Source organism: Kibdelosporangium persicum (assembly GCF_013280595.1).
GTDB lineage: Bacteria > Actinomycetota > Actinomycetes > Mycobacteriales > Pseudonocardiaceae > Kibdelosporangium > Kibdelosporangium persicum.
On sequence record NZ_JAAATY010000004.1, the window covers coordinates 1 to 54,853 of the forward strand.

Below are 54,853 nucleotides of genomic sequence, written 5' to 3' on the forward strand. Positions count from 1 at the left end.
CTAGTGTCCTGAGTCATTAATTCGCGCGCAGTGTGTAGGGTGTGGCATGCCTAACCCGAAGCTGCCTGAGTTGGTGTTGTCGGGCGTTGAGACACGGACGTTGCAGGGGTGGACGCGGCGCCGCAAGACGGCGCAGGCGTTGGCGTTGCGGTCTCGGATCGTGTTGCGGTGCGCGGAGGGCGGGTCGAACAGCGAGGTCGCCGCGGAGCTGGGGATCCAGCGTGGGACAGTGGCGAAGTGGCGTTCGCGGTTCGTCGCCGATCGGCTGGACGGGTTGCTTGACGAGCCTCGCCCTGGGCGTCCTCGCACGATCACCGACGAACAGGTCGAGGAGGTGATCGCCAAGACGCTGGAGTCGACGCCGGACAACGCCACGCACTGGTCGACACGGTCGATGGCCGCTGAGTCCGGGATGACTCAGACCGCGGTGTCGCGGATCTGGCGCGCCTTCGGGCTCCAGCCACACAAACAGGAATCCTGGAAGCTGTCCAAGGACCCTCTGTTTGTCGACAAGGTCAAGGATGTGGTCGGGCTCTACCTCGCGCCGCCCGAGCGTGCGGTGGTGTTGTGCGTGGACGAGAAGTCTCAGATCCAGGCGCTGGACCGCACCGCACCAACCTTGCCGCTGCTGCCCGGCACACCGCAGCGCGCCACGCACGACTACGTCCGGCACGGCACCTCCAGCCTGTATGCCGCGCTGGACATCACCACCGGCAAGGTCATCGGCCGCTTGCACGCGCGGCACCGCGCGATCGAGTTCAAGAAGTTCTTGGCCGCCATCGACAAGGAAGTGCCCGCGGATCTGGCGGTGCACCTGGTGATGGACAACGCCTCGACCCACAAAACACCGGCCGTCCGACGTTGGCTGCTTGCCCATCCCCGGTTCGTCGTGCACTTCACTCCGACTTCCAGTTCCTGGCTCAATCTCGTCGAACGGTGGTTCTCCGAACTGACCACCAAGAAACTCCAACGCGGAGCCCACACCAGCACCCGCGCGCTCAACCGCGACATCCGCGCCTGGATCGAGACCTGGAACGACAATCCCCGGCCCTACGTCTGGACTAAGACCGCCGACCACATCCTTGACTCCATCGCCCACTACTGCAGGCGAATTAATGCCTCAGGACACTAGTCCGCGTCCAGCACCGCGCGCACCAGGCCGGGGAACCGGGTCTCCAGTTCGTCGAGACGCAGGGTGTTCATCCGCTGCCTGCCGTCGTCGTACTGGCGGAGGATGCCGGCCTTGCGCAGGGTCCGGAAGTGATGGCTGAGGGTCGACGCCGCGATCGACAGGCCGAACGTGCCGCACGGCCGGTCGCCCTCGGCGATCAGCAGCCGCACGATCCGGCGCCGCGTGGGGTCGGCCAGTGCCTTCAGCACGTCGTCGACCTCGACGGAGTTGATCTCTGGGTGGGACACCGGCGCCCAACGCCCCATGGGCATTCCTGACGAACCTCTCAGCTTCTCTTCGACGCTTTACGAAGACTGTACCCGCGCTCCGGTCTATTCGACACACATCGAAGAGAACGGAGCTTCGTCATGAGAACCCCCTTCGTCTTCATGGCTGTGGCGGCGGCATGCGTGCTCTCCGCCGCTCCCGCGGCCGCGTCCGACTACTACCCGCATCCCGCGCCGCTCGGCCCCGAACGTCCTTACGAGGCAACCGTGCCCGGCCCGGACAACTTCGAGTCAGGCACGGCGTACGTCGAACGGCTGGGCACCGGCATATCGGTCACGTTCGACGGCCACCGTTCCACCGCGACGGGCGAGAAGCCGGCGGCGCCCCGCGAGTTCGTGTTCCTGTTCGACAACTCGATCCGCTTCGACCTGACCGCGTTCCCGACCTGCTCACGCGAGCAGTTCGCGGCCTCGGCCTGCCCGCCGGGCTCGAAGGTGGGCGCCGGGCATGCCCGGTTCTACCCGACCGGCACCGCCGACGTGGCGGTCTACAACACCAAGTTCGCCAACGGCATGCGTGGCGTGCTGATCACGATCCCGGCCACCGGCGCGGTCTTCGAGAACACCCTCGAACCGGTTGTCGGCCGTTACCAGCGCGACTACACCTGGGGCCTGCACGAGATCATCCAGCCGGACAACACCCCACCGGCGCAACGCGGCTCCACCACGAGCTTCCTGGTCACGTTCGGCGCCACCTGGCAGGGCGAGGACTTCGTGAAATCCCATGCCAGGCCGGGCAAGGAGCTGCACCTGGGCGTATGGAGCCACTACGTGACGGGTCAGCGGACCCTCAAAGAAGGCACGACTGTCATGCCGTGACCCGCACAAAAAACTCCTCCCGGCACCCCCGAGCGTGGCTCGCGGTGCCGGGAGGAGTTCCCGTCAGGACGTTCCGCTAGTCGGGCTGCAACCAGGAGACCTGGGTGAGCTGCTGGCCCTGCTTGCGGGTGATCAGCACACCACGGCCGGGCGGGAGCTGCTTGGACTTGTACGTACCGAGCAGCACACCCTCGTCCTTGCTCGCGCTCATCACCATGCCGGGGCTGGAGAGTTCCTTCAGCTTGCCGATGATCGGGTCGAAGGACGCCCGCGACGCGCCACCGGAACGGCGGGCGACGATCATGTGCATACCGACGTCCTTGGCCTGCGGCAGGAACTCCTGCAACGGCTGTAGCGGGTTGCCGGCCTGGGTGGCCACCAGGTCGTAGTCGTCGACGATGACGAACAGTTCCGGACCCGTCCACCAGGAACGGCTCTTCAACTGCTCCTGCGTGGTGTCGGGACCCGGCAGCCGCTTCTTCAGCGAGCCGACGACGTCCTTCATCATCTCGTTGAGCTGGTTGGCCGAGACCGCGTAACCCAGCAGGTGCCCGGTGTTGATGAAGCCCAGCATGGTGCGGCGGTAGTCGACCAGCAGGATGACCACCTGGTCCTCGGAGTACCGCTCCATGATCCCGCGCACGATGGTGCGCAGCAGGTTCGTCTTGCCGGACTCGCCGTCGGCGAACGCCAGGAAGTGCGGCTCGGCGTCGAAGTCGAGGTAGACGGGCGCCAGCTCGTCCTCGTTCACGCCGATCGGGATCAACCTGGTGTTGCGGTGCTTGTCCTGCTTGAGCAGGTCGTCGTACGCCATCATGTCCGGCAGCAGGCGCACCGGCGGCGCCACCGGCCCGCGCCAGCACTGGCGGATCTTGTTCGCCGCGTCCTGCACACCGGCACCCACGTCCTCGGCGTTCGACGAACCGTCGATCCGCGGCAGGCCGACGAGGAAGTGCAGCTTGTCGCGCGACAGACCACGACCGGGACGACCGGCTGGCACGTTCACCGCGACCCGGCGGTCGATGTCCGACTCGGTCGGGTCACCGAGCCGCAGCTCGAACCGGGTGCCCATCAGGTCCTTGACCGCCGGGCGGATCTCCGCCCACCGGTTGGCCGCCACGATCACGTGCACGCCGTAGGACAGACCCTGCGCGACCAGGTTGACCACCTGGGCCTCGAGCGCCTCGAACTCCTGCCGGAAGTTCAGCCAGCCGTCGACGATCAGGAACACGTCACCGAACGGGTCGTCGGTCACCTGGCCCTGCCGCTTGCGGTTGCGGAACTCGACCATCGAGTCGATGCCCAGGTCACGGAACTGCTGCTCCCGCTCGGCGATCAGCGAGGTGATCTCGGCGACCATCCGGCGGGCCAGGTCCGGGTCCAGCCTGGACGCCACACCACCGACGTGCGGCAGGCCACGCAGCGAGGCGAGCGTTCCACCACCGAGGTCGAGGCAGTAGAACTGCGCTTCCTGCGGGGTGTGCGTCAGCGCCATCGACATCACGAGGGTCCGCAGCAGCATCGACTTGCCGGACTGCGGACCGCCGACGATCGCGGCGTGCCCGGCGGCACCGGAGAAGTCCGCCCACAGCAGATCACGACGCTGCTCGAACGGCTTGTCGATGATGCCCAGCGGCACCTGGAGCCGGCCGTTGGCGAAGTGCCCCGGCACGGTCATGCCGCGGTCCTCCGTGGGCTGCAACGGCGACAGCAGCGTGTCCAGCGAGTTGGGTGTCTCCAGCGGCGGCAGCCACACCTCGTGCGCGGGCGGGCCCTGGTTGATCAGCCGCGAGACGATCACGTCCAGCTCGCTGGCCTCGGTGCCGCCTTCCGGCTTCTGCTCCTTGGGCTGCTCGACCGGCCTGATCGGCTCCTTGGGGATCTCGATGTAGTCCGGGACGAACAGCCGCGGCCGCTTGTCACTGGTCACCGGTGCGGACGGGCCGGCCTGCTGCATGCCCGCCGGCCGGTACGGACCGGACACATAGGACGCCTTGAACCGCACCATGGTCGAGGTGTCGAACTTCAGGTACCCCGAACCCGGGATGGACGGCAGTTCGAACGCGTCCGGGACGCCGATGGCCGCACGGGATTCCGCGGCGGAGAACGTCTTCAGGCCGATCCGGTACGACAGGTGCGAGTCCAGGCCGCGCAGCTTGCCTTCCTCCAGCCGCTGCGACGCCAGCAACATGTGCATTTGCAGCGACCGGCCCAGCCGGCCGATCGCGACGAACAGGTCGATGAAGTCCGGCTTGGCCGACAGCAGCTCGGAGAACTCGTCGACCACGATGAACAGCGCGGGCAACGGGTCGAGGTCGGCGCCGTTCTCGCGCGCTTTCTCGTACTCCCAGACGTTCTTGAAGTTGCCGCCGTTCTTCAGCGCCTCCTGGCGCCGGTTCATCTCACCGGCCAGCGCGTCCTTCATCCGGTCGACCAGCGTCAGGTCGCCCTGAAGGTTGGTGATGGTCGCGGCGACGTGCGGCGCGTCGTCCAGACCGAGGAACGTCGCACCACCCTTGAAGTCCACCAGGACGAAGTTGAGGATCGTCGACGAGTGCGTGGCCAGCATGCCCAGCACCAGGGTCCTGAGGAACTCCGACTTACCGGAACCGGTGGCGCCGATGCACAGGCCGTGCGGGCCCATGCCCTCCATCGCCGCCTCTTTGATGTCCAGCTCGACCGCCTGGCCGAACTCGCCGACCCCGAACGGGACCCGGTAACGGTCGCGGACCGGGCGGGGCCGCCACGCCTGCTGCACGTCGAACGTCATCGGGTCGCCCGGGATGCCGAGCAGTTCCAGCAGCGTCGGATTGGACAGCAGCGGCTCCTCCTCGCCGGTGTCCGCGGCGCCCGTGCCGAGCCGGTACGGGGAAAGCTTGCGCGCCAACGCTTCCGCCTCGGCGATGCTCAGCGTGTCCGGCGCGCCGAACCACTCGACGCCGCTCGCGCTGCGCGCACCGAGCCGCTTGGGCTCGACGACCAGGCGCAGACCACGCCGCGCGGTCAGGTTGCCCAGCGAGTCCGACAGGTCGAGCAGGGTGACGCCGATCAGGCCCTCCTCGAGGAGGATCTGCTCCTCACGGGTGACGTCGCCGTCGTCGATCACGATCACGATGTGCGGCTGGTCCGGCTGCGGCGGCGCGTTGCGGGTGAACCGCTGCCGGTCGCGCAGCTGCTCGTCGAGCCACTGCTCGACCTGGGCGAGCGAACCGGCCATCAGCCGCATCTGGCCGATGCCGTCGACCATCGTGGGGTGCTGGGCGTGCGGCAGCCACTTCGCCCACTCCCACTCCGCCTTGGCGCGCCCGGCGGTCACGACCGCGACCAGCACGTCGTCCGGCGTGTGGAACGTCACCAGCTGGGCGAGCATCGCCCTGGCCAGGCCGCGGGTCAGCTCCTTGTCCCCGGTCATGCTGACCGCGGCGAAGTTGCGGATCGCCAGCGAGATCGGCAGATCCGGGACGATCGAGTGGCCGCGCACGAACCGGCGCAGGGCCAGCGTGGCGATCGGCTCCAGCTCGTCGACCGGACCGGTCTGCGGCGGGACGAGCCTGGTGGCCAACCGGGTGGACGCGCGCCCGACCCGCAGGTGGCAGAAGTCGGCGTCGGCCTGACGGCGCTCCCACATCCGCCGGGAGGTCGCGATCGACCACAGCGCCTGCGGGTCCGGGTGGATCCACTCGCGCTCGGACCGCTGGTCACGGGCGGCCTCACGGGCCCGGTCGCGCATCTGGCCGAGGTAACGCAGGTAGTCCTTGCGGTCCTCGTTCATCTCGGCCTTCTTCTGCCCGCCGCCACGGCCACCGCCGCCCGCGAACATGCCGACCATCGAGAACATCATCATGACCGGGAACAGCAGCGTCATCGGGTTGCGCGCCTGCGGGCCGCCGAGGGTGAACATCACGACGACCATGCCGAGCATGGCCACGATCATGACCACCGGCATCATCTTCATCAGGATGCTGCCGGGGATGACGCGTGGTACCTCGGGCGGTGGCTCGAGGTGCACCTCGCCACCCGGGGGGCGGGGTGCGGCAAGGCGTGGCAAACGCTTGAACTGCAGCGTGCTCACGGTGTGGGCCCCTCTTCGACGCTTGGGAAGACGTGTTTGTGCGGAACCGCCAGCGGAGGTGATCCCGGTGCGGCCATACTAGGGGCGCCCACCGACAGGGATACGGCATTCGGTGAAGAAGTATCCCGCCAAGTGGGCGACCGCATAGGGTCAAGCAAGGTTGAAGATGGTCTCGAAGGGGGCAGGCGTGGCTACCGGTACGACGGTGTTCAGCAGGGTGACAGTCGTCGCGCCGAGAACGCGCATCGACGTCGCGCTACCGGCTGACGTGTCAGTGGCCGACCTGCTGCCGATGCTGCTGGACATGGCGAAGGAGACGTCGCAGGACGGCGGCGCCCGGCACGGCGGCTGGTGCCTGGCCAAACTGGGCGACAGCCCGCTCGACCCGAGCCGCACGCTCGGCTCGCTCGGCATCGTCGACGGCGACATGCTGCAGTTGCGCAAGCGCAACGAGAACCCGCCGCCCCCGCTGTACGACGACGTGGTCGACGCGATCGCGGAGTCCAGCCCGGACAGCTTCCGGCCGTGGACCAAGCAGACGGCCAACCGCATCGGGTACATCGCCGGTGCGCTGGCGTTGGTCATCGCGGCCGTCACGGTGTTCCTCGCCGGTCCCGTCGGCGGCGGCTCCCAGCTCGCCGCGGCGATCGCGGCCGGTGCGACCGCGGTGGTCGCCGTGGCCGCGGGTGCCGTGGTCGCGCGGGCGTACCAGGCGACGACCGCGGGCGTGCTGATCGCCGCGGCCGGTGGACTGCCGATGGCCTTCGTGAGCGGCATCTACATCGTCCCCGACGGCCTGGGCGCGGCGAACTACCTGCTCGGCTCGGCGCTGATGGGCATCGTGGCGTCGGCGTCGATCCTGCTGATCGGTGCGGGCGTGACCACGTTCGTGGCGGCGGGCACGGCGTCGGTGTTCGGCATCCTGGCGTTCACCGTGGGGACGTTGATCGACCACCCGGCGCCCGGCATCGCGGCCGGAACGGCGGCCGCCGCGCTCGCGGGCATCTCGATGCTGCCGAGGCTGACGATCCAGCTGGCGAAACTGCCGCTGCCGAACGTGCCGGGCAGCGCGGAGGACCTCAAAGAGGACACGGCCATGCCGGACTACCGCGCGATCGAGCGCCGGGCCGGACTGGCACACGAGTACATGACCGGCATGATCGTCGGCAGCGGGACCGTCGCCGCGATCTCGGCGATGATCAGCGCGACAGCCCCCGGTGTCTGGGGCGTCATCACCGCGGTCGTGGTCACGCTCGTGCTGTTACTGCGCGGCCGGACGTACGCCAACGGCAGCCAGGCGGTCGCCCTGCTGGCGACCGGGATGCTGTCCGGGGCGGGCGTGCTGATCGGCTGGCTGATCGTGGCCGGCTCGTTCGACCGGCTGCTGTGGGTGTTCGGCTCGCTGATGCTGATCGCGGCGGCCGCGCTCGTGCTCGGTGTGATCTTCCCCGAGCAGCGGTTCTCGCCGCCGCTGCGGCGGGCTGTCGAAGTGTTCGAGGCGATCTGCATCGCGGCCGTGCTGCCGCTCGCGCTCGCCGTGATGGACCTGTACTCGACGTTGCGGCACTTGGACTTCAGGATCTGATGGCTACCCGGACGCGAACCAGGATCGCGGCGCTCACCGCCGCCGCGGGGCTGTTGCTGGCCCAGCCGGCCTTCGCGCAGCAGCAGAAACAGCCGCCACCGGCCTCCGGCCCCGTACCACCGAAGGTGGACGTGAACCGGCCGGTGATCACCGACACCGCGGCGCCGCCTGCCACCCCCGACTACGCGCTGAAGGGCGGGTGCATCGGCTCGCTGAGCAACGGCCAGTTCGCCCTGCCGAACAAGCCGTGGGGCCAGCAGCAGTTGCGGATCGAGGAAGCGCACGCGTTCGCCACCGGCAAGGGCCAGATGGTCGCGGTGATCGACACGGGTGTGCGTGAGCACAGGTACTTCGAAGGCCGCGTGGTCAAAGGGCCTGACTACGTCAACAAGAACCAGAACTCGTTGGAGGACTGCGACGGGCACGGCACCGAAGTAGCCGGGATCATCGCGGCGAACAGCCCGGACCTGGGCAGGATCGGGTTCACCGGGGTGGCGCCGGACGCGAAGATCCTGGCGATCCGGCAGTCGAGCGAGCTCTACAAGGGCACGCCCGCGCCGACCCCGCAGGACCCCCGGCCGCAAGAGCAGTCGGCGGGTGACCTCAGGACGCTGGCGCAGGCGGTCCGGCACGCGGCGGACAACGACGAAGTCACCGTGATCAACATGTCGGTGGACAACTGCCGTGAGGCGAAGTTCGCGATCTCCGAGCCGGAGAAGGACCTGCAGCGGGCGCTGCGGTACGCGGTGGACAACGACAAGGTCGTGGTGGCCTCCGCGGGCAACGTGGGGAAGAACTGCACGGACGCGAAGAACGGCCCGGACCCCAACCAGCCGACGCACATCGTGACTCCGCCGTGGTTCGCCGACGACGTGATCTCGGTGGCGGCGGTGAACCGCAACGGCAACCTGGCACCGTTCAGCGTGCAGGGCCCGTGGGTCAGTGTGGCGGCGCCGGGCACGGAGATCATCTCGCTGGACCCGGGTGGCGAGCTGGCGAACCTGACCATCCAGGGCGACCAGCGGGTGCAGATCCAGGGCACGAGCTTCGCGGCGCCGTACGTCGCCGGGCTCGCGGCGCTGATCCGCGAACGCTTCCCGAACCTGACCGCCCGTCAGGTGATGAACCGGATCAAGATGACCGCACAGCACCCGGCGGCGCCCGGCGGCCGGGACAACCTGGTCGGCTACGGCATGATCAACCCGATCGCCGCGCTGACCGCGATGGTTCCGCCGGAGTTCGGCATCCCGGCCGACAAGGCGGAGACCATGCCCGCGAGCATGCCGCCGATCCGGCCGAAGAACTGGACCCCGATAACTGTGGCGCTGATCGGCGCGGGCGGTGGCGTGGTCCTGTTGTTGCTGACGCTGTTCGTCATGCACGCCGTCCGCCGCAACAAGGACGATCCCGCCGAATCCTGAGACGATGACCGCTGCACTCAGCATGCTGAATGCTGAGTGCAGCGTTGTCTGTTGTCCGGGAGGGTGAGCGTGGGTCCGGAGTGGGATGGCCGCTGTATTCCGCATGCTGAGTGTTGAGTGCAGCGTTGTCCGTTGTAGCAAGGGCGAGTTTGAGTCCGGAGTGGATGGCGGCTGCACTCAGCATGCTGAATGCTGAGTGCAGCGTTGTCTGTTGTCCGGAGGGTGAGCGTGGGTCCGGAGTGGATGGCGGCTGCACTCAGCATGCTGAGTGTTGAGTGCAGCGTTGTCCGTTGTAGCAAGGGCGAACTTGAGTCCTGAGAGGATGGCCGCTGCACTTCGCATGCTGAGTGTTGAATGCTGAATGCAGGGCCGCCGGGAGGCTCAGTTCCCGCAGGACCGGGGAGTTGACCGACGCGCATGTGTCGACCTCGGTGGCTGGCGGGTCGGGCTGCTCGCTCGACGTCTCGGTGTACGTCTCGTGCCAGGACATGTGCTTCACCAGCACTTTGCGGAACGCCGCCTGAACTTCGTGTTCTGTATTCCCGAACTCCGTGTTCTGTATTCAGAGTGCAGGCATGGGAGACCGCCCAGCGGCTGTCCTGCGCTGCCCTGAACATTGAATTCAGAGTGCGGAATTCAGGATGGCCGACGTTCGCACCACCAGCGGCAAGGCGGGCGGAGCGGCAGACCAAGGCGGCTGAGCAAGGCACGCAGAAGGGCTGACCAAGGCGGGCAGAGGGGCTGACCAAGGCGGGCAGAGCGGCTGAGGCAGAGGGGCTGAGCGAGGCGGCTGAGCAAGGTGGCAGAGAAAGCCTTGCGTCTCAATCTCTTGCGGGGATCGGCCTCCGACGGGGCCTCGCTGTGCCATCTGCTGGCGTGGCGGTGACCGTCGTTTTTATGCGTGCTGGTCGTTTCGACTGGGCGGAGTGCCGTCCAGTTGCGACACGACTGCGACGCGGCGGAGACGGCGGGCTGACCTGAGGGCAGCACCGTCGGTGCCATGACGAATGTTCAACCGGCGGTTCGCCCGGTCGCCGCGCGCAGGGCCCAGCTACCCGCGCTGGACGGGTTGCGCGGGATCGCGATCCTGGGGGTGCTGCTGTTCCACACCGGTCACCTGCCCGGTGGGTTCCTCGGGGTGGACCTGTTCTTCGCGCTGTCCGGTTATCTCATCACCGATCTGCTGCTGCGCGAGGTCGAAGCCACCGGCACGGTGTCGCTGGTCGCTTTCTGGGGCCGGCGGATTCGTCGGTTGCTGCCCGCGCTGGCGGCCATGCTCGCCGCGGTCACCGTGTTGGTGTGGCTGGTGGCATCGCGGGATGTCGTACGGACCACGCTCACGGATGGCCCGTGGGTGCAGTTGAACCTGCTCAACTGGCACCTGCTGGCGGAGTCGGCCGGTTACTGGGACCGGTTCGGGTCGGCGCGGGTGTTCGAGCACCTGTGGAGCATCGCGGTCGAGGAGCAGTTCTACCTGGTGTGGCCGGTCCTGGTGCTGATCATCGCCCGGTGTGGGTGGCGGGCGGACCGCTGGGTCGTGGTGGCCGCGGTCGTGGCTTCGGCCGGATCTCTGGCGTTGATGATCACGCTGGTCAGCTCGGCGGATCCGAGCCGGGTCTACACCGGCACCGACACCAGGGCATTCTCATTGTTGCTGGGTGCGATGGTCGCCACGCGGCAGGCGCGTGTCCTTCTGGCCCGGGTCACCGGTCGAGTGGCGGGTGCGGTGCTGGCGTCGTTGGCCGTCGGGATCGGTGTGCTGTGGTGGTTCGCCGACGGGGTGAATTCGCTGTGGCTGTTCACCGGCGGGCTCTTCGCGCACTCGCTGGCCGCTGCGCTGCTGATCGGGTTGTGTGTGCGGGCGCCGGACACGGCTGTCGCCAATGTGCTTGCCTGGCAACCACTGCGGTGGCTGGGGCTGATCTCCTACAGCCTTTATCTGTGGCACTGGCCCGTTTCCGTGCTGCTTTCCGAGCTGTGGACCGGACTCGGTGCGTGGGCTCAGACCTTCGTGGTGTGCGCCGTGTCGATCGGCCTGGCCACGCTGTCGAAGTATCTGGTCGAGGACCCGATCCGGTTTCGCGCGCAGTGGGCCACGGGACGGAGCGGCGTGTTCGCGTTCGCCGCGGTCATGGCGGGCATGGCCGTGTTGTGGCTGGCACTGCCCGCCCCGGCACCGCCGACGATCGACATCACCGGACTCAACTGATCACCCCCACGAACGATTCCGGATCTGCCCCCGATCACGTGATCAGGGGGCAGGTCCGTTCCTTCTCCGATTCGGGAGTCGACAGGGTGAACCTGACTCGCACTTTCATGGCCCGCGATCCACCACTCTGCACGTGGACGGCGAGCGCCGTGCACACGAGCTGGTCGATGCCAAGGCTGGTCACGTCGCGCACGGTGAACGGCACGAACAGCTGGATCGCACCGGGTTCGGTGGTCACCCCGACGCGGGTGACCGTGCCCGGCTTGATCTCCGTGCGCAGGCCCGAGTCACTGGGCCCGGTCAGCAGCAGTGCCACCGCCTCGGAAATCGTGCCCAGGTGCTCGGTCTCTCGCAGCTGCGGTCGGAGCTGATGCCGCGCGTCGACGAAGTACAGCGTCACTCCAGGCGCGACGCCGGTCGGGGCCTCACCCCCGGCGGCCGGTCCGGCGGGCTCGATTCCGCAACCCGCGAGTAGGAGCCCTGCCACCACCAGCCAGATCCGTTTCACCGGTCCTCCAGATCCCGTGGCAACGTCAGCACGAACCGCGCGCCGCCGCCGTGCAGGCGGGCGCTTTCCAGCGAGATCGCCAGTCCGGGCCCGCTGCCTGGGGGATCGCCTTCGATGAGCTGTATCACCACCACATGATCAGTATGGACAGAGCCTGGCCGCGTCGCCGGGCTCGTGGTTTCTGCGACACAACCGCGACAGAGCGGCGCAGCGGCCGGGACACACCGACGGCACGGTCGAGACCATGACCACGACACGACGTCTCGTCCTCGGCCTGACCGGGCTGCTCCTGACGACCGCGGCCTGTTCGGGCCCGTCCACCACCACCACCGCGGCCGCCGTGGGCACAGCGGCTGCGGAACAGTCCAAGGTGCTCCTCCTGGGCGACTCCATCGCGGTGGGTCAGGCGCTGCCATTGGCCGCCGCGTTCGCAGCCGGTGGTGTCGACTTCCAGTCCATCGCCGCCGAAGGCGGGGGGAACGTCGTCGGACCGGCCTCCGACGAGCGCTGGAAGGAACTGCCCGGGCACATCTCCGCCGCCAAACCCTCCGTGGTCGTCTACCAGATCACCACCTACGACTGGGGCAGCGAGCCGGAGCAGCAGGCCGCCTACGAGAAGCTGCTGAACACGGTGACCGGCGCCGGCGCGAAACTGGTCTTCGTCACGATGCCACCGATCAGGCCGGGCGACTTCTACCAGCCACACATGGCCGAGCTGGCGCGCACCCCGGACGTTGCCCGCACGGTCGCGGCGCGGTCGTCAGGCCAGGCCGTCGTGCTCGACGCCGGCGAGGTGTGGGGCACCACCTACCAGCAGACCAAGGACGGCAAAGCCGACCGCAGCGCCGACGGCATCCACACCTGCCCGCAGGGCGCCGCTCGTTTCACCGGTTGGCTTCTCACCCAACTGGCGAAGGTGCTTCCGGGCTTCACACCCCCGGCTGCGGAAACCTGGGCCAACACCGGCTGGTCGGCCGACAAGCACTTCAAGGGCTGCTGACCGGACACCGCACCGGCCGCGCGGGTGGACCACTCGCGCGGCCGTCGTACCTCGGCGGAGGTGGATCTCGATCATCCACTCACCTGAGTGCCGTTGCAGTACTAGTCGGACCGGTAAGCCGCGATGGCAAGAGCCGCGCCCACAACGGCCACCGTGAGGTTGGCGTACAGCTCGTACCCGGCAAGAAAGTCGATGTTGGGAATCACCCAGCGGTTCACGGAGTTCAGCACGAACCCGAAGAACGGCTGGTAGAACAAGTGATCAATGGTCCCGCTGATCCCGACAAGCAGCAGCAGGATGCCCAGCGCCGACACGACCTTCCGCATGGTGCCCAACGCTACGAACCCGACCCGCCCCAGGGATCGGCCGGAGGAACCGCGCGGTCCGACCAAAGTATCAACTTTCCGGCCGGGCCCGGCCACCCGCGTACAGTCCGGGAAATATGAAGCGCCGCCGCGGTGTCCGTGACTGGATCGTGGACACGTTGCTGTTCGTGTTCGCGGCGTTGATCGGGCTGCTCGCGGCGAACGAGCGGCTGAACGGCAACGCCCCGATGCCGGATCCGCGGTGGCTCTTCGACGTCGACCAGATGTTCGGTCTGCTGGCGTGCGGCTCGATCTGGGTCCGCAAACGCTGGCCGGTCCAGCTCTGCCTGATCCTGCTGGCCGTTTCGACGTTCTCCGAGCTGACCGCGGGCGCGATGATCGTGTCCCTGTTCACCGTCGCGGTGCATCGGCCGCCGAAGGTCTCGGTGCCGGTGTTCGCGCTGAGCATCGTGTCGGGGATGATCTTCGTGCTGGTCCGCCCGGAGGCGGGTGAGCCGTTGGCGACGATGGTCTGGGGCACCTTGCTCCAGGGCAGCGCGGTCGGGTGGGGTCTGTTCATCCACCACCGCCGTCAGCTGATCATCTCCTTGAAGGACCGGGCGGATCGGGCCGAGACCGAGGCGCGGCTACGGGCGCACCAGGTCCGGGAGGAGATCGCCAGGGAGATGCACGACGTCCTCGGCCATCGCCTTTCGCTGCTGAGCGTGCACGCGGGCGCGCTCGAGTACAACCCGGCCGCGCCGGCCGACGACATCGCCAGAGCCGCCAAGGTGATCAGGGAAAGCGCGCATCAGGCGTTGCAGGATCTCCGTGAGGTCATCGGGGTTCTGCGGGCTCCTGTCGGTGAACTGCCGCAGCCGACGTTGGCCGACATCTCGACCCTCGTCACGGAGTCACGCCGGGCGGGCATGAACGTCCGGCTGTGCCAGCAGCTCACCGGGACGGTCCCGGACCTGCTCGGCCGCACGAGTTACCGGATTGTCCAAGAAGGACTGACGAACGCCCGCAAACACGCGCCGGGCGCGGAGGTCCAGGTGACGCTCACCGGGCAACCGCGGGAGGGCATGACCGTCGAGGTCGTCAACACCCTCGACGAGCCGGTCGTCGAAGGCGCGGACGGCCAGGGCCTGAAAGGACTGGGCGAACGGGTGGCGCTGGCCGAAGGACGGCTGGAGCACGGGCCGACCACCGCGGGGTGGCGGCTCAAGGCATGGCTACCGTGGCCCGCGTGACTACTTCCGTCCTGATCGTCGACGACGATCCGTTGGTCCGTGCGGGCCTCGTCATGATGCTCGGCGGCGCGCCGGACATCACCGTTGTCGGCGAGGCGAAGGACGGGACCGAAGTGATGCCGTTGGTCGACCGGCACGCTCCGGACGTCGTGCTGATGGACATCCGGATGCCCGCGATGGACGGCCTGTCGGCGACCGAGGTGCTACGGGCCCGTGCCGACGCGCCCGAAGTGATCATCCTGACCACGTTCGACGCGGACGCCCACGTGCTGCGTGCGTTACGGGCGGGCGCGGCGGGATTTCTGCTCAAGGACACGCCGCCTGGTGAGATCGTCGACGCCGTTCGCCGGGTGGCGCAAGGCAGTCCGGTGCTGTCGCCCGCGGTGACCCGGCGGCTGATCGACCGTGTCGCCGAGACCGACTACGACAGGCGCCGGCTGGACGCGCGTGACCGTCTCGCCTTGTTGTCCGAGCGGGAACGGGAGGTCGCCGTCGCGGTCGGGCACGGCAAGTCCAACGCGGAGATCGCCGCGTCGCTGTACCTGAGCGTTCCCACGGTGAAAACGCACGTGTCCAGCGTGCTGACCAAACTGGACCTGAACAACCGGGTCCAGATCGCCTTGCTGGTGCACGACGCGGGGCTACTCGACGGTCAGTGACCGGACGATGTCGAGCATCTCGGCGCGGTAGACCGCCGCCGGGTCGTTCGACACGGAACCGAGGTGCCCGAATACCTCCAGCGTGACCAGGCCGTGCATCCGGCCCCACACCCGCAAGGCGAGTGCCATGGCGGCCGGCGAGAGGTCCGGGATGTCCGGCTGGAGCCTGTCCCGGTAGCTCGCCGGGAAGTCGCTCCACGTGAACCCGGTGTCAGTGGGCCGGCAAGCGTTTGCGACCAGCTGGTTGAGCCCGCCGCAGATCCGGCGTGCGGCCTGGTCGATCGGGTTCTCGTCGGCGGGCGGCTGGTAGCCGGGCACGGGATCGCCGTAGATCAGCCGGAAGCCCTGGGGGTTGGCCAGCGCCCACTCCCGCAGCGCGTGGCCCCACGCCAGCAGCTTCTCCTCCGGTGACGTCGCGGCGTCGCGTGCGGCTTCCAACGTGTCGGCGAGCGAGTTCCCGACGTCGCGGATCAGCGCGGTGACCAGGTCGTCGCGGGTCGGGAAGTAGCTGTAGATGGCACGCGCGGTCATGCCCATCTCCCTGGCGATGCCGCGCAGCGAGATCGCCCCCGGGCCGTCGGCCGCCATCTGGCGCAGGGCGATCTCGGTGATCTCCCGGGTCGTCTGTGCGCGAAGCCGTTCCCGCCTGGTCGGCATGACTTGATCCACAGTTGACACGCTACACCGTGGCGCGGAATCATCGGAGTATAGAAAGTACACACCGTGTCATCTTTATCCGGAGGAGAGCAATGCCCGCGTATCTGTTGGTGGAGGCCGAGGTCAGGGACATGTCGGCGGTGCCCGCGTACAACGAGATCGCTCAGCGCTCGATCGCCCAGTACGACGGTCGCTACCTCGTCAAAGGCGGGTCAGCCGAGTTGGAGGACGGTACGTCGTTGCCCGAAGGCAAAGTCGTCGGCGTCATCGAGTTCCCGTCCATGGCGCGGCTCAAGGAATGGCACACCTCGCCGGAGTACGCCGAGGCCATGAAGATCCGCGACCGGGCGGTCGATGTCCGATTGCTCTTTGTCGACGGAAACGTCTGACCGGTCACCCCCTACGATTCGATTGGCTTCGAGTTCTCGGGGGTGACTGGGTAGATGACGCTGCGCGTCGCCGTGGACTTCGGGACGTCCAGCACGTGTGTCGCCGTGTCGGTGAACGGCCGCGAACCACAGGTCGTCGCGATGGACGGGCGCCCGGTGCTGTCCTCGGCGGTGTACGCGTCGCCGGACGGCACGTTGTTCGTCGGCCTGGAAGCCGAGCGTCAGGCCGCGGTCGACCCGTCGCGTTACGAGCCCAATCCCAAGCGCCGCATCGACGAGCCGGAACTGCTCCTGGGCAACAGCGTGGTCCCGGTCAGGGAAGCCATCCGGGCCGTGCTCACGCGCGCGGTGCAGGAAGCACGCCGGTTCGCGGGCGGCGCGCCCGTGGACCAGTTGGTCCTGACGCATCCGGCTGACTGGGGCGGCATCCGCACCCGGGTCCTGCGTCAGGCGGCGAACGGGCTGTCCGAACGTATTTCCCTTGTGCCCGAACCAGTCGCGGCCGCGGTCTTCCACGCCGAGAACCTGTCGGGCCAGGGGGACACGATCGCGGTGCTCGACATCGGCGGCGGCACCGTCGACGTGAGCGTGGTCAGCCGGGCGGGCGCGCCGGGCCACGGTTTCCGTGTGCTGGCCACAAAAGGCGATCCGTCGTTCGGCGGCGCGGACGTCGATCAGGCGCTGCTGCAACACGTCGGCCGCCTGGTGTCCAACACGGACCCGGACGCGTGGCGGTCGCTGATCGAAGGCCGCGAGCTCGCCGACCGCAGGCGCAGGCGCGTGGTGTCGCAGGATGTCCAGGGCGCCAAGGAAACCCTGTCGCGGCACACCTACACCGACGTGCCCATGCCGGTTCCGTTCGCCGACGCGCATGTGACCCGCTCCGACCTCGAGCAGCTGATCGCGGCACCGCTCGGACGGGCGGTCGAGCTGACGGCCGCCGCGATCCGCGAGTCCGGTGTGCGGGCCAACCAGGTCTTCCTCGTCGGTGGTTCCAGCCGTATCCCGATGGTGGCCCGGATGGTGCACGAACGGATCGGGATCGTGCCGACCACGCTCGACCAGCCGGAGACCGTCGTCGCCCGTGGGGCGCTGAAAGCGGTTCCCGGCGAGCCGGTTCCGACCGTCCGGGTCACGCCGGTGCAGCCGCCACCACGTCCGCTGCCTCCGCCACCGCCACCACAGCAGTTCGTGCCTCCTCCACCACCTCCTGCCCCTCCCAAGCGCGGTAAGACGCCGTGGGTCATCACGGGCGGCGCCGCTGTGGTGGTGGCCGTGGTGGTCGTCGTCCTCGTGCTGACGTCAGGCGGAACTCCACCGGCGCCTCCGCCGCCGTCCGGCCGCACGATCGCCCAGTTCGACTACGAGTTCACGATGCCGCCTGACTGGAAGCAGGTCGCGTCGGACACCACGTACCGCGAGGTCCGGGTGAAGCCCGAGGGTGCGGAACAGGGGCTGGACACGATCATCGTCCAGGAGCTGGCGCTGGCCTTCGACCCGGCGGCGGACCGGGAACGCGCGGTCGGCGGGCTGCGCCAGCAGTACGAGAAGTCGAACCTCAGGCTGTCCGGCCTGAACGAAAACGGCCGGTTCGCCGACCGGGACGTGGTCTCCTACCGCCAGGAGGTCGACAACGCGACCGTCGAGTGGTTCGTGCTGTTCGACAAGCGAGCCCAGGTCAGCGTGGGGTGCGAGTACACCCGGAGCGGCCGTGACCGGGTGATGGCGGCCTGCGACCAGGTGGTCCGCACGATGAAGGTGAAGTAGATGACGCAGAGCTTCGACGACGCGGTGGCCAAGTTCTCCGGTGAGGTCGAGGACGCGGTGAGCCGGGCCCGCCGGGCCGCGGCCGAGGCCCGCGACCTCACCGCCCGGTTCCGCGAGGAGACCCGCGAAGGGGCGGCCGAGAGCGGGGACGAGGAGCCGGAGGCGGCCCAGGTTCCCCCGTCGACGGATGAGGACGACGATTTTTCACAAGAGCAAATCATGACCCGCGACCAGCGGTCCAATCGGCATAACCGCAGGTGAGAATGAGGTTTGCGGCATTCGCATTCGCACCGTCATAGCCCGGTTCCCGGTGCGTGCGTTTACAAGAGCAACGACCTGGAGAAGTTCTGCGGACAAGGGGGAACCAAAGCTGGCAAGGTCTGCGTCGGAAGGGTTGTACGGACAAAGAACGTGCAACCAGAACTTCGACGAAGGGGGCAACTCCCAATGTCAGGCTACGTAATCACGCCGGAGATGCTGCAGAAGGCATCGCAGGACACCGCCAACGTCCGGGAGAACTCGCAGGCCCACATCGCGCAGCTGCGGAACAACCTCGCGCAGCTCGAGGGTGCCTGGAAGGGCGAGGCCTCGGTGGCGTTCCACTCGCTGGTCCAGCGCTTCAACACCGCCGCCGAGAAGGTCCTGCAGGACCTGCAGACCATCAGCGAGAGCCTGATGACCGCGGCCAAGAACTACGGCCTGCAGGAAGAGCAGGCGTCGCAGGCCTTCAAGTCCCAAGAGGGCAACTTCGCGTTCTGACAGCCCCGCAGACTTCATTTCCGCAGTAGCACAGAACTTTTGTTTGGGAGGAATTTCAAATGCCTAACGGTGAGATCAAGGTAGAATTCGCGGCCGTCGAGGCCGCAGGCGCCCAGATCAAGGGAACCGCCAGCAAGATGGACCAGGAGCTCGACACGCTGCGCAGCCAGCTGGCCCCGCTCGAGGCGGCCTACACCGGTGCCGCCAAGGAGGCCTGGCACCAGGTCCAGACGAGCTGGAACAACGCGCAGAACGAGCTGAACCAGGTCCTCGCGCAGATCGGTGCCGCGACCACCCAGGCCGCCTCCGACTACCAGAGCACCGAGTCCGGCGTCGCGAAGCTGTGGGGCTGAGCGCGACCCGCTGAAAACCAAAAGGACCCCGGGCCACCGGGGTCCTTTTCTTGTGCCCTCATCGCGCGTTGGCCATCTTGGTCCAAAATTCGTCCCTGGCCGTCTTGTCGGGCAACGCGGTCACCTCGGCGGGCGCGGGCAACGGCGGGAAGTCGCTCGCCTCGGCCGGGCCGCGCGCCTCATAGCCCACCTCGACCTGGACTTTGCCGCCCCGGCCGGCCACCTCACCGCGGACTTCGGCCTTCCGCAGCGTGCCGTCGGCGTTGACGACGATCTTGACCGGGATCAGCCTGCCCATCATGTCCGGCTCGATCAGCGCGACGACGTCCGCGGGGATGGTGATCACCGAGTTGTCCACGAAGGACTTCAGGGTGATCTCGGTCCGCACCTCGGTCGCACCGTCGTTGAGCCGCACCGCGGCCCTGCCCAGCCCCGGCGGCGCGGCCTCGGTCGTCGTGTCCAGCGCGTCCATGATCTTGCACAACGTCTGGATGCCGGTGATCGCGCACGGGAACCCGCTGTAGGGCACGGCCGGCATGGACGCCCACTGGGTCGGCACGATCTGGGGGACGTACTTCGGGCCCAGCCTGACGTACTCGAGTGGATCACCGGCCGGTTGGTAGACGTCGTAGTCGAACCCCGGCGGCGTCTTCGACTTCCTCCGGGAGACCAGCGCGGGCGGGTCGCCCTTCCTGGCGATCTCGACGTCCGAGCCGCTCTTGCGCTCGTTGACCGCCGCATAGAAGAACAAACTGCCGCGAAAGTCCTTCGCGTCCTTGACGTACTGCCGCATCACGCCGAGGGCCGTTTCGTACGCCTTGTTCCCGGCCTTGCGCTCGTCGTCGGGAGACGCCACCGGCGTTCCCTCGACGGCCTGGCCGCAACCCGTGGCGAGCAGGCTGACGGCCAGTGCCACGATGGTCAGGCGCATCACAGTCCCCCTTATGCTCACGCTGGTCGGGAGGCTAGCGCAGGCCCGGCGGACCGGCTTCCCGGTCGTTTAGAGGGGGGCGTTTTGACCCTCCGGGATCGCACCAGGTATCTTCTATCGTTGTTGTGCGGCGCGGCGTGTGACTACTCGCGCCCTAGGTGGGTCCGACCTGCCGTGGGTTCGGCCCGCACAGGTACCCAGACGCAAGTTTTGACGATGAGGTAGACCCGTGCCCACGTACAGCCCGAAGCCCGGCGAGGTGGCCCGCGCCTGGCACGTGATCGATGCCGAGGACGTGGTGCTCGGCCGCCTTGCCACGCAGGTCGCAACCCTTCTGCGCGGTAAGCACAAGCCCACGTATGCCCCGCATGTGGACACTGGTGACTTCGTCGTCATCGTGAACGCCGAGAAGGTGGTCCTCACCGGCAGCAAGCGGGATCAGGCCTTCGCCTACCGGCACAGCGGTTACCCCGGCGGACTGAGCAAGAAGTCCTTCGGTGAACTGCTGGACACCCGCCCCGACCGGCTCGTCGAGAAGGTCGTCAAGGGCATGCTGCCGAAGAACAAGCTCGGCCGTGCCCAGGGCAAGAAGCTCAAGGTCTACGCCGGCCCTGAGCACCCGCACACGGCGCAGCAGCCGACGCCCTTCGAGATCACCAAGGTTGCCCAGTGAGTGAAGAGAACCTGACCACCGAGAACGTCGAGGCCCCCGAGGCCGTCGACGCCCCCGAGGCCCCCGAGTACGCAGCCGACCAGCCTGAGTACACCGAGGAGGCCCCCGCGGCCGCCCCGGTCGTGCGCGTGCCCGCCCCCGGCGAGGTCGCTCAGACCGTCGGCCGCCGCAAGGAGGCCGTGGTCCGCGTTCGGCTGACCCCGGGCAGCGGCCAGTTCCGGCTGAACGGCAAGAGCCTCGAGGAGTACTTCCCGAACAAGGTGCACCAGCAGCTCATCCGTGAGCCACTGGTGACCGTGGACAAGCCCGAGCTGTTCGACGTGCGCGCCAACCTCCGGGGCGGCGGCATCACCGGCCAGGCCGGTGCGCTGCGCCTGGCGATCGCCCGTGCGCTGATCGAGCTCGACGCCGAGGACCGTCCGGCGCTGAAGAAGGCCGGCTTCCTGACCCGTGACCCGCGGGTGAAGGAGCGCAAGAAGTACGGTCTGAAGAAGGCCCGCAAGGCGCCTCAGTACAGCAAGCGCTGACACTACTCAGCCCGCACAACGGGAGCAGCAGGTTGTCTCTGCTGCTCCCGTTCTGCTCTTCAGGGAGGTTTCATTGAGCCGGTTGTTCGGCACGGACGGCGTGCGTGGGCTGGCGAACGTCGACCTGACACCGGAACTGGCGCTGGCGGTGTCCGCGTCGGCGGCCCGCGTGCTGGCTGAGCACGACCGTTCGCACCGCCCGGTCGCGGTGGTCGGGCGGGACCCCCGGGCCAGCGGTGAGATGTTGCAGGCGGCGGTGGCCGCCGGCCTGGCGTCCGCGGGCGCGGACGTGCTGCAGGTGGACGTGGTGCCGACGCCGGGCGTGGCGTACCTGGTCGACAACCTCGGTGCCGACCTCGGCGTGATGATCTCCGCCTCGCACAACCCCATGCCGGACAACGGCATCAAGCTCTTCGCGGCCGGCGGGCACAAACTGCCGGACGACGTCGAGGACGAGATCGAAGCCGGGATCGACGCGAAGCCGCAGCGGCCGACCGGCGCGGGCGTCGGCCGGATCTACACCGTGCCGGACGCGCTGGACCGCTACATCGAGCACCTGCTGAAGGCGACCCCGCAGCGCCTCGACGGCCTGAAGATCGTCGTCGACTGCGCGAACGGCGCCGCCTGGGCCGCCGCCCCCCGCGCGTACCGCGAGGCAGGCGCCGAGGTGATCGCGATCCACGCGTTGCCGGACGGCGAGAACATCAACGACAACTGTGGTTCGACCCACATCGACGCGCTGTGCGAGGCCGTCGTCGCCGAGGGCGCGGCACTGGGCGTCGCGCACGACGGCGACGCCGACCGTTGCCTGATGGTGGACGCCCAGGGCAACCTGGTGGACGGCGACCAGATCATGGCCGTGCTCGCCCTGGCGATGAAGGACCGCGGCGAGCTCGTGGACAACACGCTGGTCGCGACCGTGATGAGCAACCTGGGGCTGCACCTGGCGATGCGCGATGCCGGTGTGAAGATCCGCACAACGGCCGTCGGCGACCGCTACGTGCTGGAGGAGCTGCGTAACGGCGGCTACTCCCTGGGCGGCGAGCAGTCCGGTCACGTTCTGCTGCCGAGCCACGCGACCACCGGCGACGGCCTGCTGACCGCGATGGGCGTCATGGCGCGTGTCGCTGCGACTGGCAAGTCACTCGCCGAGCTGGCCGGTGTGATGCGGCGCCTGCCGCAGGTGCTCGTGAACGTGAAGGTGGCGGACAAGGCGGCGGTGGCCAACGCCTCGTCGGTCAGCGACGCCGTGGCGCAGGTCGAGGCCGAACTGGGCGACAGCGGCCGCGTGCTGCTGCGTCCGTCGGGCACCGAGCAGCTCATCCGGGTGATGGTCGAAGCGACCAGCGAAGCGGCGGCGGAAGCCGCGGCGAACCGTCTGGCCGGAGTGGTCTCGGCAGTCTCCTGAACCCACACTGATGACGGGGGCGGACTGGCTACGCTGAGTGCGTGACTCACGGTCCGTCTCCGAACCAGCACTGTCAGCATCCGGAACCTCGGCCACTTTCCGGGCCGCCGAAGCCGTCCCCGCCAGGCAATCCGATGCCGTCGGGATACCGGTCCTCCACCGCGGCAGCCACTGAGGTGGAGGTGATCAGATGACGTACGGTCCGCCGCCCAACCAGGGCTGGCAGCAACCGCCGCCGCCACCACCCGGCTGGGGCCCGCCGATCAGGGGTCCCCGGAAACCGCCACTGCCAGGCCTTGTCGTCACGTTAGGCATCCTGGCGATCGTCTTCGGCTTGTTGTCCGGTGGTGTGCAAGGGCCCGCGGACATCACCGCATTCGTGATCAAGGTGCTGGTGGGCCTGATGGCCCTGGTCGGCGGAATCATGGTGCTGAACCGGGCACGGGCCGGTGCGGTCCTGCTGACGATTTCCGGTGGGCTGAACACTCTCGTCTTCGCGCTGTCGTTCTTCACCTCGCTCGGACGGGCACCTCGCTTCACCAGACTCTTCTCGCTCTTCAACGACGGTCTTCCGCTGCTGCATGCCCTCCTGGGCATCGCCGTGCTCGTGCTGTCCTTGTTGCCGCAGGTGACCAAGGCCTTGAGCCAGCCCGGCCCGCCGCGTCCACCGGGACCGCCGCCAGGTCCGCCTCCCGGCTACGGGCCGCAGCAGCCTCCCGGATTCGGTCCACATCCCGGCCATGGACCGCCATTCCAGCAGCCACCACCGCCTTCTCGGCGGTAATCGGGCCGTTCACCCTCCGCGACCAAGGTGGCCTGGGTACATTCCTTACCGGACGAACACGATGGCACCGATCGCGCTCCCCGCGCGTCGAAGTCGAGAACGTAGCCGAAGTGGAGTAAGGGGGAGCCATGCCGGACGGCAAAGCCGACGTCAAGATGAATCCCGAGGAACTGAAGGCCCTGGTTCCCCAGATGCAGGACATCAGCCTCGGCCTCAGCCGGCTGGTCACGCACATCAAGGACGCGAAGGCTCAGCCCAACCACTTCGGCCGGACGAACAACGCCGCCGCCGCGGGCAACTTCGTGCGGCAGAGCGTCGACACGCTGGCGGGGTCGGTCACCCAGGCCCAGCAGTACGCCGCCTCGCTGGTCACCGCGCTGCAGCAGTCGGTCGGGATGACGACGGAGACCGAGCAGCAGAACAAGCAGTCCTTCCACAACCAGGCGGTGTGAGCACATGGCACTTCGTGGTGTTCAGGACTCCGCCGACGACCTGCTGAAGCCGCCTGAGGTCGATCAGACCACCGCGCGCAAGATGATCGACGACGCGATCGCGCGGTGGAACAAGGAGCTGTCGAGCGGCAGCGGCAACGGGGAGCTCTACAAGCGCTGGCAGCACCACCCGGTCTCGGGCAACCGGTTCATGAAGGAGCCCTGCTGGGGCGACCACAAAGACCAGCCCGAAGGCGAGCTGCTGGAGAAGCTCAAGGCGATCGAGTTCGGGCCCATCCTGGAGACCGCCCGGCGGCTGACCGACTCGGCCACCTTCACCGGCGACGTCCAGGAGGCGCTGAAGAACGTCTCCGCCCGGGTGGCCGACAACTGGCAGGACAACAACGGCCAGACCGCGGTCGACAAGATCAACGCACTGGCCACCGCCTCGACGAAGTTCCAGGACACGGCCAACCGGTTCGCCACGAACCTGGCCGGGTTCGCCAACGAGTCCCGCAAGTGCATCCAGCGCCTGGTCGACTTCGCCGGCCGGGAGAGCGATCAGTACTTCAACTACCTGGGCGATGACAACCACGTCGACATCGACCACTTCGCCGAGGCCATTGACGAGATCGACGAGTCCCTGCAGAAGGGCCACACCGATGGTCCGATCTGGCAGCAGGTCCCGTACAACCTGGAGATCGCGCGGAGCAACACGCCCGGTCTGATCATCTGGCAGAACTTCGAAACCTGGTACTCCGACGTCGAAAAGGGACGCCTGGACACGTTCTGCGAGAACTACACCAACGCCGTCGGGACGTTCCGCAAGCTGATCCGGGAATGCCACGACACGATCGACCGGCACCTGCAGAACCTGATGGACTCCTCGGCAGGGCTGGGTTTCACCCCGTTCGCCAACCTCGACGAGCTCGCCAAGGGCGGTGGCGACCAGCCGAAGGACCCGCCGCCCAAGGAGGAACCACCGAAGGAGAAGGAGCCGCCACCGGCCGAGAAGAAGAACGGTGGCGGCGGTCCCGTCGACTCGGGCGGCCCGCCTCCTGGCTCGGGTGGTCCGCCTCCGGGCAGCACCCCGCCGCCGCCCCCGCCACCTCCGCCGCCCTCGACGGACGACCCGAAGGCGGTCGACCCGAACGCCCCCGGCACCACCGATCCGAGTGACGTGCCCGGCGCGCCGGTCGACGGCGGACCGGGCACGAACACCGGCGGTGAGACGGTCACCATCGAAGACGGTGGCAAGAAGATCTCGGTGACCAGCCCGGACAGCGAGGGCCACGTCAAGGTGACCGTCGACGACGGCACCGGCCAGCCGAAGACCTACGACATGGACTTCAGCCAGCCGACGGGCCAGCAGCCGGGCATCGGCACACCGGGCGCGGGAACCCCGGGTGCTCCGGGCACGTCAACGCCGGGCCAGCAGGAGCCGGTGCAGTTCGGCCCGGACGGCCAGCCGGTGCAGACGATGCCCGCGCCTGCCGGAGGCGACCCGGCTGCCGAGACGCTGACGCCCGGTCCGGACGGCAAGATCGTCCTGGAGGACGGCAACGTCACCATCACCGCCGAGCACCCGCCGGGCCAGCCCGACGTGGTCCTGCTGACGGTCGACGACGGCACCGGCGACCCGACGACGTACACGCTGGACTACAGCGACCCGGCCAACCCGCAGGTCGACCAGCCCGAGCCGGCCGCCGCGCGGCAGGACGTCCAGGCCGAGCGTCAGGTCGCGCAGGCGCAGGGCTTCGCCGGCCCGTTGGGCGCCGACGCGCGTCCGGACTTCGCTGGCGCGGTCGCGAGTGCGACCCCAGGCGTTGCCGAGGCGCCCTTCGGCGGGACGCCGAACGGAATGCCGCCGGAGGCTCTCGCCGGTTCGGACCAGCCGGTGCAGACGACCAGCACCCAGGCGGTGGGCGGCGACTTCGGCGGTGGTTCCGGCGACGGCGGTTTCTCGGACTCGTCCTGGTCCACCCAGGGCGACCTGCTGTCCGGTGGGGACGACGACTACAACCAGGTCGCGCCCGCCGCGGGTGAGGCCGGGCTGGCCGCGATCCCGGAGGGCGGCCAGCAGGCCAATCCGAACCAGGCTGGTGGCGCCGGCATGGGCGGTATGCCGATGATGGGTGGCATGGGTGGCGGCGGTGCCGGTGGTGGCGATTCCGAGCGCAGCGGCGGACAGTGGTCGGTGACGGGTGACCTGTTCGCCGACGACGATCTCAGCGAGCCCGCCCGGATCGCCGGTGTTCTCGACGAAGACGTCAGATAAGGGAGTCCGTGCGTGTTCGAGATCGACTACTCCGATCCTGAGGTACGCCGCATCCTCGCCCAGTACGAGGACGTGACGGCCCAGTTCGAGTCGACGGCCGACGAGATCACCGTGGCGTACCACGAGCAGGCCGCGAAGATCGAGGAAGAGCACCAGGCCCGGATCGAGGAGAACCGCGAGTTCTACGAGCGGCTCGAGCAGGAGAAGCAGCAGCAGGACCAACAGCCTCCGTCGCCGTGGACCGCGCCGCAGCGGGAGACCGTGATGTCCTTCGGCGAGTTCGAGGACGAGCAACCCAAGCCGGACGCCTGGTCGACGCCGACGCCGCCGATGGGATTCCCGCCCGCGCCGCCGATCCCCGAACCGGTGCCGGAGGCGGAGGCGATCCGGTCGCCCGCGCCGGAGCCGGTGATGTCGTTCGGCGGTTTCGACGACGACGATCCCGCGCCTCCCGTCCGGCAGCCGCCGCAGACCGGCGGCGGTGGCAGGCGGCGCGCACGGGACGAGGACGACGAGGACATGTCTGGGCAGAGCTGGCTGCGCTGAAGGGCGTAGAGGGGGCGACTCATGACTGGGCGCAAGGACAGGCTTGAGGTCAACACCGAGCTTGTCGCCGCGATCAGCAAGGAGATGGCCGAGTTCGGCGCCGCGTTGAGCACGGCGCGGGAGTACGCGCACGCGGACAACGGGTTGACCGCGGACAAGTTCGGCACGATCGCGGCGCGCACAGGCGTTGGTCAGACGTACACGCGATTACGGGAGACCCTGCGCGGCGTGCTGGACAAGGCGGCCCCGACGGTGGATGCCTTGGCCGAGGCGCTCGCCAAGGCGAAGGAGCGGACCGCCGAGGCGGACGCCGAGGTGGCCGCGCGGATAGCGAGGGCCGGCGATGGCCTCCGATGACATCGTCGCCTCGCTGAAACCGGTCTCCGGCAAGGACATCGACTCGACCACCGAACTGCTCGACACGTTCATGTGGTTCCGGGACAACCTGTCCACCCGCACCGGCCGGTTCGGTGAGCTCTACCAACGCTGGAACGGCCATCCCGCCAGCAGGATGGGCGCCCGCGGGTGGTCGGCCCGGCCGTGGAATCCGGACGACGACCGGATGATCGACGACCTCGGTGGCATCGACTTCGGGCCGATGCTCGGCGACGTCGAGCGGTTCGGCAACCTGCGTGCGGCGTCGGACGAGATGCACGGCACCGTGAAGTCGATCCGCGACCGGTTGACCGACGCGTGGTCCGGGCCCGCGGCGGACGTCGCGGTGGAGAAACTCGACCAGCTCGGCAAGGCCTCCTTGACGTTCCGGGACACGCTCAACCAGTTCGCGGCCGCACTGGACGCGGCCAGGACGACGACCAAGGACGCCGTCACCGAGCTGAGAACCGCCGTGCGGGGCCAGATCAAGCGGTTCGACCTGTCCGAGGGCGTCGACGTGCGCCGTCAGCAGGTGGATCGGCTCGACATCGCCATGGCCGGTGGGCCACCGTTCGGTCGTCCGTACACAGTGGAGGAACTGACCCGTCCGTCCACTGTGGATCTCAATCGGGGCGGGGTCGGCCAGTGGTGGAGCAACGAGACGATCAACGCGCTGGATGCCATGTGCGACAGCTACTTCAACGCGGTCACCTCGCTGCGCAAGCTCGTCGGGGAGACCACGACGGCGATCGCCAACTCGTGGACGGCCCTCGACGAAGCCCTGAAACGCATTCAGGCGACCGCCGACCTCGATCCGTACGGCAGGATCACGCCCTCGGCGGCGGCCGCCGCACCGCGGATCGGCATCCACGCGCAGTCCGCTGACCGGGTCGGTGTCACGGTCGACGGCAAGCGGTACGAGATGGACTTCGGCCGCCCCGAACCCACCGCGCCCCCGGCGCCTGCCCCGCCGCCACCGGCGGCGGCGGCGGTCAACCCGGCCATGGGCGGCGGACCGTCGCCGAGTGGCGGAGGCTTCCCGGGTGGCGGCGCTGGTGGCGCGGGCGGAGGCGGTGGCGGAGGCGGGCCGTCGAACGTCGGCGCCGCGACGGAATCGCCGTTGCCGCCGGGCGCGATGGCAGGCGTGCAGACGCCGACGGCCACGGACACCCCCGAGGGAAGGCCGGCTGGTCCGGTCGGGGCCGCGCCCGCCGGGCCTCCCGGTGGCGCCGCTCCGATGGGCGCCATGCCGATGGGCGCGATGGGAGCCATGGGCGGCGGTGGTCAGCAGGGCAGCGGTGACCAGGACCGGCAGAGCAAGTGGCGTACCCAGGGCGACCTGTTCGACGACGCCGTGGACCCGGCTGTGCCCATGGTGATCGGCGACGACGACCCGTACGGCCCCTTCAGCCCGAAGGGACAACAATGATCGACGAGTCCGACCCCGCGGTCATGGCCACGCGAGCCCAGTTCGCCGAGATCTCCGCACGGCACCGTGCCGGTGTCGCGCAGTCCCTCGCCGAGTACCAGCAGGTCGAGGCGGCCAACAAGGCGTACCGGGACGAGGTCGCGCGCCGTGAGGCCGAACAGGCCGCTGCTCAGCGGACACCCGAGCCGCAGCAGAAGAACCCGTGGCTCAGCCGCCGGGCCGCGCCACGGTCCGAGGACAGCGACGGCGACGAGACCGGCTACTACTCAAACACCTGGATGCAGAACCGGTGACTGCTGGATCACGGCGCCCTTGACGTCGTTGTCCAGCAGTTCGTCGAACTTGTCCGTGCCGGTCAGGTGCTTGAGGAAAAACGCGGTCAGCAGCGCGCGGGAGATCCGTTGGGTCCGGCGTTCGCCCTTGCCCGGCAACAGGAACTGGCTCCAGTGCCGACCTTCGGTGAACCCGAGGTGCCCGGCTTTGGGCAGCTCACGGACCTGCACCGGCCCGGCCCACGCGCGGGCGATCTTGTCGGCGTTGGCCACCGCGGGCGCGACCAGGTCGAGCCCGGCGGTCACGTGCAGTCCGGGCATCCGGCAGTGCCGGGCGGCCTCCACGGCGGACGGCCGGGCTTCGGCTGCGGCCAGCGTCGCCACGGCACGGACCCGGGGGTCCTCGGCGGCGGCCAGCACGGCAGCGCCTCCGCCGAAACAGTGCCCGGCGAGACCCAGCCGATCGGGTGAAATACTGACCTGTCCGTCGCCGAGCCGTACGCTCACGCACGTCTGCAACGCGGTCCGCAGATCGGCCGCGAACAGCCGGTGCGACCCGAGCGGCCCCTGGTGGGTGCTCGGCGCGGCCACGACGATGCCGTACGTGGCCAGGTGACGCATCAGACCGTGGTAGCGCAGCGGCGGCTGTAGCCAGCCATGGCCGAACGCGATCGCCGGCAGATCCCGCCCTGACCTGGGCGTGAAGAGCACGCCTGGCTGCCCGGCCAGGCCGAGGTCACCCCGCAGTACCGCGTGCGGGCCGGGAAGTGCCAGCTCGTAGGCCAGCTGCTTGGCGCGTGCCATGGGGCGACGTTATCCGATCCGCTCCGGTCGCACCCGCTCGCCCATGAGGCATACCCTCGACGGCCGTGTGCGGAATCGTGGGATACGTAGGACACCGGTCGGCGTTGACTGTCGTCCTCGATGGACTCAGGCGCCTGGAGTACCGCGGCTACGACTCGGCCGGGGTCGCGGTGATCACCGGGAACGGCCTGGCCGTCGAGCGGAAGGCCGGCCGGCTGGCCAACCTGGAGGCCGAACTCGCCGGACGGGACGGGTTCGTGGGCACCGCCGGGATGGGGCACACGCGCTGGGCGACGCACGGCGCCCCCATCGACCGCAACTCCCACCCGCACCGCGATGTGACCGGCAAGGTCGCGGTGGTGCACAACGGCATCATCGAGAACTTCCACGCGCTGCGGCTGGAGCTCGAAGCCGAGGGCGTCGAGTTCACGAGCGACACCGACACCGAGACCGCCGCGCACCTGATCGCGCGCTCGTACGCCGGTGACCTGCCCGCCGCGGTGCGGGAGGTGTGCCGTCGCCTGGAAGGCGCGTTCACGCTGGTCGTGACACACGCGGACCAGCCGGACATGGTCGTCGCGGCCCGCCGTTCGTCGCCGCTGGTCGTCGGCATCGGCGAAGGGGAGATGTTCCTCGCCTCCGACGTGTCCGCGTTCATCGAGCACACCCGGGAAGCCGTGGAGCTCGGCCAGGACCAGGTCGTGGCGATCACGCGGGACGGCTACGACGTGACCGGCTTCGCCGGCGAACCGGCGCCGGCCAAGCACTTCAGGGTCAACTGGGACCTGTCGGCCGCGGAGAAGGGCGGCCACGACTACTTCATGCTCAAGGAGATCGAGGAGCAGCCGGAGGCGCTCGCGAACACGTTGCGCGGGCACTTCGTGGACGGCCGGATCGTGCTGGACGAGCAGCGGATGGCCGACCAGGACCTGCGGGAGGTCGACAAGGTCTTCGTGGTCGCGTGCGGCACGGCGTACCACTCCGGCCTGGTGGCCAAGTACGCGATCGAGCACTGGACCCGGCTGCCCGTGGAGGTCGAGCTGGCCAGCGAGTTCCGTTACCGCGACCCGGTGCTCGACCGGGACACGCTGGTCGTCGCGATCTCCCAGTCGGGTGAAACCGCGGACACGCTCGAAGCCGTCCGGCACGCGCGTGGGCAGAAAGCCCGCGTCCTGGCGATCTGCAACACCAACGGCGCGCAGATCCCGCGTGAGTCCGACGCCGTGCTGTACACGCACGCCGGCCCGGAGGTCGGTGTCGCCGCGACCAAGACGTTCCTTGCCCAGATCGCCGCGAACTACATGGTGGGCCTGGCTTTGGCGCAGGCACGCGGGACGAAGTACAACGACGAGGTGGCGCGCGAGTTCCGTGAACTCGAGCGGATGCCCTCGGCCGTCAGCCAGGTCCTGCGGACGGTCGGCAGGGTGCGGGCGCTGGGCCGTCAGCTCGCGGATTCCAAGGCAGTGCTGTTCCTGGGGCGGCACGTGGGCTACCCGGTCGCCCTCGAAGGCGCGCTGAAACTCAAGGAACTGGCGTACATGCACGCCGAGGGCTTCGCCGCGGGCGAGCTCAAGCACGGCCCGATCGCGCTGATCGAACCGGACCTGCCGGTCGTGGTGGTCATGCCGTCACCGAAGGGCCGGGCCGTCCTGCACGCCAAGCTCGTGTCCAACATCAGCGAGATCCAGGCACGCGGCGCACGCACGATCGTCATCGCGGAAGAGGGCGACGAGACCGTCCTGCCGTTCGCGGACGAGCTGATCGAGGTTCCTCAGGTGCCGACCTTGTTGCAGCCTTTAGTGTCCACCGTGCCGTTGCAGGTGCTCGCCGCGGAGATCGCCTGCGCACGCGGCTATGACGTCGACAAGCCCCGCAATCTGGCCAAGTCGGTCACGGTTGAGTAGAACGCTCCGCCGTCAGCTTCTCCGCAGTCGCATGTGCCGCACGCTCGTCGTGGTCGTGCGGATCGCTCACCGACAGTCCCGGTGAGACCTCCGTACCCGCGACGGGCCCTGCGGACTGCTGCAGTGTGTGCGTCAGTTCGTGGGCGAGCGTGTGATAGCCCTCGCTCGAACTCGGGTTGTACACGCCACTGTTGAAGAAGACGTCCTGGCCGGTCGTGAACGCCCGCGCGCCGAGCTCGTTGGAGAGGTTGGCCGCGGCGGAATCCGTGTGCAGCCGCACGTCACCCAAGGACTGCCCGAGACCGCTTTCCATCTGGGTCCGCAGCTGCGCGGGCAGCGGGCTGCCGCCACCGAGCTGACCACGAATCCGGTCGGCGACGTCATCACCCGGCAGGCCTTGCGACTCGCCTTCGACGAGCCTCGCGACCATCTGGTTGCCGCCGGCCAGAATCGCACTGGTGGCGTCGTCCCGCGCCGGCTCCGGCGTGGCGTGCGCCCGCGGCCGTTCGCTCACCGGCTCCTCGGCGCGGATACGGTCAGGCTCCATGGCCTCAGGCTAGGCTCCGGGGCGACCATTTCATACGGATCGCTATCACAAGCACCCTCCGGTCCGGCCGTTGCTGGTACACGGTGACGATGAACGTGCCCGCTTTGGCGCCCCTTCGGGCGAGGTAGTCCTCGGCACAGGCACGCGTGTACGTGATCAGCCAGGCCTGCTTGCTCTCGGGCGGCTGGCTGAAACACCACCCTTGGTCCTCCACCGTCTCGGTGAACTCATGAACGCGGTGTCCTTTCGACAGCTCGCGGCGGTACTCGATCTCATGCGTGTAGTTCCAGGCGCTCACATCCACCGGATGATCCGGCTTGGATTTCGGCGACGTGATTCGTGATCACCTGGTGCCGGAACGCGTATTTCATGGTGCCGGAACGCGTATTTCATGGTGCCGGAGTGGTGGACACGCGGTGCCGGAACGGTGGACACGACGGGAGGTCGTACGGTTGTTGATATGCGCGGAGTGTGGACGACGGATCGGGTGAAGGCCGCCGAGCGGAAGCTGTTCCAGACCGTGCCCGAGGCGACCTTGATGCGGCGGGCCGCGTTCGGGGTCGCGGTCTGTGCCGCCGAGCTGAAGCCCAAAAGGGTGCTGCTGCTGGTGGGGGCGGGCAACAACGGCGGCGACGCGCTGTGGGCCGGTGCGTTCCTGCGGCGCAGGGGCATCGCGGTCGACGCGATCCTGCTGAAACCCGAGCGGGCGCACGAGGAAGGGCTCAGGGCCTTCCGGGCGGCGGGCGGCCGGATCGTGACCGGGCCGGGGCCCGCGGACGTCGTGATCGACGGGATTGTCGGCATCTCCGGCAAAGGCGCGCTGCGGCCGGCCGCCGCGGAACTCGTCGCCCAGGTGACGGCCCCGATCATCGCCGTCGACCTGCCGAGCGGCGTGGACCCGGACACCGGGGCCGAGGACGGGCCCTGCGTGGACGCGGCCATCACGGTCACCTTCGGCGGGCGCAAGCCGGTGCACGCGCTCAGCCCGAGGTGCGGTGAGGTCCGCGTGCTCGACATCGGGCTGGCCGAGGCGCTGGGCGAGCCCGACTTCGGCATCATCGAACGCCGTGACGTCGCCGAGGCCTGGCCGATCCCCGGCCCGAAGGACGACAAGTACACCCAGGGCGTCACGGGCATCGCGGCCGGATCGGCGACCTATCCCGGCGCCGCGGTCCTGTCCGCGAGCGGTGCCGTGCTGGCGACGTCCGGGATGGTCCGGTACGCCGGGACAGCCGCAGAGGTCGTGAGCCAGCGGTGGCCGGAAGTCGTTGCCACCGGGGCGATCGAAGACGCCGGCCGGGTGCAGGCCTGGGTCGTCGGGCCGGGCATCGGCACGGGCACGGCGGGCCGCGAGCTGATGAGTCACGTCCTCGGTGTCGGCGTCCCGGTCTGTGTGGACGCGGACGGGATCACGCTGCTGGCCCAGCATCCGGACCTCTGGGACCGCCGGGACCCGGACACCGCGGTCGTGCTGACGCCGCACGACCGCGAGTTCGCCCGGCTCGCGCCGCTGGGCGAAGACCGTGTCGAGTCAGCGAAATCCCTCGCGCGGCGGGTCAACGCCGTCGTGTTGCTCAAGGGCTACAACACGATCGTCGCGGCGCCGGACGGCCGCGTGCTCGTCAACCAGGCGCCGTCGTCCTGGCTGGCCACTGCCGGTTCGGGGGACGTGCTGTCCGGCATCCTCGGTGCGCTTCTCGCCGCGGGCATCGACCCGTGGCTCGCGGCGGGCTGCGCCGCGTACGCCCACGCGCACGCGGGCACGTTGGCTGCCTCTGGTGCGCCCGCACCCGCCTCAGCGATCGCCGGCGCCCTGCCCGGCACCATCCGACGCATAACCGGCCAGCGGTGACGCCAGGCGCACAGGCTGGCTCAGCATGACTACAGTCCTGTGCTCATCCCCGGAACGCTCCTCGGTAGGCCGCCGGACTGGTACCGACGACGCGTTTGAACCTCTCACGGAAGGCGGTCGGCGAGCCGAACCCGACCCGGGAACCGATCAGTTCGACCGGGTCGGACGTCGACTCCAGCAGGTACTGAGCGCGGCGGACGCGCGCGAGGTGCAGCCACTGCAGTGGTGACGTGCCGACCTGCTCCCGGAACCGGCGGTTGAGCGTGCGCGTGCTCATCCCGGCGTGCCCGGCAATGTCCTCAAGGGACAAATCACGGTCCACATTGTCCTCAAGCCACCGCAACACCGGTTCCAGCTCCGATCCCTGCGGCGTCGGCGGTTGCCTGTGCACGATGAACTGCGCCTGCCCGCCTTCCCGTTCCAACGGCATCACGCACACGCGCGCGGCATCGGCCGCGACCGCCGAGCCGTGGTCCCGTCGGATCAGGTGCAGGCACAGGTCCAGTCCCGCCGCCGCGCCCGCCGAGGTCAGGAACTGGCCATTGTCCACATAGAGCACGTCGGGATCCACGGTCACAGCGGGGAATCGTCGCGCCAAGACGGGCGCGGCGGCCCAGTGTGTCGTCGCCCGCAGGCCGTCCAACAGGCCGGTGGCGGCCAGGATGAACGCGCCCGAGCAGATCGACGCGATCCGGGTCCCCGAGGCCGCGGCGGACCGCAGCGCCTCGATCACGTCGGCCGGTACCTCGGCCCCGGCGTCGGAACAGCCCGGCACCATGATCGTGTCCGCGCTCGCCAGCGCGTCCAGCCCCCAGGGCGGCCGCAGTTTGAAGGCCCCGGCGTCGATCATCGACGTGCCGCACACCCGGACCTCGTAGCCCGGTGTGCGGGTGAAGACCTCGATCGGGGTCGCCAGGTCGAACGGGATGACCTTGTCGAGCGCCAGGATCGCCAGCACGTGCATGCCGCCATTATGGCGAGAATCCGTTGATACCTGTCCTTCTCGCCAGTGTTCGCGGGCACGCCGAGTGGTTACCGTCACGCTCATGATCGCTCAGTTCGTGCTGTTCAACGGCTTCGACGCGGTGAACCCGGCGGGATTGCCACTCCAGGAGAACCTGGTCATCGTGCCAGGAGGGGTGACGGCGTGACCAAGTTCCTGCTCTCGGTCCACGTCATCGCCGCGATCATCGCGGTCGGCCCGGTGGCCGTCGCGGCCAGCATGTTCCCCGCCGTGGCCCGCAAAGGTGACGTTGTCGTACTCACCACGTTGCATCGAATCTGCCGGGTGTACGCGGTTGTCGGTATCGCGGTTCCGGTGTTCGGGTTCGCCACGGCGGGTGTGATGGGGGTGATGGGTGACGCCTGGTTGATCGTCTCCATCGTGCTGACGGCGATCGCCGCGGGCGTGCTCGCGTTGCTGGTTCTGCCGGTGCAGGCCGAGGTTCTCGCCGCTCCGGCCAGGAACGCCCGGCTGGCGATGTACACCGGGATCTTCAACCTGTTGTGGGCCACCGTGACCGTGCTGATGATCGTCCGCCCCGGGTCGACAACGGGCGCTTGAAGTTCTGGTGAGTGGGTCTGACAGCCCGGCCTGTCCAGGGGGATCCGCCTGCTGGCGGGTCCCCCTGGACGCCGTCAGCGACGACCGCTGAGCGCGCGGCTGCCGGCGTACTCGGCCTGCGAACCCAGCTCCTGCTCGATGCGGATCAGCTGGTTGTACTTGGCGGTGCGGTCCGAGCGGGACAGCGAGCCGGTCTTGATCTGTCCGCAGTTGGTGGCCACCGCGAGGTCGGCGATGGTGGTGTCCTCGGTCTCGCCGGAACGGTGCGACATCACCACGGAGTAGCCCGCCCGCAACGCCGTGTTGGCGGTCAGCAGCATCTCGCTGAGCGTGCCGATCTGGTTGACCTTGACCAGGATCGAGTTGGCGATGCCGAGGTCGATGCCCTTGCGCAGCAGTTCGACGTTGGTGCAGAACACGTCGTCGCCGACCAGCTGGCAGCGGTCGCCGACGGCATCGGTGACCAGCTTCCAGCCGTCGAAGTCGTCCTGCGCCATCGCGTCCTCGATCGACACGATCGGGAACTTCGCCACCAGCTCGGTGAGGTAGCCGACGTGCTCCTCGATCGAGCGCTTGCGGCCCTCGCCCTTGTAGTCGTACACGCCGTCGGCGTAGAACTCGGAAGCTGCGGGATCCAGCAGCAGCGCGACGTCCTCGCCGGGGGTGTAGCCGGACTTCTCGATCGCGCCGACCACGAACTCCAGCGCCTCGTCGGCGGAGTTCAGGTTCGGCGCGAACCCGCCCTCGTCACCGACGTTGGTGTTGTGGCCGGCCTCGTGCAGGCTCTTGCGCAGCGTGTGGAACACCTCGGAGCCCACCCGCACGGCCTCCTCGAAGTTCTCCGCCCCCACGGGCGCGATCATGAACTCCTGGAAGTCGATGGCGTTGTCGGCGTGCGCGCCGCCGTTGATGATGTTCATCATCGGCATCGGCAGCACGTGGGCGTACGCACCGCCGACGTAGCGGTACAGCGGCTGGCGGTGCGCCGCCGCGGCCGCCTTGGCCACCGCGAGCGAGACGCCGAGGGTGGCGTTGGCGCCCAGCCTGGCCTTGTTCGGGCTGCCGTCCAGATCGATCATCGTCTGGTCGACGACGGACTGCTCCTCGGCGTCCACGCCCCGGATCGCGTCGGCGATCTCGCCGTTCACCGCGCTCACAGCCTTGCGTACGCCCTTGCCGTGGTACCTGGTCTTGTCGCCGTCACGCAGTTCGACCGCCTCGTTGGTGCCGGTCGACGCGCCCGAGGGCACCGCGGCGCGGCCGAGCGAGCCGTCCGCCAGCTCCACGTCCACCTCGACGGTCGGGTTGCCGCGGCTGTCCAGGATCTGCCGTCCGACAACGCGCACGATCGCGGTCATGTCACTCCTCAAGCTGGGTGTATCGGTCAAGAACCATCCTGCCCCCAGCGTCGATGTCGCCTCGAACCGGCTGACTCAACACCGGTCCCCTGATCCACAAGGCAGGCTTTGGTACCTGCAGGGGAGGCGATCAACCACGGACAGTGCCAAGGTGGGTGGGTGAAATGGCGAGGATTGGTACTTTGCACGATTGGTCTCCTGGGGTTGATGGCCAGCCCGGCGAATGCCGCACCAGCCACCACGGTCCTCACCGATCGCGGGCCCGTTCGAGGCGCCGTGACCGGCGACGTCCGTTCGTTCCAAGGGATTCCGTTCGCCGCGCCGCCGACCGGCGACTTGCGGTGGCGGCCGCCGCAGCCCGCGGCGAGGTGGCGGGAACCGTTGGACGCCACCAAACCGAGGGGCATCTGCGCCCAGTTGCCGTCCTTCGGGCCCGGTGAGCTGCAGAACGAGGACTGCCTCTACCTCAACGTCACCACACCCAAACGGACGCACCGGCCGTTGCCGGTGATGGTGTGGTTCCACGGCGGCGCCTTCACCAGCGGCGCCGCGTCCATGTACGACCCGGTCAAGCTTGTGACACAAGGTGACGTGATCGTCGTGACGGTCGCGTACCGGCTTGGCCCGCTGGGGTTCCTGGCCACGCCTGACCTGACCGCGGAGGCCGGCAACCAGTCCGGCAACTACGGTCTGCAGGACCAACTGGCCGGACTGCGCTGGGTGCGACGCAATGCGGCCGCGTTCGGCGGGAATCCCGGCAATGTCACGATCTTCGGTGAGTCGGCGGGCGCCGCGAGCGTGTGTGACATGATCGTTTCGCCGTTGGCGCGAGGCCTGTTCCACAAGGCGATCGGGCAGAGCTTCAGCTGTGACGCCAACACATCGACGCCTGAGGCGGCCTACGCCGCGGGTGCCGAGCTGTCCGGGAAAGTCGGGTGCACGGACCTGGCGTGCCTGCGGGCCACGCCGGTCAAGGAGTTGCTGGAGGCGTGGCCGGGCGGGTTCCCGGTCGTCGGCGGCCGTGAACTGCCCTTGCAGCCACCGGACGCCATCCGGCAGGACAAGTACAACCACGTGCCCCTGGTGTGGGGCAGCAACCTGGACGAGATGCGGCTGTTCGTCGGCCTCCAGTACGACGGCGCGGGCAATCCGGTGACCGCACAACAGTACGAACAGATCACCCGGGAGACCTTCGGGCCCGCTGCCGACGAGGTACTGGCCAGGTACCCGGTCGGCGACTACGCCAGCCCGAGCGTCGCGTTGGCGACCTGGCAGACCGACGCCCCGGGGCCGCTGTCCACGTGCAGCCACCTCAACAGCTACAAGTTGTTCACGGTTAAGCCTTTCCCGGTTCCGGTGTACGCGTACCAGTTCACCGACCGGACCGCGCCGCCCATCGTCGACTGGCCGGGATTCGACGAAGGCGCGGCGCACGCCTTCGAGCTCAACTACATCTGGAACCCGCTCTTCGGCCCGCCGTTGTCCGAACGCCAGGAAGCGTTGTCGAAGGCCATGGTCGGCTACTGGACTTCGTTCGCGCACACCGGGAATCCCAACGACCGTGGCCTGCCGGAGTGGAAAAGCTACAAGTCCGATGACGACGTCCAGGATCTCGGGCTCGGCACCCTCCGCCCGACAAACCCGGCGGTGGGCAGCAATTGCGCTTTCTGGGCGGGATTGCGGCGTTAATACGGGGTAAGGACTAGCGTGGCGCCTGCCAAAGCCAGGTAGGCGCCCGGATAACCGATGTTGTGGTACACGCGCTTACCGACGTGCACGACGACAGCGCCGGTGAAGAACAGCACCAGGCCGATCGCGGCCGCGACGCCGAGCACGTGGATTCCCAGCAATCCGGCGGAAAGCCCGGCCGCTCCGGCGAGTTTCAGCAGCCCGAGCGGGAGAATCCACGATCGCGGCAGGCCGAGTTCGGCCGAGTTGGCCAGCACGAACCTGGCACCGGCGAAGTCCGCGACCGCGGCGTACAGGTTCACCGCGATCGTGACGACCGTGACGATGACGTAAGCGACCGACATGGATCAGCCGAACATCCGGTAGGCGCCAAGGATTTCGTACGCCTGCGGGGAAGGAACCGGGCCTGCGGCCGCTTTCGCCACTACGGCCTGTAGCCGGCGGGCCGCTTCGATGCCCGGCAACGGGTTCTCGGCGCCGTCGGCCAGTTCCAGCAGCGCGGTGAACTCCGCGCTGCCGGAGCGGCGCAGGTAGGCGTAGCGAATGCCTTGCGGCTGTTCGGCTTCCACGGCTTCGAAAGCGGCGTGCACGGCGTCCGTCACCGCGGAAACCTCGTTGGGTGCGACGTGGTACTGGATCAGGAGAAGTGCCATGAGCCCACGGTCGTCCGGTTTTCGGCTTGCGTCCAATACCTGCGTCTATAACCTGGCGGCATGGATGTGGACACCCGGCTGCTGCGCTACTTCGCGGTGGTGGCCGAGGAGGGCAACCTCACCAGGGCGGCGCAGCGGCTGTTCGTCTCGCAGCCCGCGTTGACCAAGCAGGTCAAGCAGTTGGAGAACCTCCTCGGCGTGCGGCTGTTCACCCGCTCGCGCGCCGGAATGGCGCTCACCGAGCCGGGCCGCACGCTGGCGGAGCGCGTTCCGGCCCTGCTCACCGACTGGGACCGGGTGCTGCGGGACACCAAAGGCGCGGCGAGCCGGGCCGCGCGAGTACTCAGGGTCGGTTTCCTGGCCAGCGCGGCCAACGAGGCCACGCCGGAGATCATCGCCGCGTTCGCGCGGCGCAGGCCCGGCTGGCGGGTGGAGATGCGGCAGGCCACGTGGTCGAACCCGAGCGCGGGCCTGTCCGACAGTGACGTCGACGCGGCGCTTCTGCGGCTTCCGTTCCCCGGCCAGGAGAACTGGCACGTGGAGGTGCTGCTGACCGAGCCCCGTTGGGTCGCGTTGCCGTCCGCGCATCCGCTGGCCGCGCGTGACCGCATCGAGTTCCGGGAACTGTGGGACGAGCCGTTCGTCGCCGCCGCGCCGGAAACCGGGTGGTGGCGCGACTACTGGCTGGCCACGGACGAACGGGAGGGCACGCGGCCGCGGATCGGCGCGGTCACCGACACCCCGGACGACTGGCTGAGCGCGATAGCCAACGGCTACGGCATCGCGTTGGCGCCGGAGTCGGCGGCACGGTTCTACGCCCGTCCAGGCGTCACGTACCGGCCGGTCGACGGCGTGACGCCGACGCAGGTCGGCGTGGCATGGGCGGACGACACGAACCCGGTGGTCCGAGACTTCGTCAAGTGCTGTCTGGGCTGCGGCGCCTCAGGCGCGCTTCACGCCGAGGGTCATCAGGCGTGACACGTATTGCGCCAGTTCAGCCGGTGTCCACGGTTGCTTGTCGACGATGAGCATCCGGCCGCAGCTCTCGCAGATCGAGGCGAGCAGCTCGGCCAGCACCGGGGCTTTGCGCTCGGTGTCCTCGACGTCGGTGGTGGCCAGGTACATCACCACCAGGTCGCGTAACCTGCCGAGGACCGTCTCCCGTGCGGCACGCACCCGTTTGGCCACAGGCGAATCCGAGGTGCGGGACGACTCGAACACCACCCGCCACGAGTCCGGCGTCTCGGTCGCCGCGATCAGGAACGCCTCAAGGCCCTGTCCGATCAGTGTTTCGAGGTTCTCGAAGTCCGGCGTCTTCGGCAAAGCCGCGATCACGGCGTCGAAGAGCCGTTGCTCCTCCCTGCCGAGCAAGGCCAGTAATAACTCGTCGCGGTTCTTGAAGCATTCGTACACCACGGGTTTCGTCACGCCGGCCGCGTCCGCGACCGCTTGCATCGATGTCCCGCGATAACCGTGTGCCAGGTAGACCTGCAGCGCCGAGTCAAGAATGAGGGGCCTTCGTTTTTCCGGGCCCAAATGCGCCGCCCGCCGGCGAACCGCCCTGTCTTGCGCCACTGATCGAACTTACAGTATCCCCCGCGTGAGTGATGGCATTACCACGCCGGTTTGTCTACGCGGACAACGTCGCGGTGCATCTGGCCAGCAAAGAGCGCAGGGTTTTCAGCTCGTCGGCGGTGAACGCGGCGGCGAGTCCGCGCTCGACCTCGATCGCTCGTGCGTCGGCCTTGTCGAACGCGGCCTGGCCGGCTTCGGTCAGCCGTGTTTCCAACATGTTGCGGTGCCACGGATGCGGCGTGCGCACGATCAGGCCCGCCGATTCCAGGTTCTGCAGGATCGTGGTCATCGTCTGCGGTGTCACCAGGCACAACCTCGCCAGTGCGGCGGCTGAGATGCCCGGGTTGTCGTTGAGGAACAGCAGCGCCGAGTACTGCGGGACGGTGAGCCCGCTCGGTTTCACGGCGGCTTGCTTGGCGGTCGTCAGCGCGTCGACGGCCGCCTTCAGGTCCGCTCCGAGGCGCTCTTCGATCGGCATCCGCACGTTCACATGCTACGTCTGATAAGTTCCTTGACCATCATCAGAACTCTTACTACCGTTCGTATCCTACTCAAGATGGGGGTTCGAATGAAACGGCTTCTCCTGCTGGTCCTGGTCGGTTTGCTGGCGATCAGCGGAACCGCGACGGCGCTGCCGCGCGTGATCAACGGCTATGGCGAGACGCTGCACCCCGAAGGCGTGGCGTGGGACCCGACCAGGCAGGCGTTCCTGGTCAGCTCGATCGTGCGCGGCACGATTTCCGTTGTGGGCAGCGACGGTCAGGCCCGCACGCTCGTCAGCGACCCGGCGTTGGCGCAGCCGCTGGGCGTGCACGTCGACGCGGTGCGCAACCGCGTGCTGACCGCGTACAGCCAAGGTCTCGGCATCTTCGAGCTGTCGACCGGCCGGACGCTGCACCTGGTCAAGTTCGGCAAGGCCGCCAACGACCTGGCGATCGACTGGTTCGGCAACGCCTACGTCACCGATCCACAGGGCGAGACGCTGTACAAGGTGGACGTGACCGGCACCGCGACTCCGTTCGCCACGGACAAGCGCTTGGCCGGTGTCGCGTTCGGGATGAACGGTGTCGCCTGGCACCCGGCCGGATTCCTGCTCGTCGTGCACTACGAGACCGGCAAGCTCTACAAGGTCACCCGCAACCGGGTCACCGAAGTGGCCCTCGACAAGCCGCTCGTCGGCGGCGACGGCATCGCGTTCCAGCGGGACGGCTCGTTGGTCGTCGTGACGAACAAGCTGGGCACGCCCGGTGAGGACGCGGTGACCGTGCTGCGGCCCAAGGGCCTGTGGTCCGGCGCTGAGGTGACCAAGCGCACAGCGTGGCCGATCCCCGCTCCGACTACCGCCGCAGTCACGCCGTACGGCACATACGTGGTCAACGGCAGGCTGGACTGGCTCCTGCACGAGCAGAAGCTCTCGAACGAGTTCTTCCTCAGCCGTATCTAGGACAAAGCTCGAAACAAAGATGTGCGAGCATGGGCGACGTTATGTCCGGTCACTCCGCGCTCCGTGCTGAGGCAGTCGTCGACCTCGACGCGCTGCGGCACAACGTCGCCCTGCTCGCCGAACGGGCCAAGGTGCCTGTGATGGCCGTCGTGAAGGCCGACGGGTACGGCCACGGCGCCGTCCAGATAGCCAAGGCAGCTCTGGAGGCAGGCGCCACCTGGCTTGGCTCGTGCTCCGCGGCCGAGGCCGTCGACCTGCGTAAGGCGGGTATCGAGGCGCCCATCCTGGCCTGGCTCTACGCGGCCGGCGAGGACCTGTCGGACGCCGTCGCGGCGGGTGTCGACCTCGGCGTGTCCAGCCTGGACGAGCTGCGGATGGCCGAAGGCGCCCCGATCCACCTCAAGATCGACACCGGGCTGAACCGCAACGGCTGTTCCGCCGAGCAGTGGCCAGAGCTGGTCCGGGCCGCGCGTGACCACGACGTCCGGGCGATCTGGTCGCACCTCGCGTCGGCCGACGAGCCCGGCAACCCGTCCGTCGACCGGCAGGCCGAACGGTTCGAGTGGGCGTACGAAGTCGCGCGGGCCGAGGGACTCGAGCCGATGCGGCACCTGGCGAACTCGGCGGCCACGCTGACCAGACCGGATCTGGCGTACGACATGGTCCGTGTCGGAATCGCCATGTACGGGCTCAATCCCGTGCCGCGGCACGAGGACCTGCGGCCGGTGATGACCTTCCGGTCCAGTGTGGCCGGTGTGAAACGCATCCACGCCGGGGAAGGCGTGTCCTACGGGCACACGTGGATCGCCGAGCGGGACACCACGCTGGCGCTCGTGCCGGTCGGCTATGCGGACGGCGTGCCGCGCGGGCTTTCCGGGCGGCTGGAGGTCTTCGTCGCCGGACAGCGGCAGCCTGTGGCCGGCCGGGTCTGCATGGACCAGATCGTCGTGGACTGCGGTGACGACAAGGTGTCCCCGGGTGACGAGGTGATCCTGTTCGGACCGGGTGACCGGGGCGAGCCGACGGCCCGGGAGTGGGCCGACAAGCTGGGCACCATCGACTACGAGATCGTCACCAACATGTACCGGCCGCGGGTCCGCCGCCGCTACCTGGGAGCGCGATGAACGGCCGGGTCGCGGGTCTGATCGGCGGTGCGATCGGCGTCGTGGCGACGGGCGCCGCCATCGGGACTGCTGTCGTTCGGTCGAAACGCCGCGATATAGCGGACATGTACGCCGACGAGCCGTTGGGGCTGCTGCCGCCGAGCCGGACGAGCACGGTCGCGGCGGACGACGGCGTGCCTTTGTCGGTCGAGGAAGTGGACCCTGACGACGGCGGCACCCCGGAGATCACCGTCGTTCTGGTGCACGGCTTCGCGGTGAACCGCAAGTCGTGGCACTTCCAGCGCCGGATGTTCGCCGAGCAGACCGATCCGCGCGTCCGGCAGGTGCTCTACGACCAGCGCAGCCACGGCAAGTCGGCCAGGGCGAGCGAAGCGACCAGCACGATCGACCAACTGGGCCGGGATCTGGCCGCGGTGCTGCGCGCGATGGTGCCGAAGGGCCCGATCGTCCTCGTCGGGCACTCGATGGGCGCGATGACGGTCATCGCGTTGGCCGAGCAGGAACCCGACCTGTTCGCCGACCGCATCCGTGGCGTGGCGCTGATCGGCACGTCCGCGGGCGAGATCGGCGCGAGTGGCCTGCCCCGGCCGTTGCTGTCCCGCTACAACCCGTTGACCAGGGGCGTCGGCACACTGGCCGACTGGCAGCCCGGCCTCGTCGAACTGGTCCGGGCGGCTGGCGGCCAGCTGACCCGGCGCGCGGTCCGGTTGATCGCGTTCGGCAGCCGCGGTGTCAGTCCCCGCCTGGTGGACTTCATGATGGAGATGCTCGACGTGACCCCGGTGCGGGTGCTCGCCGACTTCATCGACACGCTCGGCAGCCACAACCGGTACAAGGCCCTGGCCGGTCTGCAGCACTGTTACGTGCTCGTGCTGAGCGGCGACCGGGACCGGATGACGCCGTTCTCGCACGCGGAGCGGATCGCCGAGGAGTTGCCGGACGCGAAGCTGGTCCGGTTACGCGGGGCCGGGCACATGGTGATCCTGGAACAACCCGATCAGGTCAACGCGCACCTGATCGATCTGGTTCGGCAGTGCGCCAGCGGTCGTGGCGCGGGACGTAGATGGTGGCGGCGCAGGGCATGATCTCCCTTCCAACTCCGGACGACACAGTCGAGTTCGGACAGCGGCTCGGCAGGCTACTGGGCGCGGGCGACCTGGTGTTGCTCGCCGGCCCGCTCGGTGCCGGGAAAACCGTGCTGGTCCGCGGAATCGCGGCAGGTCTCGGCGTCAAGGGCCGGGTCAGCTCGCCGACGTTCGTGATCGAGCGGGTGCACAAGCCAGGGCACGAAGGCGGCGTTCCGCTCGTGCACGTGGACGCGTACCGGCTGATCGGGCACGTCGAGGAGGTCGACGACCTCGACCTGGACTCGGACCTCACCGAGGCGGCGGTCGTGATCGAGTGGGGCGAGGGCCTCGCCGAGCAACTGGCCGACGACTACCTGGTGGTACGCCTGGAAAGGCGCCCGGACGACACCCGGATCGCCCACCTGGAACCACACGGCGCCTGGACCCGGCGCCTGAACCTGCTCGTGAGTGGTTATCCGGGTTAGAACACGGAAAAACACTCACGAGGTGACCAGGGTGGCGCCGCGCTTGACGGTGCGGATCACCGGGACTGTCTCGATGTGGTTGATCGCCTTGAGCGAGGCGACTTTGGTGGTCAGGTACCGGTAGAAAGCCGGGACGTCACGGCACACGACCGCGGCGACCAGGTTGGTGGTCCCGGTCGTCGCGCCGGCGAAGGCGACTTCCGGGTGCCCGGCCAGCGCTTCGCCGATGTCCGCGATCTCCGCGGGCGGCACGGACATCCACATCATCGCTTCACACGTGAAGCCGAGCATGCGTGTGTCCATGTCCACGTCGAAGAACAAGGCGCCGATGTCCCGCAGGTGCTCCAGCCGTCTGCGCACGGTCGACTCCGACCAGCCGGTGGCCTCGGCCAGTTCGGTGAATCCGGCCCGGCCGTCCTGCTCCAGCAGGGCGAGCATGCGGTGGTCGGCCTCCGCCAAGGTGACCACTTCGTCGGTCGGGTGGATCCGCGGCCGTAGCCGGGCGGCCTGCTCCTCGGGCAGGCTGTCGACCAGCCCGAGGTGCCCGGCGGGCCCACCGAAGAACACGTGCAGCAGGCTGTGCGCGGTCACGTCGTTCACCCTCGGTGTGCGGGGAAGCTGCCGCAGGAGAAAGGTGTCCGTGTCCTCCGCGTTGCGCGACTGCGCGACGCACCCGATCTCGGTACCGCCGGAGTACAGCCGCACCCAGTAGGTGTCCGCCCGCCGGGCCAGCGCGGACGCGACGGGCACAGCCGTGGCCGGTGCGCACTTGATCCGGACGAACCACCGGACGTGCCCGACGCGCGGTGGGCTCGTCTGGCCGACCACGCGGACCGCGAAAGAGGCCCGCAGCCTGCGGTAACGCCGGGCGACGGTCTGATCGGACAAGCCGAGAGCGGCGGCGATCCGGCTGAACGGCGCCCGTCCGTCGATGTTCAGCGCGTGGATCAACGCCCGGTCGATCGAGTCGATTTCCACCAGACAACCGTAGCGAAAGTCGAAAACCGCCGCCTGGCTTCCGGTTGTGGCGATCCCGGCCGCCAAGTGGTGATCCTCGGGACTGTATCCACAGGTGTCCTAAGGAGAACGACATGGGGAAGTGGTCGCCGCTGGTAGCGGTGTGCCTCGGCGGGTTCATCCTGCTGGTCGACGTCACGATCGTGACGATCGCGTTGCCGGACATGGCACGCACGCTGGACGCGTCGCTCAACGGCCTGCAATGGGTCATCGACGCGTACGCCCTCGCCTTGGCCGCGCTCGTGCTCGCCAGCGGTTCGCTGGCCGACCAGATCGGCCGGAAACGGACGTATCTGGGCAGTCTGGTGGTTTTCGGTCTCGCGTCCCTCGCTTGTGGACTCGCGCCGACCACCGGGATTCTCGTGGTCTCGCGGGCCGTGCAGGGCATCGGCGGTGCCGCGATGCTGGCCACCACGTTGGCGATCGTCAACGTCACGTACCACGGCCGGGACCGCGGCATCGCGCTCGGCGTCTGGGGCGCGGTCGCCGGTGCGGCCTCGGCGACCGGCCCGGTGGTCGGCGGCCTGCTCACCGAGTTCCTCGGCTGGCGGTGGATCTTCCTGATCAACATCCCGGTCGCGGTCGTGGCGATCTGGCTGACGGCCAAGGTCGTCAGCGAGTCCCGTAACCCGCACGCCAGGGGCGTCGACGTGCCCGGCGTCGTGACGTTCACGGCGGGCACGGCCGCGATCACATTCGGTCTGATGGAGGCGGGTCAGCATGCCTGGGCGTCGGCCAGGGTGCTCGGCTGGATCGGTGCGGGCGTGGTGATCCTGATCGGTTTCGCCGTGCTGCAGGCGCGTAGTTCCAACGCGATGCTGGACCTCGGACTGTTCCGTCAGTGGTCGTTCCCGGTGGTCCTGCTCGCGGCCATGGCGTTCTCGTTCGCCGCGTTCGCCTACATGCCGTTCCTGTCGGTCTGGTTGCAGCAGCGGCTGGGCATGCAGGCACTGGCCGCAGGATTGGTCCTGCTGCCCATGAGTCTGGCCGCGTTCGTGGTCGCGGGCACGGTCGGCAGGCATCTGCACTCGGTCCCGTTCCGGTACACGCTCGGTGTCGGGCTCGGTCTGATCGGCTTGGGCGCCTTACTGTTGACGACCGGTGACAGTTGGGCGGTGACGTTGCCGGGAATGCTGGTCACGGGCCTCGGCGTCGGTGTGACGGGACAGGCGTTGCCCGGCGCGATCATGGCGACCGTCCCGCACCACCGGGCCGGGATGGCCTCCGGTGCGCTGAACACCTTCCGTCAGCTCGGATTCGCTTTGGGCGTAGCGGTTCTCGGCACGGTCGTCAGCCACGCGCCGACGTTCGACCAAGGCCTCGATTCGTCCTATGTGGTCGCTGGGATCGTCGGCCTGGTGGTCGCCGTGCTCGCGGTCGCGCTGGTCCGGTCACGCAATGCCGTCCACGATCCCGAGGTCGAGCAGGTCCTGCGGGCGGAGGCGTAACCGATCGGCCAGCTCCGGCGCCGCACCCGGCTCGCGTTTGAGGATCGCGGCGGCCAGTTCCGGTGCGATCACGGAGAAGTACGCGTCCGGTGTGATCCACGTCCGTCCGGCTCCGGCGAGTGCCAGCGCGCCGCCGGAGCCGCCTTCGCCGATCACCAGGGTGGTCACCGGGATGTGGGCCGCGGCCACCGCGGTGAACACACCGGAGATCGCCGCGGCCAGTCCCGCCGACTCCGACGCGGGATCGTTGGCGGCACCCGGGGTATCGACCAGTGTCAGCACCGGAATGCCGAGGCGGTCGGCCATCGTGATCAGGCGGCTGGCCGTGCGGTACCCGGCCGCACGGGTGGCGGTTCCGGTCTGGGCGGCGAACGCGATCGAACGACCGCCTCGCCACCCGATTCCGCACAGCATTCCCGGGTCCACGCCGCCCGCCCGGTCGCCGCTGAGCAACTCGTAGGTGTCGAAATAGGACTCCAGGTAAGCCTGGGCACGCGGGCGTCCGGTGGCACGCGCCCGGGTGACCGCCTCCCAGCCGGTGGCCGGAACCTCGGTGTTGCCCAGGGCTTTCGGGACCTCGGCGGGCTCGGGCGTACCGCCGGTCAGCAACTCCAGCCACGCGGCCACAGCAGTGGGCAGTGACTCGGACGTCACCACGGCGTCGATGAGACCGGCCTGGTATTGGCCCTCCGCTGTGAAAGCCGGATGATCCGCGTCCTCGACAGATCGCACGCGGCGACCACCGAAGGCGACTTGCGCACCGGCGACACCGAGGATGACGTCCGCGCTCGCGCCGAGCGAAGCCCACACGCCGCCGGTCGTGGGATTGCGCAGCACGGCGATGTGCGGAACGCCGCTTTCGGAGTTGAGGTGGCATTCCCGGGCCACGCGCCGCAGTTGCAGCAGCGAGAACATGCCCTCCTGCATCCGGCTGCCGCCCGTCGCGAGCAGGGAGACCACGGGCAGCCCGTGCGCGCGGGCCGTGGCCAACGCGTGCACCAGGCGGTCACCCGTGGCGGTGCCGACCGAGCCGCCGAGGAACCGGAAGTCGAACTCGATCAGCATCACGTCGGTGTCGCCGATCAGAACCTGTCCGTAGGTCACCGACTCCTCGGCGCCGGTCGCCTGTCTGGCGCGGGCGACCGATTCGGGGTAGCCCGGCCAGTCCAGCGGGTCATTGGCCGAGGGCACGCTTTGTCACCTTGCCCATGTCGTTGCGTGGCAAGGCGTCCAGGAACCGGACGACGCGCGGGCGCTTGTGCGGCGTGAGCAACGTGGCCACGTGGTCGATCAGATCCTGCTCAGCGGGCTTGTCACCCGCGGGCACAATCCAGGCCACGATCCGCTCACCGAGGTCCTCGTCCGGTTCGCCGGTCACCGCGGCCTCGGCCACCGCCGGATGCTCCAGCAGGACGTTCTCGATCTCCCCGGCGCCGATCTTGTAGCCCCCGCTCTTGATCAGGTCGGTGGCCCGGCGGCCGACGATCCTGACGTAGCCGTCCGGGTCCACAGTGGCCACATCACCAGTGCGGAACCAGCCGTCCCGCAACGCTTGCGCGGTCGCGTCCGGACGGTTGAGGTATTCCAGGAACAGGTTCGGCCCGCGCACCTCGATCTCGCCGATCTCCCCGTCCGGCAACGGGTTTCCCTGCTCGTCGACGATCCGCAGGTCGACGCCGTCCACCGGCGGGCCGACCGTGCCCGGCCTGCGTTCCCCGTCCGCTCGGACACTGCAGTTCATCAGCGTTTCGGTCATCCCGTAACGCTCGACGATCCGCTGCCCGGTGGCCTTGAAGACGCGTTCGTGATCGCTGGCCGGCAGGGCCGCCGAGCCCGACACCAGCAGCCTCGCCCGACCGATTGCCTGGGCCAGTTGAGGATTCGCTTCGGCGTCGGTCGCGAGCCGGTGGTACATCGTGGGAACGCCGAACATCATCGTGGCGTCACCGGCGAGTTCCCGGGCGACGGCCTCGGTGGAGAACCTGCCGATGTGCCGCACTGATCCGCCACGCCGCAACGGGCCGACAATGCCCAGGATCAGGCCGTGCACGTGAAAGAGCGGCAGCCCGTGCACCAGGATGTCGTCCCGCGTCCACTGCCAGGCCGTCGCCAGCGAGTCCAAATTGGACTTTATGGCCCGGTGGGGCAGCACAACGCCTTTGGGCGGGCCGGTCGTGCCGGACGTGTAGACGATGAACGCGGGATGTTCGTCCGGGACGTCGAAGCCGGGCAGCGGTGCGGACGCGGTGATGTCGATGTCCGCCTCACGCAGAATCACGTCCGGTGAACTGTCGGCGAGGATGTGGTCGAGTTCGCGGGAACCGATCTTCGGGTTGATCGGGATCACCGGGATTCCGGTGACCAGAGCGCCGACCACGGCCACCGCGGTCTGGACCGTCGGTGCCGCCCACACGGCGACCCGCGCCTTGCCCTTGATCTGCGCGGCGACGGCGCCCGCTGCCCCGGCCAGTTGCCGGTAGGTCAGGTCCACCTTGCCTGCTGGACCGTCGAAGCGCAGTGCGGGGCGGTCGGAAGCCCGGGTCAGCTCACCAAACATGCAAGCCACTATGCCGGGACGGCGTGTGATCAGCCCAGTGTGGTGAGAGACACCTCCCACAACCGCTCGGCCGTCTCCAGGTTGAGCGCGTACGGCGCGATGCCGTTGAACTCACCTTGCTGGTGCGGCTTGGCCTCGGCGCAGTCCTCGAAGTACTTGCCGCCGACACCGTCCAGCCGCGGCGAAGTGGCGACGTAGACGGACGTGGCCGCGCCCTGGGCAGGTGTCTTGCGGAAGGCTGAAGCGCCGACCTCGGTGCGGATCCGATCAATGTCCTCCTGCCTCATGTGCCGCTGCAGATTGGTCACGATGGAGCCCGGGTGCAGCGCGTTGGTGAAGATCCCGGCGTCTGCCCAACGCCGCGTGGCCTCGACGGCGAACAGGATGTTGGCCGTCTTGGACTGCCCGTAACCCAGGTACGGCGTGTACACGCGGTGCTCGAAGTGGATGTCGTCGAAGACGATCGGGGAGAAGAGGTGCCCGGTGGAGGAGACGGACACGATGCGGGCGCCGTCCGCGGCGGCGAGCGCCGGGTACAACCCGGTGGCCAGCGCGAAGTGGCCGAGGTGGTTCGTGGCGAACTGCAGCTCCCAGCCTTCCGGCGTCCGGGTGAGCGGCGGCGCCATCACCCCGGCGTTGTTGATCAGCAGGTGCAGCGGGCCTGCCCAGTTCCGCGTGAAGGCTTTGACCGACTGCTGGTCGGTGAGATCCAGCGGGGCGACGTGGGCCTTGATCTCGTCGGCGATCTGCTGCGCTGCCTTGACGTCGCGTGCCGCGATGATGACTTCCGCGCCCGCCTTGGCGAGCGCGCGGGCGGTCTCGATGCCGATCCCGGAGGCGCCGCCGGTCACGACGGCACGCCTGCCGGTGAGGTCGATTCCGGCGATGACCTCGTCGGCGGTGCTGGCCTGGCCGAATGTCATGGTCCGTCCCTACGGATAGAATTGAAACGGAGGAACCTCCGCTACCTCGCCAGGCTATACGGAGGCTCCTCCGGTTTGCAACCCGTGAAGGAGGAGCCGTGCGCGCGGACGCGCAACGCAACCGAGACCGCCTGATCGACGCCGCCGTGCGGGCGTTCGCCCAGGGCGGTCCGGAGGTGACCCTCGAGTCGATCGCCAAGGACGCGGGAGTGGGGATCGGCACGCTCTACCGGCACTTCCCCACCCGCGAGGCCCTGGTCGACGCCGCGTACCGCACCGAGCTGGCCAGGCTGACCGACTCGGCTCCGGCGTTGCTCTCCACCATGGAACCCGATGTCGCGCTACGGACGTGGATGGATCACTTCGTGGCGTACATGATCACCAAGCAGGGCATGGGAGACACGCTGAAGGCGTTGATCGCCTCCGGTGGCAGCCCGTTCGCGAACAGCCGCGAACTGCTGCTCGGTGCTCTGGGGCAGTTGGTGGACGCGAGCGTGCAGGCGGACAAGATCCGCTCGGACATCGAGGTCTGGGACGTGCTCGTGAGCATCAGTGGCATCGCGCTCGCCGGCTTTCACGAGGATCACGAGCAGCGTGGACGGCTGCTTGACCTGCTGATGGACGGCCTGCGCTACCGCCCTTGACCAGCTCCGTCGTCCACCACGACGGCAGGTTTGACCTCGCTGAGCTGATCACGAACCAACCGCGCGTGCCGTCGATCAGCCGGGAGGCCCCGGTAGCGTCTGTCGCGTGACCGCTGAGCAGAACAAAGCTGAACTCACGCGCTGGACCATCCACGACGAGCGGGTGGTTGATGACACGCGACGACTCCGGTTGAGTATCGCCTCGGTCGAACTGCCGGATGGCACTCAGTTTGAGCAATATGTTCTGCGAATTCCTCAAGCTGCGATGGTGGTCGTCATTGACGATCAAGACAGGGTGCTCATGATGTGGCGGCACAGGTTTATCATTGACAGTTGGGTGTGGGAACTGCCAGGGGGATATGTCGACCCCGGGGAGGATCCGGCGGCGACAGCTGCTCGTGAGGTCGAAGAGGAGACCGGTTGGCGTCCCCGCAATGTGCGTGAGCTTGTGTCGTTCCAGCCGATGGTCGGCTCGGCGGACGCGGAGAATCTGCTGTTCGTCGCCAACGGCGCGGACTACATCGGAGAACCTGAAGACGTCAACGAAGCGGAACGTATCGCGTGGATTCCACTGGCATCTGTTCCTGAGCGGATAGCCAGGGGAGAGATTGTGGGTGCCGCTTCGCTGGTTGGCCTGCTTCAGGTGATCGCGTCCCGGGGAACTGGTTAGGAAGTGCGTGGCACTGGGATGCCCGCCCTTGTCATGTGCTGATACAAGCGAATCACCGCCGCGCTCGTTCGGCAGGGCTCCAGCCGTTTGCCAACGTCAGCAAGGTAGGCCACCGTACGTACGGATCGCACTGTTCCCGTCATCCTGATTGCCAGCGACGCCGTGACGCAGGCCTCTTCGACCCGGCGTTGGTCGGCGAGAGTCGACGCCAGAAGTGCGGTGTTGAAAAGTCGTCCGCGTTCATAGCCGTCGCTCATTTCCAGAGAACGGCGAGCAAACTGCTCGGCTTGCTGCGAATGTCCGAGCTCTCGGAACGTGTGCGCGAACTTGGCCGCGAGGTATGCCTCATCAAAGTAGCCGAGCCACTGCGGCAACTCGTCATGCTGGTGCGCCGCGAAGTGCTTCTCGGCATCGTGCAGAGCCGTCATGCTTCCTTTCTTGTCGCCTTGGAGTGCCAGGGCGTGGGCTTCCATCACCGCAGTCTCTGCTTCCAACCGGGCAAGGCCGGCCCTTTTCGCGGTCTGGCGAGCAGCGAGCGCGAGATCCGCGGCAGCGTCCGCTGAACCAAAGAACGCAGCGTGATGACTCATCGCGGCGAACATCTCCGCCGCCAGCGCATCGTTTCCGGCTTCATTGCACAATCGGAGGGCGCGGCGGAGATGCTGCCGCCCTTCCCCGGCTTGCCCTGTATCGTAAGCCATCCAACCGGCAAGCTGGTGCAGTTCGGCCGTCGCGCAGTACAGGTCTTGTTTGACCGCCGTTTTACTTCTCCCGTTTCGAAGCAAGGGCTCTACGGTCGATTCCAGATAAGACCGGGCAGCCGCCTTGACATGCCCATGTCCGCCGCCGTGTCTGTTGTCGAGGCGACGGAATGTTTGTGTCATTTCTCGAATCATGTCCACTTCGGGGCTGCCGACGGTGTTTGATGGAGCGGTCGGGTGTTTCTTTGTATTGGTCGTCAGTAGCGATTCGCCCACTATTGTCGTGCTTGCGCTGGCGGCGACCTTGAGGAAATTTCTGCGCTGCACATCGTCTCCTTCTACGTTCGTAGGTGATGGAGACAGGCTGGGGTTTGCCGAGGGCGTGAGGTGTGCGCCGCAGGACCCGGTCGACAGTTTGAACCACAGGTAACGCTGAGGAATTCGCAACACCCGCGCCCAGCGATCAAGTTTGACGAGATCGTTCGCGGGGGACCTGCCGCTCTCCAACCTGCTGATCTGAGTTTGTGTCAGGCCCAGCCACGCGGCGACTTGGGCTTGCGTGAGGCCAGCAGGATAAGCCTTCCTGTACGCGCGCAGCACTTGCCCGAATTGACGTGCATCCAACGCTTCTCGCAGCACGGGGGAATCCCAGAAGTCGCCCTGAACCGCAGGAAATCCTATTTTAGGTGTCTGACGCGTACAAGGGCTACACATTCCCGACCTGTTGTCCGCGGCGAGCCGCGCCGCGCACGTGCAGCATGTCCGGTGCCGGAGCGTACCCATCATATCCCGCCCTTGGTCGATCACTGGCGAAACAAGTGTACTGGCCCATGCGGTGCGCGTGACCTGTGAACATACTTGACGGGTATACGACGCCATCCGTATGCGCGTGTGTCGTTTTTCGTTGAACCTGATCTGGGGAACAATTCGTTATGTCGGAGACGGGATGAGATGAGATCGAACGCAGCTGTGACCGTGCGGATCGGGTCTCTCGCCTGGAAGTTCGCTGTTACGTGCAATTGGATGTGAACCGTCATGATACTGATTTCCGCTGAACAGCACCGAACCGGCGTTGTCGCTGGGCACGGGTCGCGCAGGTGATGACATGTCACAGCCCACGCTCATATGGTGGGGGACCAATCCTGACGGCGGACTCTATTACGCCGATCGTGTGCATGTGGTGTGGAGCAGTCAACCGAGCACCGCCTTGTGCGAGCTCCCTGTCGCGTTGGTCTGGGAACACCGTCCGGCGCGGCCGCTCCGCTTGTGCCCGGAGTGCTGTCTTAGGGCGATGGGTGGTCTGTTTCCGGCGATTGCGGGCCAGGTTGCCCTGAACGACTCCACGGCGACTCGGCGGAGTTCACCCAGTTCCAGTGATTCACCAGGTTTCTCATTCTCACACCAGGAGAACAACGTTGTCCCACACCACCGCACAGTCCACTGTCGACGGAAACCCGACTGAGTCGGCCACTACGCGGCATGCTGCCGATGGATCCGACTTCGCCACGGATGTGGCGGATATGATCGCGGATCATGCGCCTCGGGTGTTCGCGGTCGTCCTCGAATACGGTGACCAGATTGATGCCAAGATTGTTGCCTGGGGACTCGCACTCGATGACGGCGCGTACATGGCCACAGTCGACGGCAGGAACCAGTACGCCATGGCAGTGCCTGAAAGTGCCCTGAAGTATGTCACCGCGCGCCCGGACACCACTCCACATCTCGTGTGGGTTGACGCTGGCGCAGCAGGGTGACGGCCGTCGCAGCACGCCCCGAACGGCACTACCGAGCGGCGAGCTTGAGGTGTGGTTCGAGCTCACGCAACAAGGCGGGCTTCGGGCGGGCGCCGACTATCGAGTGCACCAGTTCGCCTCCGCGATAGAGGTTCAACGTCGGCGCGCCCATGATGCGCTGGTCGCGGGCCGTGGCGACTTCCGCGTCCACGTCCACCTTCACGAT

General features: G+C 68.2%; 58 protein-coding genes (1 of these 58 cut by a window edge). 36 read left to right on the top strand and 22 right to left on the bottom strand.

All coding sequences use genetic code 11. The features are described from left to right. Positions 1-46 precede the first annotated feature (46 nt). Positions 47-1,132, top strand: a complete 1,086-nt coding sequence (locus tag GC106_RS08935) for an IS630 family transposase (protein WP_173126751.1) — start codon at positions 47-49, stop codon at positions 1,130-1,132. Here GC106_RS08935 and GC106_RS08940 read toward each other — a convergent pair. Continuing rightward, positions 1,129-1,437 (bottom strand): ArsR/SmtB family transcription factor, encoded by a 309-nt coding sequence (locus GC106_RS08940; protein ID WP_246365296.1) that lies wholly within the window; start codon positions 1,435-1,437, stop codon positions 1,129-1,131. The two genes, GC106_RS08935 and GC106_RS08940, sit on opposite strands and share 4 nt — an antisense overlap. A gap of 102 nt (positions 1,438-1,539) precedes the next feature. Here GC106_RS08940 and GC106_RS08945 point away from each other — a divergent pair, with 102 nt between their 5' ends. Beyond that, positions 1,540-2,277, top strand: coding sequence for a hypothetical protein (locus GC106_RS08945; protein ID WP_173126756.1), 738 nt, complete (start codon positions 1,540-1,542; stop codon positions 2,275-2,277). Between the two features lie 76 nt (positions 2,278-2,353). Here GC106_RS08945 and eccCa read toward each other — a convergent pair whose 3' ends face one another. After that, entirely contained in the window at positions 2,354-6,349 is a 3,996-nt protein-coding gene (gene eccCa, locus GC106_RS08950; RefSeq protein WP_173126759.1) for a type VII secretion protein EccCa, read from the bottom strand. A 187-nt stretch (positions 6,350-6,536) separates the two neighbouring features. Between eccCa and eccD the strand changes: the two genes are divergently transcribed. The 3 genes from eccD (at position 6,537) to GC106_RS08965 (ending at position 11,564) form a co-directional block, all read left to right on the top strand. Beyond that, on the top strand, positions 6,537-7,934 hold the full coding sequence (gene eccD, locus GC106_RS08955) for a type VII secretion integral membrane protein EccD (protein ID WP_173126761.1): 1,398 nt from the start codon (positions 6,537-6,539) through the stop codon (positions 7,932-7,934). Further along, positions 7,934-9,355 (top strand): type VII secretion-associated serine protease mycosin, encoded by a 1,422-nt coding sequence (gene mycP / locus GC106_RS08960; protein ID WP_173126764.1) that lies wholly within the window; start codon positions 7,934-7,936, stop codon positions 9,353-9,355. Before eccD ends, mycP begins: the two co-directional genes overlap by 1 nt. Positions 9,356-10,355: 1,000 nt before the next feature. Next, complete coding sequence (locus GC106_RS08965) at positions 10,356-11,564, top strand: acyltransferase family protein (protein WP_173126766.1); 1,209 nt, start codon at positions 10,356-10,358, stop codon at positions 11,562-11,564. Positions 11,565-11,598: 34 nt separating this feature from the next. Here the strand turns inward: GC106_RS08965 and GC106_RS08970 are convergent, their stop codons facing one another. Beyond that, the gene (locus tag GC106_RS08970) at positions 11,599-12,072 is read right to left on the bottom strand and encodes a hypothetical protein (RefSeq protein ID WP_173126769.1); all 474 of its coding nucleotides are present in this window, start codon (positions 12,070-12,072) and stop codon (positions 11,599-11,601) included. Continuing rightward, entirely contained in the window at positions 12,069-12,206 is a 138-nt protein-coding gene (locus GC106_RS08975; RefSeq protein WP_173126745.1) for a hypothetical protein, read from the bottom strand. Before GC106_RS08975 ends, GC106_RS08970 begins: the two co-directional genes overlap by 4 nt. A 110-nt stretch (positions 12,207-12,316) precedes the next feature. Here GC106_RS08975 and GC106_RS08980 point away from each other — a divergent pair, with 110 nt between their 5' ends. Further along, entirely contained in the window at positions 12,317-13,072 is a 756-nt protein-coding gene (locus GC106_RS08980) for an SGNH/GDSL hydrolase family protein (RefSeq protein ID WP_173126772.1), read from the top strand. A 101-nt stretch (positions 13,073-13,173) separates the two neighbouring features. On the opposite strand, the gene GC106_RS08985 is transcribed toward GC106_RS08980, so the two are convergent. Continuing rightward, on the bottom strand, positions 13,174-13,398 hold the full coding sequence (locus GC106_RS08985) for a hypothetical protein (protein WP_173126775.1): 225 nt from the start codon (positions 13,396-13,398) through the stop codon (positions 13,174-13,176). 116 nt (positions 13,399-13,514) lie between these two features. Between GC106_RS08985 and GC106_RS08990 the strand changes: the two genes are divergently transcribed. Both GC106_RS08990 and GC106_RS08995 read left to right on the top strand, forming a co-directional pair. Next, entirely contained in the window at positions 13,515-14,630 is a 1,116-nt protein-coding gene (locus GC106_RS08990; protein WP_173126778.1) for a sensor histidine kinase, read from the top strand. Continuing rightward, on the top strand, positions 14,609-15,289 hold the full coding sequence (locus GC106_RS08995) for a response regulator transcription factor (RefSeq protein WP_173126781.1): 681 nt from the start codon (positions 14,609-14,611) through the stop codon (positions 15,287-15,289). The genes GC106_RS08990 and GC106_RS08995 overlap by 22 nt, the downstream gene beginning before the upstream one ends. Here the strand turns inward: GC106_RS08995 and GC106_RS09000 are convergent. After that, positions 15,272-15,958, bottom strand: a complete 687-nt coding sequence (locus GC106_RS09000) for a TetR/AcrR family transcriptional regulator (RefSeq protein WP_312872555.1) — start codon at positions 15,956-15,958, stop codon at positions 15,272-15,274. The two genes, GC106_RS08995 and GC106_RS09000, sit on opposite strands and share 18 nt — an antisense overlap. Before the next feature lie 80 nt (positions 15,959-16,038). Here GC106_RS09000 and GC106_RS09005 point away from each other — a divergent pair, with 80 nt between their 5' ends. The 5 genes from GC106_RS09005 (at position 16,039) to GC106_RS09025 (ending at position 19,214) form a co-directional block, all read left to right on the top strand. Further along, complete coding sequence (locus GC106_RS09005) at positions 16,039-16,335, top strand: DUF1330 domain-containing protein (protein WP_173126784.1); 297 nt, start codon at positions 16,039-16,041, stop codon at positions 16,333-16,335. Positions 16,336-16,389: 54 nt separating this feature from the next. Beyond that, positions 16,390-18,102, top strand: coding sequence for a type VII secretion-associated protein (locus GC106_RS09010; RefSeq protein WP_173126787.1), 1,713 nt, complete (start codon positions 16,390-16,392; stop codon positions 18,100-18,102). Further along, a complete protein-coding gene (locus GC106_RS09015; protein ID WP_173126789.1) occupies positions 18,103-18,363 on the top strand; it encodes a hypothetical protein in 261 nt (86 codons plus the stop codon). Between the two features lie 186 nt (positions 18,364-18,549). Then, positions 18,550-18,861 (top strand): WXG100 family type VII secretion target, encoded by a 312-nt coding sequence (locus GC106_RS09020; RefSeq protein WP_173126792.1) that lies wholly within the window; start codon positions 18,550-18,552, stop codon positions 18,859-18,861. Between the two features lie 59 nt (positions 18,862-18,920). Further along, on the top strand, positions 18,921-19,214 hold the full coding sequence (locus GC106_RS09025) for a WXG100 family type VII secretion target (protein ID WP_173126795.1): 294 nt from the start codon (positions 18,921-18,923) through the stop codon (positions 19,212-19,214). Between the two features lie 58 nt (positions 19,215-19,272). Here GC106_RS09025 and GC106_RS09030 read toward each other — a convergent pair whose 3' ends face one another. Then, positions 19,273-20,145: a hypothetical protein gene (locus tag GC106_RS09030; protein ID WP_173126798.1), complete on the bottom strand. Its 873-nt coding sequence runs from the start codon at positions 20,143-20,145 to the stop codon at positions 19,273-19,275. Between the two features lie 229 nt (positions 20,146-20,374). Here GC106_RS09030 and rplM point away from each other — a divergent pair, with 229 nt between their 5' ends. The 10 genes from rplM (at position 20,375) to GC106_RS09080 (ending at position 28,889) form a co-directional block, all read left to right on the top strand. Further along, positions 20,375-20,818 carry a 50S ribosomal protein L13 gene (gene rplM / locus GC106_RS09035; RefSeq protein WP_173126802.1) on the top strand — a complete coding sequence of 148 codons (444 nt, stop codon included), beginning with the start codon at positions 20,375-20,377 and terminating at the stop codon, positions 20,816-20,818. A gap of 11 nt (positions 20,819-20,829) precedes the next feature. Next, a complete protein-coding gene (gene rpsI / locus GC106_RS09040; RefSeq protein ID WP_173127772.1) occupies positions 20,830-21,345 on the top strand; it encodes a 30S ribosomal protein S9 in 516 nt (171 codons plus the stop codon). 73 nt (positions 21,346-21,418) lie between these two features. Beyond that, positions 21,419-22,753, top strand: a complete 1,335-nt coding sequence (gene glmM, locus GC106_RS09045; protein WP_173126805.1) for a phosphoglucosamine mutase — start codon at positions 21,419-21,421, stop codon at positions 22,751-22,753. A gap of 190 nt (positions 22,754-22,943) precedes the next feature. Continuing rightward, on the top strand, positions 22,944-23,537 hold the full coding sequence (locus GC106_RS09050; RefSeq protein WP_173126748.1) for a hypothetical protein: 594 nt from the start codon (positions 22,944-22,946) through the stop codon (positions 23,535-23,537). A 128-nt stretch (positions 23,538-23,665) separates the two neighbouring features. After that, entirely contained in the window at positions 23,666-23,989 is a 324-nt protein-coding gene (locus tag GC106_RS09055) for a hypothetical protein (RefSeq protein WP_173126808.1), read from the top strand. Positions 23,990-23,993: 4 nt separating this feature from the next. Next, a complete protein-coding gene (locus GC106_RS09060; protein ID WP_173126811.1) occupies positions 23,994-26,246 on the top strand; it encodes a hypothetical protein in 2,253 nt (750 codons plus the stop codon). A gap of 12 nt (positions 26,247-26,258) precedes the next feature. After that, positions 26,259-26,792, top strand: coding sequence for a hypothetical protein (locus tag GC106_RS09065; RefSeq protein ID WP_173126814.1), 534 nt, complete (start codon positions 26,259-26,261; stop codon positions 26,790-26,792). Between the two features lie 21 nt (positions 26,793-26,813). Beyond that, the gene (locus GC106_RS09070) at positions 26,814-27,149 is read left to right on the top strand and encodes a hypothetical protein (protein WP_173126817.1); all 336 of its coding nucleotides are present in this window, start codon (positions 26,814-26,816) and stop codon (positions 27,147-27,149) included. Then, positions 27,136-28,596, top strand: a complete 1,461-nt coding sequence (locus GC106_RS09075) for a WXG100 family type VII secretion target (protein ID WP_173126820.1) — start codon at positions 27,136-27,138, stop codon at positions 28,594-28,596. The genes GC106_RS09070 and GC106_RS09075 overlap by 14 nt, the downstream gene beginning before the upstream one ends. Further along, complete coding sequence (locus GC106_RS09080) at positions 28,593-28,889, top strand: hypothetical protein (protein ID WP_173126823.1); 297 nt, start codon at positions 28,593-28,595, stop codon at positions 28,887-28,889. Before GC106_RS09075 ends, GC106_RS09080 begins: the two co-directional genes overlap by 4 nt. Here GC106_RS09080 and GC106_RS09085 read toward each other — a convergent pair. Further along, positions 28,863-29,672: a dienelactone hydrolase family protein gene (locus GC106_RS09085; RefSeq protein ID WP_173126826.1), complete on the bottom strand. Its 810-nt coding sequence runs from the start codon at positions 29,670-29,672 to the stop codon at positions 28,863-28,865. The genes GC106_RS09080 and GC106_RS09085 overlap by 27 nt on opposite strands. A 65-nt stretch (positions 29,673-29,737) precedes the next feature. Between GC106_RS09085 and glmS the strand changes: the two genes are divergently transcribed. Then, complete coding sequence (gene glmS, locus GC106_RS09090) at positions 29,738-31,576, top strand: glutamine--fructose-6-phosphate transaminase (isomerizing) (protein ID WP_173126829.1); 1,839 nt, start codon at positions 29,738-29,740, stop codon at positions 31,574-31,576. On the opposite strand, the gene GC106_RS09095 is transcribed toward glmS, so the two are convergent. Together GC106_RS09095 and GC106_RS09100 are read right to left on the bottom strand one after the other, a co-directional pair. Further along, on the bottom strand, positions 31,563-32,123 hold the full coding sequence (locus GC106_RS09095) for an eCIS core domain-containing protein (protein WP_173126832.1): 561 nt from the start codon (positions 32,121-32,123) through the stop codon (positions 31,563-31,565). The genes glmS and GC106_RS09095 overlap by 14 nt on opposite strands. A 4-nt stretch (positions 32,124-32,127) precedes the next feature. Beyond that, on the bottom strand, positions 32,128-32,427 hold the full coding sequence (locus GC106_RS09100; RefSeq protein WP_173126835.1) for a hypothetical protein: 300 nt from the start codon (positions 32,425-32,427) through the stop codon (positions 32,128-32,130). 156 nt (positions 32,428-32,583) lie between these two features. Between GC106_RS09100 and GC106_RS09105 the strand changes: the two genes are divergently transcribed. Beyond that, positions 32,584-33,975, top strand: a complete 1,392-nt coding sequence (locus GC106_RS09105; protein ID WP_173126838.1) for an NAD(P)H-hydrate dehydratase — start codon at positions 32,584-32,586, stop codon at positions 33,973-33,975. A gap of 43 nt (positions 33,976-34,018) precedes the next feature. Here GC106_RS09105 and GC106_RS09110 read toward each other — a convergent pair whose 3' ends face one another. Beyond that, the gene (locus tag GC106_RS09110; RefSeq protein WP_173126841.1) at positions 34,019-34,939 is read right to left on the bottom strand and encodes a GlxA family transcriptional regulator; all 921 of its coding nucleotides are present in this window, start codon (positions 34,937-34,939) and stop codon (positions 34,019-34,021) included. Between the two features lie 183 nt (positions 34,940-35,122). Between GC106_RS09110 and GC106_RS09115 the strand changes: the two genes are divergently transcribed. Beyond that, a complete protein-coding gene (locus GC106_RS09115) occupies positions 35,123-35,539 on the top strand; it encodes a hypothetical protein (RefSeq protein WP_173126844.1) in 417 nt (138 codons plus the stop codon). Positions 35,540-35,613: 74 nt separating this feature from the next. Here GC106_RS09115 and eno read toward each other — a convergent pair whose 3' ends face one another. Beyond that, a complete protein-coding gene (gene eno, locus GC106_RS09120) occupies positions 35,614-36,897 on the bottom strand; it encodes a phosphopyruvate hydratase (RefSeq protein WP_173126847.1) in 1,284 nt (427 codons plus the stop codon). A 207-nt stretch (positions 36,898-37,104) separates the two neighbouring features. On the opposite strand from eno, the gene GC106_RS09125 reads away from it, so the two are divergent. Further along, a complete protein-coding gene (locus tag GC106_RS09125) occupies positions 37,105-38,586 on the top strand; it encodes a carboxylesterase/lipase family protein (RefSeq protein WP_173126850.1) in 1,482 nt (493 codons plus the stop codon). Here the strand turns inward: GC106_RS09125 and GC106_RS09130 are convergent. Beyond that, positions 38,583-38,930 carry a DoxX family protein gene (locus GC106_RS09130; protein ID WP_173126853.1) on the bottom strand — a complete coding sequence of 116 codons (348 nt, stop codon included), beginning with the start codon at positions 38,928-38,930 and terminating at the stop codon, positions 38,583-38,585. The genes GC106_RS09125 and GC106_RS09130 overlap by 4 nt on opposite strands. Positions 38,931-38,933: 3 nt before the next feature. Next, positions 38,934-39,239: a hypothetical protein gene (locus GC106_RS09135; RefSeq protein ID WP_173126856.1), complete on the bottom strand. Its 306-nt coding sequence runs from the start codon at positions 39,237-39,239 to the stop codon at positions 38,934-38,936. A gap of 60 nt (positions 39,240-39,299) precedes the next feature. Between GC106_RS09135 and GC106_RS09140 the strand changes: the two genes are divergently transcribed. Then, the gene (locus tag GC106_RS09140) at positions 39,300-40,217 is read left to right on the top strand and encodes a LysR family transcriptional regulator (RefSeq protein WP_173126859.1); all 918 of its coding nucleotides are present in this window, start codon (positions 39,300-39,302) and stop codon (positions 40,215-40,217) included. Here GC106_RS09140 and GC106_RS09145 read toward each other — a convergent pair. Both GC106_RS09145 and GC106_RS09150 read right to left on the bottom strand, forming a co-directional pair. Further along, positions 40,182-40,814, bottom strand: coding sequence for a TetR/AcrR family transcriptional regulator (locus GC106_RS09145; RefSeq protein WP_173126862.1), 633 nt, complete (start codon positions 40,812-40,814; stop codon positions 40,182-40,184). The genes GC106_RS09140 and GC106_RS09145 overlap by 36 nt on opposite strands. Before the next feature lie 55 nt (positions 40,815-40,869). Next, positions 40,870-41,292 (bottom strand): MarR family winged helix-turn-helix transcriptional regulator, encoded by a 423-nt coding sequence (locus GC106_RS09150; protein ID WP_173127775.1) that lies wholly within the window; start codon positions 41,290-41,292, stop codon positions 40,870-40,872. Between the two features lie 78 nt (positions 41,293-41,370). On the opposite strand from GC106_RS09150, the gene GC106_RS09155 reads away from it, so the two are divergent. From GC106_RS09155 to tsaE, 4 genes are read left to right on the top strand one after another with little or no spacing between them, the layout of a single operon-like run. Then, positions 41,371-42,258 carry an SMP-30/gluconolactonase/LRE family protein gene (locus tag GC106_RS09155; protein ID WP_173126865.1) on the top strand — a complete coding sequence of 296 codons (888 nt, stop codon included), beginning with the start codon at positions 41,371-41,373 and terminating at the stop codon, positions 42,256-42,258. A 29-nt stretch (positions 42,259-42,287) separates the two neighbouring features. Further along, the gene (gene alr, locus GC106_RS09160; protein WP_246365299.1) at positions 42,288-43,382 is read left to right on the top strand and encodes an alanine racemase; all 1,095 of its coding nucleotides are present in this window, start codon (positions 42,288-42,290) and stop codon (positions 43,380-43,382) included. Continuing rightward, positions 43,379-44,467 carry an alpha/beta fold hydrolase gene (locus GC106_RS09165; RefSeq protein WP_173126868.1) on the top strand — a complete coding sequence of 363 codons (1,089 nt, stop codon included), beginning with the start codon at positions 43,379-43,381 and terminating at the stop codon, positions 44,465-44,467. Before alr ends, GC106_RS09165 begins: the two co-directional genes overlap by 4 nt. Continuing rightward, positions 44,464-44,934, top strand: coding sequence for a tRNA (adenosine(37)-N6)-threonylcarbamoyltransferase complex ATPase subunit type 1 TsaE (gene tsaE / locus GC106_RS09170; protein WP_246365301.1), 471 nt, complete (start codon positions 44,464-44,466; stop codon positions 44,932-44,934). Before GC106_RS09165 ends, tsaE begins: the two co-directional genes overlap by 4 nt. A gap of 15 nt (positions 44,935-44,949) precedes the next feature. Here tsaE and GC106_RS09175 read toward each other — a convergent pair whose 3' ends face one another. Further along, on the bottom strand, positions 44,950-45,912 hold the full coding sequence (locus GC106_RS09175; protein ID WP_312872556.1) for an Lrp/AsnC family transcriptional regulator: 963 nt from the start codon (positions 45,910-45,912) through the stop codon (positions 44,950-44,952). A gap of 113 nt (positions 45,913-46,025) precedes the next feature. On the opposite strand from GC106_RS09175, the gene GC106_RS09180 reads away from it, so the two are divergent. After that, on the top strand, positions 46,026-47,399 hold the full coding sequence (locus GC106_RS09180) for an MFS transporter (protein WP_173126874.1): 1,374 nt from the start codon (positions 46,026-46,028) through the stop codon (positions 47,397-47,399). Here the strand turns inward: GC106_RS09180 and GC106_RS09185 are convergent. Genes GC106_RS09185 through GC106_RS09195 form a run of 3 tightly spaced genes read right to left on the bottom strand, consistent with a single transcriptional unit; the run spans position 47,343 to position 50,879 of the window. Beyond that, positions 47,343-48,590 (bottom strand): carboxyl transferase domain-containing protein, encoded by a 1,248-nt coding sequence (locus GC106_RS09185; protein WP_173126877.1) that lies wholly within the window; start codon positions 48,588-48,590, stop codon positions 47,343-47,345. The two genes, GC106_RS09180 and GC106_RS09185, sit on opposite strands and share 57 nt — an antisense overlap. After that, positions 48,574-49,956, bottom strand: a complete 1,383-nt coding sequence (locus tag GC106_RS09190; RefSeq protein WP_173126880.1) for an acyl-CoA synthetase — start codon at positions 49,954-49,956, stop codon at positions 48,574-48,576. The genes GC106_RS09185 and GC106_RS09190 overlap by 17 nt, the downstream gene beginning before the upstream one ends. 29 nt (positions 49,957-49,985) lie before the next feature. After that, entirely contained in the window at positions 49,986-50,879 is an 894-nt protein-coding gene (locus tag GC106_RS09195; RefSeq protein ID WP_173126882.1) for an SDR family NAD(P)-dependent oxidoreductase, read from the bottom strand. Positions 50,880-50,977: 98 nt separating this feature from the next. On the opposite strand from GC106_RS09195, the gene GC106_RS09200 reads away from it, so the two are divergent. Together GC106_RS09200 and GC106_RS09205 are read left to right on the top strand one after the other, a co-directional pair. Beyond that, positions 50,978-51,523 carry a TetR/AcrR family transcriptional regulator gene (locus GC106_RS09200; protein WP_312872557.1) on the top strand — a complete coding sequence of 182 codons (546 nt, stop codon included), beginning with the start codon at positions 50,978-50,980 and terminating at the stop codon, positions 51,521-51,523. 106 nt (positions 51,524-51,629) lie between these two features. Further along, a complete protein-coding gene (locus GC106_RS09205) occupies positions 51,630-52,193 on the top strand; it encodes an NUDIX hydrolase (protein WP_173126888.1) in 564 nt (187 codons plus the stop codon). On the opposite strand, the gene GC106_RS09210 is transcribed toward GC106_RS09205, so the two are convergent. Continuing rightward, on the bottom strand, positions 52,190-53,533 hold the full coding sequence (locus GC106_RS09210) for a helix-turn-helix domain-containing protein (protein ID WP_173126891.1): 1,344 nt from the start codon (positions 53,531-53,533) through the stop codon (positions 52,190-52,192). The genes GC106_RS09205 and GC106_RS09210 overlap by 4 nt on opposite strands. Positions 53,534-54,309: 776 nt before the next feature. On the opposite strand from GC106_RS09210, the gene GC106_RS09215 reads away from it, so the two are divergent. Beyond that, positions 54,310-54,648, top strand: coding sequence for a hypothetical protein (locus tag GC106_RS09215; protein ID WP_173126894.1), 339 nt, complete (start codon positions 54,310-54,312; stop codon positions 54,646-54,648). A gap of 28 nt (positions 54,649-54,676) precedes the next feature. On the opposite strand, the gene GC106_RS09220 is transcribed toward GC106_RS09215, so the two are convergent. After that, positions 54,677-54,853 carry the 3' portion of a thioredoxin family protein gene (locus GC106_RS09220; protein ID WP_173126897.1) on the bottom strand. Its footprint extends 153 nt past the window's final position, so 177 of the gene's 330 nt are visible here — the last part of the coding sequence; its start codon lies off the right edge, out of view; it ends in the stop codon at positions 54,677-54,679.

Excerpts from the sequence above, each read along its gene's own strand:
- GC106_RS09180 (WP_173126874.1), top strand. The coding sequence starts at position 46,026 with ATGGGGAAGTGGTCGCCGCTGGTAGCGGTGTGCCTCGGCGGGTTCATC.
- GC106_RS09195 (WP_173126882.1), bottom strand. The coding sequence starts at position 50,879 with ATGACATTCGGCCAGGCCAGCACCGCCGACGAGGTCATCGCCGGAATC.
- alr (WP_246365299.1), top strand. The coding sequence starts at position 42,288 with ATGGGCGACGTTATGTCCGGTCACTCCGCGCTCCGTGCTGAGGCAGTC.
- GC106_RS09080 (WP_173126823.1), top strand. The coding sequence starts at position 28,593 with ATGATCGACGAGTCCGACCCCGCGGTCATGGCCACGCGAGCCCAGTTC.
- GC106_RS09020 (WP_173126792.1), top strand. The coding sequence starts at position 18,550 with ATGTCAGGCTACGTAATCACGCCGGAGATGCTGCAGAAGGCATCGCAG.
- GC106_RS09095 (WP_173126832.1), bottom strand. The coding sequence starts at position 32,123 with ATGGAGCCTGACCGTATCCGCGCCGAGGAGCCGGTGAGCGAACGGCCG.
- GC106_RS08995 (WP_173126781.1), top strand. The coding sequence starts at position 14,609 with ATGGCTACCGTGGCCCGCGTGACTACTTCCGTCCTGATCGTCGACGAC.
- GC106_RS09130 (WP_173126853.1), bottom strand. The coding sequence starts at position 38,930 with ATGTCGGTCGCTTACGTCATCGTCACGGTCGTCACGATCGCGGTGAAC.
- GC106_RS09075 (WP_173126820.1), top strand. The coding sequence starts at position 27,136 with ATGGCCTCCGATGACATCGTCGCCTCGCTGAAACCGGTCTCCGGCAAG.
- GC106_RS09055 (WP_173126808.1), top strand. The coding sequence starts at position 23,666 with ATGCCGGACGGCAAAGCCGACGTCAAGATGAATCCCGAGGAACTGAAG.
- GC106_RS08965 (WP_173126766.1), top strand. The coding sequence starts at position 10,356 with ATGACGAATGTTCAACCGGCGGTTCGCCCGGTCGCCGCGCGCAGGGCC.
- GC106_RS09140 (WP_173126859.1), top strand. The coding sequence starts at position 39,300 with ATGGATGTGGACACCCGGCTGCTGCGCTACTTCGCGGTGGTGGCCGAG.
- GC106_RS09015 (WP_173126789.1), top strand. The coding sequence starts at position 18,103 with ATGACGCAGAGCTTCGACGACGCGGTGGCCAAGTTCTCCGGTGAGGTC.
- GC106_RS09030 (WP_173126798.1), bottom strand. The coding sequence starts at position 20,145 with ATGCGCCTGACCATCGTGGCACTGGCCGTCAGCCTGCTCGCCACGGGT.
- GC106_RS09110 (WP_173126841.1), bottom strand. The coding sequence starts at position 34,939 with ATGCACGTGCTGGCGATCCTGGCGCTCGACAAGGTCATCCCGTTCGAC.
- GC106_RS09060 (WP_173126811.1), top strand. The coding sequence starts at position 23,994 with ATGGCACTTCGTGGTGTTCAGGACTCCGCCGACGACCTGCTGAAGCCG.
- GC106_RS09085 (WP_173126826.1), bottom strand. The coding sequence starts at position 29,672 with ATGGCACGCGCCAAGCAGCTGGCCTACGAGCTGGCACTTCCCGGCCCG.
- GC106_RS09150 (WP_173127775.1), bottom strand. The coding sequence starts at position 41,292 with ATGCCGATCGAAGAGCGCCTCGGAGCGGACCTGAAGGCGGCCGTCGAC.
- GC106_RS09155 (WP_173126865.1), top strand. The coding sequence starts at position 41,371 with ATGGGGGTTCGAATGAAACGGCTTCTCCTGCTGGTCCTGGTCGGTTTG.
- GC106_RS08945 (WP_173126756.1), top strand. The coding sequence starts at position 1,540 with ATGAGAACCCCCTTCGTCTTCATGGCTGTGGCGGCGGCATGCGTGCTC.
- GC106_RS09005 (WP_173126784.1), top strand. The coding sequence starts at position 16,039 with ATGCCCGCGTATCTGTTGGTGGAGGCCGAGGTCAGGGACATGTCGGCG.
- GC106_RS08990 (WP_173126778.1), top strand. The coding sequence starts at position 13,515 with ATGAAGCGCCGCCGCGGTGTCCGTGACTGGATCGTGGACACGTTGCTG.
- eno (WP_173126847.1), bottom strand. The coding sequence starts at position 36,897 with ATGACCGCGATCGTGCGCGTTGTCGGACGGCAGATCCTGGACAGCCGC.
- tsaE (WP_246365301.1), top strand. The coding sequence starts at position 44,464 with ATGATCTCCCTTCCAACTCCGGACGACACAGTCGAGTTCGGACAGCGG.
- mycP (WP_173126764.1), top strand. The coding sequence starts at position 7,934 with ATGGCTACCCGGACGCGAACCAGGATCGCGGCGCTCACCGCCGCCGCG.
- GC106_RS08980 (WP_173126772.1), top strand. The coding sequence starts at position 12,317 with ATGACCACGACACGACGTCTCGTCCTCGGCCTGACCGGGCTGCTCCTG.
- GC106_RS09070 (WP_173126817.1), top strand. The coding sequence starts at position 26,814 with ATGACTGGGCGCAAGGACAGGCTTGAGGTCAACACCGAGCTTGTCGCC.
- GC106_RS08935 (WP_173126751.1), top strand. The coding sequence starts at position 47 with ATGCCTAACCCGAAGCTGCCTGAGTTGGTGTTGTCGGGCGTTGAGACA.
- GC106_RS09010 (WP_173126787.1), top strand. The coding sequence starts at position 16,390 with ATGACGCTGCGCGTCGCCGTGGACTTCGGGACGTCCAGCACGTGTGTC.
- GC106_RS09135 (WP_173126856.1), bottom strand. The coding sequence starts at position 39,239 with ATGGCACTTCTCCTGATCCAGTACCACGTCGCACCCAACGAGGTTTCC.
- GC106_RS09190 (WP_173126880.1), bottom strand. The coding sequence starts at position 49,956 with ATGTTTGGTGAGCTGACCCGGGCTTCCGACCGCCCCGCACTGCGCTTC.
- GC106_RS09125 (WP_173126850.1), top strand. The coding sequence starts at position 37,105 with ATGGCCAGCCCGGCGAATGCCGCACCAGCCACCACGGTCCTCACCGAT.
- GC106_RS09050 (WP_173126748.1), top strand. The coding sequence starts at position 22,944 with ATGACGTACGGTCCGCCGCCCAACCAGGGCTGGCAGCAACCGCCGCCG.
- GC106_RS08985 (WP_173126775.1), bottom strand. The coding sequence starts at position 13,398 with ATGCGGAAGGTCGTGTCGGCGCTGGGCATCCTGCTGCTGCTTGTCGGG.
- GC106_RS09165 (WP_173126868.1), top strand. The coding sequence starts at position 43,379 with ATGAACGGCCGGGTCGCGGGTCTGATCGGCGGTGCGATCGGCGTCGTG.
- GC106_RS09025 (WP_173126795.1), top strand. The coding sequence starts at position 18,921 with ATGCCTAACGGTGAGATCAAGGTAGAATTCGCGGCCGTCGAGGCCGCA.
- GC106_RS08940 (WP_246365296.1), bottom strand. The coding sequence starts at position 1,437 with ATGGGGCGTTGGGCGCCGGTGTCCCACCCAGAGATCAACTCCGTCGAG.
- GC106_RS09105 (WP_173126838.1), top strand. The coding sequence starts at position 32,584 with ATGCGCGGAGTGTGGACGACGGATCGGGTGAAGGCCGCCGAGCGGAAG.